The 57,671-nt window shown below is 31.8% G+C and carries 43 protein-coding genes and 1 tRNA gene (1 of these 44 running past the window's edge); 5 read left to right on the forward strand and 39 right to left on the reverse strand.

Annotation, left to right across the window (positions count from 1 at the left end):
• Window positions 1-2,737 (reverse strand): choice-of-anchor L domain-containing protein (locus JAO71_RS09910; protein ID WP_203000554.1); only part of this gene is annotated, 2,737 nt, incomplete at its 3' end.
• Window positions 2,738-2,990: 253 nt separating this feature from the next.
• On the opposite strand from JAO71_RS09910, the gene JAO71_RS09915 reads away from it, so the two are divergent.
• Complete coding sequence (locus JAO71_RS09915) at window positions 2,991-3,803, forward strand: mechanosensitive ion channel family protein (protein ID WP_054852646.1); 813 nt, start codon at window positions 2,991-2,993, stop codon at window positions 3,801-3,803.
• Here the strand turns inward: JAO71_RS09915 and tsaB are convergent, their stop codons facing one another.
• The 23 genes from tsaB to JAO71_RS10030 all read right to left on the reverse strand — a co-directional run bounded on the left by tsaB (window position 3,804) and on the right by JAO71_RS10030 (window position 33,375).
• Window positions 3,804-4,481 (reverse strand): tRNA (adenosine(37)-N6)-threonylcarbamoyltransferase complex dimerization subunit type 1 TsaB, encoded by a 678-nt coding sequence (gene tsaB, locus JAO71_RS09920; protein ID WP_203000560.1) that lies wholly within the window; start codon window positions 4,479-4,481, stop codon window positions 3,804-3,806. It abuts the gene before it with no gap.
• 2 nt (window positions 4,482-4,483) lie between these two features.
• Window positions 4,484-5,812 (reverse strand): TolC family protein, encoded by a 1,329-nt coding sequence (locus JAO71_RS09925; RefSeq protein ID WP_162874862.1) that lies wholly within the window; start codon window positions 5,810-5,812, stop codon window positions 4,484-4,486.
• Complete coding sequence (locus tag JAO71_RS09930) at window positions 5,802-6,920, reverse strand: efflux RND transporter periplasmic adaptor subunit (protein ID WP_116823495.1); 1,119 nt, start codon at window positions 6,918-6,920, stop codon at window positions 5,802-5,804. Before JAO71_RS09930 ends, JAO71_RS09925 begins: the two co-directional genes overlap by 11 nt.
• Before the next feature lie 56 nt (window positions 6,921-6,976).
• Window positions 6,977-8,218 (reverse strand): ABC transporter permease, encoded by a 1,242-nt coding sequence (locus JAO71_RS09935; protein WP_054852642.1) that lies wholly within the window; start codon window positions 8,216-8,218, stop codon window positions 6,977-6,979.
• 3 nt (window positions 8,219-8,221) lie between these two features.
• Window positions 8,222-9,451 (reverse strand): ABC transporter permease, encoded by a 1,230-nt coding sequence (locus tag JAO71_RS09940; RefSeq protein WP_028606830.1) that lies wholly within the window; start codon window positions 9,449-9,451, stop codon window positions 8,222-8,224.
• Window positions 9,444-10,145 (reverse strand): ABC transporter ATP-binding protein, encoded by a 702-nt coding sequence (locus JAO71_RS09945; RefSeq protein WP_028289308.1) that lies wholly within the window; start codon window positions 10,143-10,145, stop codon window positions 9,444-9,446. Before JAO71_RS09945 ends, JAO71_RS09940 begins: the two co-directional genes overlap by 8 nt.
• A 105-nt stretch (window positions 10,146-10,250) precedes the next feature.
• Window positions 10,251-10,481, reverse strand: coding sequence for a hypothetical protein (locus JAO71_RS09950; RefSeq protein ID WP_028606831.1), 231 nt, complete (start codon window positions 10,479-10,481; stop codon window positions 10,251-10,253).
• Window positions 10,482-10,483: 2 nt separating this feature from the next.
• Window positions 10,484-11,029, reverse strand: a complete 546-nt coding sequence (locus JAO71_RS09955; RefSeq protein WP_054852640.1) for a DUF420 domain-containing protein — start codon at window positions 11,027-11,029, stop codon at window positions 10,484-10,486.
• A gap of 44 nt (window positions 11,030-11,073) precedes the next feature.
• Window positions 11,074-11,820, reverse strand: a complete 747-nt coding sequence (locus JAO71_RS09960) for an SCO family protein (protein WP_116823497.1) — start codon at window positions 11,818-11,820, stop codon at window positions 11,074-11,076.
• 8 nt (window positions 11,821-11,828) lie between these two features.
• The gene (locus JAO71_RS09965) at window positions 11,829-12,545 is read right to left on the reverse strand and encodes a hypothetical protein (RefSeq protein ID WP_054852638.1); all 717 of its coding nucleotides are present in this window, start codon (window positions 12,543-12,545) and stop codon (window positions 11,829-11,831) included.
• A gap of 88 nt (window positions 12,546-12,633) precedes the next feature.
• On the reverse strand, window positions 12,634-13,014 hold the full coding sequence (locus JAO71_RS09970) for a cytochrome C oxidase subunit IV family protein (protein ID WP_028289313.1): 381 nt from the start codon (window positions 13,012-13,014) through the stop codon (window positions 12,634-12,636).
• A 23-nt stretch (window positions 13,015-13,037) separates the two neighbouring features.
• Window positions 13,038-14,015 carry a cytochrome c oxidase subunit 3 gene (locus tag JAO71_RS09975; RefSeq protein ID WP_116823498.1) on the reverse strand — a complete coding sequence of 326 codons (978 nt, stop codon included), beginning with the start codon at window positions 14,013-14,015 and terminating at the stop codon, window positions 13,038-13,040.
• A gap of 120 nt (window positions 14,016-14,135) precedes the next feature.
• Window positions 14,136-14,720, reverse strand: coding sequence for a cytochrome c oxidase subunit 3 (locus tag JAO71_RS09980; RefSeq protein WP_116823499.1), 585 nt, complete (start codon window positions 14,718-14,720; stop codon window positions 14,136-14,138).
• Window position 14,721: 1 nt separating this feature from the next.
• Window positions 14,722-15,669 carry a heme o synthase gene (cyoE, locus tag JAO71_RS09985; protein WP_116823500.1) on the reverse strand — a complete coding sequence of 316 codons (948 nt, stop codon included), beginning with the start codon at window positions 15,667-15,669 and terminating at the stop codon, window positions 14,722-14,724.
• A 43-nt stretch (window positions 15,670-15,712) separates the two neighbouring features.
• Window positions 15,713-17,848, reverse strand: coding sequence for a gliding motility protein RemB (locus tag JAO71_RS09990; RefSeq protein ID WP_116823501.1), 2,136 nt, complete (start codon window positions 17,846-17,848; stop codon window positions 15,713-15,715).
• Between the two features lie 115 nt (window positions 17,849-17,963).
• Complete coding sequence (locus tag JAO71_RS09995; RefSeq protein WP_203000571.1) at window positions 17,964-18,770, reverse strand: energy transducer TonB; 807 nt, start codon at window positions 18,768-18,770, stop codon at window positions 17,964-17,966.
• Between the two features lie 110 nt (window positions 18,771-18,880).
• Window positions 18,881-19,609: an energy transducer TonB gene (locus JAO71_RS10000; protein ID WP_028289318.1), complete on the reverse strand. Its 729-nt coding sequence runs from the start codon at window positions 19,607-19,609 to the stop codon at window positions 18,881-18,883.
• 58 nt (window positions 19,610-19,667) lie between these two features.
• A complete protein-coding gene (locus JAO71_RS15860; RefSeq protein ID WP_203000573.1) occupies window positions 19,668-20,039 on the reverse strand; it encodes a VanZ family protein in 372 nt (123 codons plus the stop codon).
• Window positions 20,032-20,412, reverse strand: a complete 381-nt coding sequence (gcvH, locus tag JAO71_RS10010; protein ID WP_028289320.1) for a glycine cleavage system protein GcvH — start codon at window positions 20,410-20,412, stop codon at window positions 20,032-20,034. The genes JAO71_RS15860 and gcvH overlap by 8 nt, the downstream gene beginning before the upstream one ends.
• A 60-nt stretch (window positions 20,413-20,472) precedes the next feature.
• The gene (gene sov, locus JAO71_RS10015; protein WP_203000584.1) at window positions 20,473-27,681 is read right to left on the reverse strand and encodes a T9SS outer membrane translocon Sov/SprA; all 7,209 of its coding nucleotides are present in this window, start codon (window positions 27,679-27,681) and stop codon (window positions 20,473-20,475) included.
• Window positions 27,682-27,687: 6 nt separating this feature from the next.
• Complete coding sequence (gene ruvA, locus JAO71_RS10020) at window positions 27,688-28,269, reverse strand: Holliday junction branch migration protein RuvA (RefSeq protein ID WP_028289322.1); 582 nt, start codon at window positions 28,267-28,269, stop codon at window positions 27,688-27,690.
• A gap of 48 nt (window positions 28,270-28,317) precedes the next feature.
• Window positions 28,318-30,615 carry an NADP-dependent malic enzyme gene (locus tag JAO71_RS10025; RefSeq protein WP_203000586.1) on the reverse strand — a complete coding sequence of 766 codons (2,298 nt, stop codon included), beginning with the start codon at window positions 30,613-30,615 and terminating at the stop codon, window positions 28,318-28,320.
• Between the two features lie 342 nt (window positions 30,616-30,957).
• Window positions 30,958-33,375 carry an erythromycin esterase family protein gene (locus JAO71_RS10030; RefSeq protein ID WP_203000596.1) on the reverse strand — a complete coding sequence of 806 codons (2,418 nt, stop codon included), beginning with the start codon at window positions 33,373-33,375 and terminating at the stop codon, window positions 30,958-30,960.
• 253 nt (window positions 33,376-33,628) lie between these two features.
• On the opposite strand from JAO71_RS10030, the gene JAO71_RS10035 reads away from it, so the two are divergent.
• Window positions 33,629-35,296, forward strand: coding sequence for a helix-turn-helix domain-containing protein (locus JAO71_RS10035; RefSeq protein ID WP_203000618.1), 1,668 nt, complete (start codon window positions 33,629-33,631; stop codon window positions 35,294-35,296).
• A 1-nt stretch (window position 35,297) separates the two neighbouring features.
• On the opposite strand, the gene queG is transcribed toward JAO71_RS10035, so the two are convergent.
• The 11 genes from queG to JAO71_RS10090 form a co-directional block, all read right to left on the reverse strand.
• Window positions 35,298-36,224, reverse strand: coding sequence for a tRNA epoxyqueuosine(34) reductase QueG (gene queG / locus JAO71_RS10040; RefSeq protein ID WP_203000620.1), 927 nt, complete (start codon window positions 36,222-36,224; stop codon window positions 35,298-35,300).
• Window positions 36,224-37,549 (reverse strand): cytochrome P450, encoded by a 1,326-nt coding sequence (locus JAO71_RS10045; protein ID WP_203000622.1) that lies wholly within the window; start codon window positions 37,547-37,549, stop codon window positions 36,224-36,226. The genes queG and JAO71_RS10045 overlap by 1 nt, the downstream gene beginning before the upstream one ends.
• A 45-nt stretch (window positions 37,550-37,594) precedes the next feature.
• Entirely contained in the window at window positions 37,595-38,617 is a 1,023-nt protein-coding gene (gene ruvB, locus JAO71_RS10050) for a Holliday junction branch migration DNA helicase RuvB (RefSeq protein ID WP_028289333.1), read from the reverse strand.
• Between the two features lie 153 nt (window positions 38,618-38,770).
• Entirely contained in the window at window positions 38,771-40,561 is a 1,791-nt protein-coding gene (locus JAO71_RS10055; RefSeq protein WP_028289334.1) for a cytochrome c oxidase subunit I, read from the reverse strand.
• A 34-nt stretch (window positions 40,562-40,595) separates the two neighbouring features.
• The gene (locus JAO71_RS10060; protein ID WP_028289335.1) at window positions 40,596-41,672 is read right to left on the reverse strand and encodes a cytochrome c oxidase subunit II; all 1,077 of its coding nucleotides are present in this window, start codon (window positions 41,670-41,672) and stop codon (window positions 40,596-40,598) included.
• Window positions 41,673-41,702: 30 nt separating this feature from the next.
• Complete coding sequence (locus JAO71_RS10065; RefSeq protein ID WP_203000624.1) at window positions 41,703-43,088, reverse strand: quinol:cytochrome C oxidoreductase; 1,386 nt, start codon at window positions 43,086-43,088, stop codon at window positions 41,703-41,705.
• Between the two features lie 27 nt (window positions 43,089-43,115).
• Complete coding sequence (locus JAO71_RS10070) at window positions 43,116-43,673, reverse strand: c-type cytochrome (protein ID WP_054852619.1); 558 nt, start codon at window positions 43,671-43,673, stop codon at window positions 43,116-43,118.
• Between the two features lie 9 nt (window positions 43,674-43,682).
• Complete coding sequence (locus tag JAO71_RS10075; protein ID WP_203000627.1) at window positions 43,683-44,213, reverse strand: DUF3341 domain-containing protein; 531 nt, start codon at window positions 44,211-44,213, stop codon at window positions 43,683-43,685.
• Window positions 44,214-44,216: 3 nt separating this feature from the next.
• Complete coding sequence (gene nrfD, locus JAO71_RS10080; protein WP_054852618.1) at window positions 44,217-45,674, reverse strand: NrfD/PsrC family molybdoenzyme membrane anchor subunit; 1,458 nt, start codon at window positions 45,672-45,674, stop codon at window positions 44,217-44,219.
• A gap of 34 nt (window positions 45,675-45,708) precedes the next feature.
• Window positions 45,709-48,825 (reverse strand): TAT-variant-translocated molybdopterin oxidoreductase, encoded by a 3,117-nt coding sequence (locus JAO71_RS10085; protein ID WP_203000629.1) that lies wholly within the window; start codon window positions 48,823-48,825, stop codon window positions 45,709-45,711.
• Window positions 48,826-48,900: 75 nt separating this feature from the next.
• Window positions 48,901-50,208 carry a c-type cytochrome gene (locus tag JAO71_RS10090; RefSeq protein ID WP_203000731.1) on the reverse strand — a complete coding sequence of 436 codons (1,308 nt, stop codon included), beginning with the start codon at window positions 50,206-50,208 and terminating at the stop codon, window positions 48,901-48,903.
• A gap of 212 nt (window positions 50,209-50,420) precedes the next feature.
• On the opposite strand from JAO71_RS10090, the gene JAO71_RS10095 reads away from it, so the two are divergent.
• Window positions 50,421-50,813 carry an SPOR domain-containing protein gene (locus JAO71_RS10095; protein WP_028289342.1) on the forward strand — a complete coding sequence of 131 codons (393 nt, stop codon included), beginning with the start codon at window positions 50,421-50,423 and terminating at the stop codon, window positions 50,811-50,813.
• 79 nt (window positions 50,814-50,892) lie between these two features.
• On the opposite strand, the gene infB is transcribed toward JAO71_RS10095, so the two are convergent.
• From infB to rimP, 3 genes are read right to left on the reverse strand one after another with little or no spacing between them, the layout of a single operon-like run.
• Window positions 50,893-53,685, reverse strand: a complete 2,793-nt coding sequence (gene infB / locus JAO71_RS10100; protein ID WP_203000631.1) for a translation initiation factor IF-2 — start codon at window positions 53,683-53,685, stop codon at window positions 50,893-50,895.
• Window positions 53,686-53,725: 40 nt separating this feature from the next.
• Window positions 53,726-54,958 carry a transcription termination factor NusA gene (gene nusA, locus JAO71_RS10105; RefSeq protein WP_028289344.1) on the reverse strand — a complete coding sequence of 411 codons (1,233 nt, stop codon included), beginning with the start codon at window positions 54,956-54,958 and terminating at the stop codon, window positions 53,726-53,728.
• 13 nt (window positions 54,959-54,971) lie between these two features.
• Window positions 54,972-55,433 carry a ribosome assembly cofactor RimP gene (rimP, locus tag JAO71_RS10110; protein WP_028289345.1) on the reverse strand — a complete coding sequence of 154 codons (462 nt, stop codon included), beginning with the start codon at window positions 55,431-55,433 and terminating at the stop codon, window positions 54,972-54,974.
• Window positions 55,434-55,594: 161 nt separating this feature from the next.
• Between rimP and JAO71_RS10115 the strand changes: the two genes are divergently transcribed.
• Complete coding sequence (locus JAO71_RS10115; RefSeq protein ID WP_203000634.1) at window positions 55,595-56,422, forward strand: universal stress protein; 828 nt, start codon at window positions 55,595-55,597, stop codon at window positions 56,420-56,422.
• A gap of 53 nt (window positions 56,423-56,475) precedes the next feature.
• Here the strand turns inward: JAO71_RS10115 and JAO71_RS10120 are convergent.
• Window positions 56,476-56,549 (reverse strand) — tRNA-Gln (locus JAO71_RS10120).
• Between the two features lie 151 nt (window positions 56,550-56,700).
• Here JAO71_RS10120 and JAO71_RS10125 point away from each other — a divergent pair.
• Window positions 56,701-57,671 carry the start of a glycosyltransferase family 117 protein gene (locus JAO71_RS10125; RefSeq protein WP_203000636.1) on the forward strand. It continues 2,338 nt past the right edge of the window, so only the first 971 of its 3,309 coding nucleotides appear in the window; the start codon lies at window positions 56,701-56,703; its stop codon lies beyond the right edge, outside the window.

Below are 57,671 nucleotides of genomic sequence, written 5' to 3' on the forward strand. Positions count from 1 at the left end.
CTGAATACGCTGGGTTACCTCCACTAATCTCGTTGTTTTTGATACTTAAATCTATACTGGTTAATCCATCTGGTGTACCATCATCACATACTGATAATGCTGTTGGTGTGACTGCTGTGGGTAATGGATTTACAATTAAATCAAAAGTAGTGCTACCAAAACATGTTGGATTAGCATTTTCGTTTACACGAACATAAATAGTTTGTTGAGATACGACTGTATTTTGATATGCTGTTGGATTTGTAATTGGATTCATTTCTGATGACAAATCAGCCATATTTTCATAAAAAGAAACAGTGTAATCATTAGGATCTTGAACTCCTAAAATTGTCAACTCTTGTGAGGTTAGGTCAAAAACCTCAAATCCATCCTCTGATAGATCATCACATACTATCATATCCATTGGTTGTGTTGCTTCAGCTACAGCATTAACAACTAAAGTAAATTCTCCATTTGGGTCTTGACTAACAGCATAACAAGTTGAGTCTAAAATATTTTCTACTCTAACAAAAATAAATTCACCGTTGCTTCCGTTATACGGACTTGTTAAAGCGTTAGTATTTGAATCTGCATCTGTAAAAGAAGTATGATAAGTTACATCAAAATCCGTAGCAGATTGTGTCCCTAGTATAGAAAGTGTTTGAGATTCTAGATCAAAAAGCTCAAATCCATCATTTGAAGCATCATCACATACTTCCATATCCATAACAGGATTAATACCTGTTATGATAACGTCCAGATTAAATGAGTCTGTATCAAAACAAGTTTGAGACGCAGTATCATCAATTCTAACGTATATTGTTTCAGGATAAGTACCACTACCTATGTAATTTGAAGGATCTACAATTTCATTCACACCATTTTCAGCGTCAGTTAAAAGAGTATAATAACTAACATTTACTTCAGTTGGATCTTGAGTACCTATCACTTCAACATCGTTTAGGGTGAGATCAAATACCTCGTCTCCGGTAGGATTATCACAAACATTTATATCTATAGTATTTTGTATTATGGCGCCTGGAATAAATTCTACAACAACAGAATCAGAAGTTTGACAAGTTCCAGAAAAGACAACATCTACACTGTAAACTCCATCCTCAGTAGCATCTAATGTGGACCCTGTTTCTCCTGCTATAATATTACCATCCAAATACCAAACATGAGTAGCTGAAGGAACATTTGTATCAAGAGGAATTACACCTCCACTACAAATTGCTGTACCTTGAGCTATCGTTACATCTTCACCTAAATCACCACCTAAATCGAAAGAGCCAGCGTCTAAAAACACAGCTGCGTTATATGCTGAATCTCCATCATCAGCTATAACTAATTTTATCTTATAATTATTATTAGGTATGACATTTGCAAAAGCTGTCATTGGACGAGTATAACCTCTAAAATCAATTGGAGAATTTATTGTAGGTTCTCCTCCTGCACCATAATATGAATCAAAGTATCCTGGATTAGCTGAGGCACAAGAGGCATTATAAGCATTATCTCTTACTGTAAAAACAGACACAACATCTGTTGTTCCTGGCACAATTGCTAAATTAGTTACATTTCCAGTGGTAAGATCTGTTAATAAAAAGGCAAATGCATCAGTATAACTACACTGAAAACCTCCATATTCTTCTGAAGCAAATAAGAAATCAAAACTTATGGAATTAGCAATTGGAGCAAAATTAAATTCAATGTAAGTTGCATCGTTAGTATCCCCTAAGTTTAAACCAGGAATTGCGGTTTCTAAATCAGCATCACCTGCCCATCCTCCACTACTTTGGATTCCAGTTTCAGGTCCTTCAGCTTCCATAGCATCACCAGAATTTAAAACAATTCCAGATTCAAAAGCAAAAGCACCAGGAATTGCTGTAAAATATCCTATACCGTTTTCTTGTCCAAAATTAATACCAGTACTAGATCCAATAGAAGAAACAGTAGCACAAGGACTATTAATTAAAACATCCTCTACTAACTCATCTACAGTATATGTTGTTTGATCAACATCAATATATGGGCTTAAAACTTCAACTTCAACAGTGACTGACTCTGAGCATCCTGTTGGATTAATGTCACTTGCAGTAAATGTCACAGTGTAAGTCCCAGTATTATTATAGTCGTGACTAACAGACTGTCCTGTTGCTGTGGTACCATCACCAAAATTCCAACTATAAATAGCACCTGTATCATCATCTCCAAAAACAGCACTACCATCAAAACTAACAGTTCCACCCAAAGCAATCTGAATTACTCCTGTACCATCGGCTACTGGATTTGTAGAGTCAATTGTCGGCGTAATATCTTGACAAGACTGTAAACAAGACACGTTTGCAGCCCATCCTAAAGTATTGGTACTAGCATCTGATACAAACTCGATTGTTAGGCAACCTGAAGGACTGGTAGAAGACGCAGCAATTGTCCCTGGATTATTAGCTGCTCCTCCTCCTGAAAAAACACCAATAATATTTGCTGTAACATCATCACCATCATAAATAGTCATTACATCAGTACTTAATTGAGTACTAAATAAAGTAAACTGTAATTGGACAAACTGATCAGGTCCATCAGGGCAAATAGTCATTACATAGTTTTCATCATCATTATAATTTGATGTTGTTCCTCCAGAATCATAAAACACCCCAGAACATTGGTTAACTGTTCCGTTTTGCATAATAATATCTTGTGATTTTGCAGTTAGAACAATACTGAGGAAGGTTATAACTAGTAGAAGTTTTTTCATTTTTTATTATAAAAGGGATTAATATAATTACGATTTACAATTATACTAAAATTATGATTAATAAATTTAGCAAAAGCACCATTATACGTGTTAAAATCAACAAAATAACTTTCGTTATATGTAAGAAAAATATAGATTATTTAAATTAACAACTCATTCTTTTTTAATAAAACAATTTTAATCTATTTATTCCTACCCTAAGAAAAAGATTAGCATTAATAATTATATTTGTTCAAAACAAAAAATATTTATTATGGATTTACAAAAATGGATTGATAAAGGCACTGAGTTAATTATTGAATATACGCCTAAATTAGTAGCTGCTATTGCTATTTGGATTATCGGTAATTTTATAATTAAGCAATTAGTTAAAGGCTTAAAAAAATTAATGGCAACTAGAAGTTATGATGAAAGTCTTCAGAAGTTTTTACTAAACCTTATCAATTGGGTTTTAAAAATTGTTTTAATAATTGTAGTACTAGGTACTTTAGGTGTTGAAACAACTTCTTTTGCTGCGATTATTGCTGCTGCTGGTTTAGCAATTGGTCTAGCATTACAAGGTTCTTTAGGTAATTTTGCTGGTGGAGTTTTAATAATGCTATTTAAACCTTTTAAAATAGGAGATTTAATTGAAGCTCAAGGAGAAGTTGGCGTTGTAAAAGAAATTCAAATATTTACTACAAAACTTACAGGTTTATCAAACAGAGAAATCATTATACCTAATGGTTCATTATCTAACGGAAATATTATTAATTTTTCTACGGAAGGTACACGACGTGTAGATTTAGTTTTTGGTGTAGGATATGATTCTGACATTAAAAAAACAAAAGACGTTTTAATGAAAGTATTAAAAGATCACCCAAAAGTTTTACAATCTCCAGAGCCAACTGTTAATGTTATGGAACTAGCTGATAGCTCTGTTAATTTTGCAGTTAGACCATGGTCTACAACTGAGGACTATTGGACTGTTTACTTTGATGTTACTGAACAAACAAAAGAAGCATTAGATGCTGCTGGAATAGAAATACCTTATCCTCATTCTGTTGAAATACAAAAAGAAGGATAATTATTTTTTAGGTTTTGGCTTTAAAGCAACAAAATCTTTTAAGTAATAAGGCTCAAAATAGGCGACATCTTCGATGTCGCTTTTTTTATACTTATCAAAACTTAATGCACTCATTTGTTCTGCAGAGGGCAACTTATTTTCAATAAAAATTGCGTTAGCGTGAGATAATAATGTTTTAGTTTTAGCAACACCATCACCAATAAAAAAGACTTTACCTATGTTTAATTGTTCTTCAAAAGAATTTTCGTCTAATATTTGAGCTTCAATCTTCCTAAGCAATCTATTGTTTATATCAAAAATAGCAGAATAAACTTCTAAGCGTCTTGCATCTAACATTGGCACAATAAGACCAGAATCTGCTTCAACTTGTTTTGCTAAAGCTTGTAAGGTAGATACAGAGATTAAAGGTATATTTAAAGCGTAAGCTAAACCTTTTGCTGCAGAAACACCAATACGTAGTCCTGTATAAGAACCAGGACCTTTACTTACAGCAATTGCTTGTAATTGTTCTGAATTTATTTTAGCTTCTTTTAAAGCCTCCTCAATATAGACATGAAGTTTTTCTGCATGAGAATATCCATTTCCATAATCTTCTTTTAACACCAAAGTCTCTCCTTGGTTAGAAAGAGAGACTGAACAGTTTGTTGTTGATGTTTCTATATTTAATATATATGCCACTTTTATTCTGTTATTGGTTTGTCAAGATAAAAATCTAAAACTTTAGTTTTAAATATAAAATCGTATTTAGCATTAATTAACGACGATTCTGCATTTACTAACCTTAGTCTTGTTTGTTCTAAATCAAAAGCATTCATTACTCCAATATTATAACGTTCTTGAGAATTTTGAAAAGCAATTTCTTGTGATTCTAAACTAGATTTAGCAGCTTCGTAAGATAAATATGCTGCTTTAGCATCGGTAAAAGCACGTTGTACATTAGCTTCTACATTTAATTTTGTTTGTTGCAGATTAAGTGTTGCATTTTCTTCTTGAATTTTTGATCTAGCAACATTTGTTTTGTTTTGAAATTGAGAAAATATTGGAATATTAACGTTTAAACCAAAACGATGACCTTTTTGTTGATTTAATTGATCAAAAAATGACGCTTCAGTATCCAATAAATTGGAAAAAAACACATTTGATCCAAAACCATAACTTAATGACACTATTGGTAAAAACCCGCTTTTAGATATCTCAGTATTTAATTGAGCATTTTCTATATTTTTTTCTGCTACTTTAATTTCGTATCTATTATCGATTGCGTAAGCCACAATTGGTTGGGCATTATCGTACATTAACTCTGCTGTTGGAGAATCGATTTCTATTACCTCAATTTGAAATCCTTTGTAAGGTAATTGTAGTAATTGAGATAAAGTTAAAAGCGCTAAATCATAATTGTTTTGTGCTACAGTTACGCTTTGTAAGTCTCTACTTAAAGTGGCTTTTGCATCAAAAATATTGGCTTGTGGTTGTACACCTGCTTCAACTAATTCCTCAACTTGTTTTAATTGCTTTTTGGTAAACTCGTATTGTGCTTTTGCAATGTCTAAATTTTCAATATTAAATAATACGTTTAAATAGGCATTAACAACATTTAATGAAATATCATCTTTAATTCTATTTAATTCTAATTGATTGGTTTCTAGATTTAATTGAGATTGTTTATACAGATTAGTTAGTCTAAATCCATTAAACACGGTTTGACTAGCACTAACACCAATATTTGTACTATTATCGGTTCTCTCTACAAACTGACCAGGAAACAACTCTCTATTTCCTAACGAGAGACTATGACTTAAGTTAGCACTTAAACTAGGCAAAAACTGTCCTTTTGAGGCAATAATATCTTGCTCGTTCGATAATAAAGTATTCTGACCTTGCAATACATTAATATTGTTATTTAATGCATGAGTAACACATTCTTGCAACGTCCATTTTTTTTCTTGAGCTACTGCTGTTATAGCTATAAAAAATGCTAATGTAAATTGTAATATATTTTTAGTCCTCATCTTCATCGTTATCTTCTTTTGATGCTTTGTTCCACACTTTAATTTTATCTCCTTCTTTAACACCATCTGTAATTTCAACATTTATACCGTCAGATAGTCCTAATTCTACATTTTGTTTTTCAAACTTACCAGCTTCTTTTTCAATTTCAACAAAAGGCTTTTCTGTAATTCTGTTAAACTGAAGTAAAGATTCTTTGATTACTAAAGTACTATCTCTACTTTCCATTTCTATTTCTGCATTAGCACTATAACCAGCTCTAATTTTAGTTGAAGGCTCTACAGTTACATCTGCTTTGATTGTAAACTGAACTGCTCCATTTTCTTCCATACCTTTAGGAGCTACAAAAGTTAATTTTGCTGGAAATTCTTTTTCGTTTATTGCTCCAAGAATGACTTTAATGTCTTTTCCTTCTTCTAATTTTCCTACTTCAGCTTCATCAACTTTTCCTTCAAAAATCATTTTACTCATATCTGCAATTGTTGCAATAGTTGTACCTGCGTTAAAGTTATTACTCTCAATAACTTGATCACCTTCACGTACAGGAATTTCTAGAATAGTACCAGGTATTAAAGCTACAATATTTGTATTTGCAGATCCACCACCAGATAAAGAACCACGTTTTATAATCTGATAATTATTTTGTGCTTGATTTAATGTTTCTTGTGCTTGATTTAAAGATAATTGACTGTTTTCAAAATCTTGTTTAGAAATTACACCTTTGTCAAATAATGTTTTATTACGATCAAACAACGTTTTAGCATTATTAAAAGATAGTTTTGCTGTAGATATTTGACCACTTGCTCCAACTAAGCTTTGCTCGTTTGGCACAACTCTAATTTTAGCTATTACATCTCCTTTTTTAACTATATCACCTTCTTCCACAAGAATTTTATCGATAATGCCTGAAATTTGAGGCTTAAGTTCTACCTCTTCCTCTGGGTTTAACTTACCTGTTGCAACAGTTTTGGTTTGCATAGATGTGTAAAAAGGAACTGCTGTTTTAAAATCTTCAACAGATTTTGAATTAGAATCTTTAAAGTATTTTAACACCATAACTAGTGCTGCTACCAAAGCTACTATTACAATTATTTTGATTATTTTTTTCATTTTTATACAGTTTACTCAGTTGATTTTATTGGTTTTAATCTATATTTTGATTGATTCTATTCTTCTCTTAAAGCATCAATAGGCTTTATACTTGTTGCTTTAAAAGCAGGTATTAACCCTATTAAAGTTCCTAAAAACACTAATATTAATAAGGCTATAAATACTACAGCAATAGATACTGATGCGTTGACAATAACAGCTTCTGTACCTTGTCCAAAAGCAGCATCAAGCGCTATTAATATCCAACCTCCACTAATTATTCCTAAAAGTCCAGCTAATAGCGTTATAAAAACAGCTTCTACTACTATTTGTCTTTTAATTTCATATGGTGTTGCACCTAAAGCACGTCTTACACCAATCTCTTTAGTACGTTCTTTAACCGTAATTAGTAAGATATTACCAATAGCAAATACTCCTGCAATTAAAGTTGCTATACCTACAAACCATGTTAGAAACTGCATACCAGTTAAAAAACCTGTGATTTTTGCAAATTCTTTTCCTAAATTAAAACTTCCAAAAGCACGCTTATCATCAGGATGTATGTTGTTTAAGTTTTTTAAAATTAGTTTAGCATCTGCTTCAATTTGAGAAATGTCATAATCTGCTTTTCCTGTAATCATCATCCATCTAATCTCGTCTCCCATATTATAAATTTGCTGAAAGGTTGTAAAAGGAATATGCATGTCACTTGATGGTCCCATATTAGCGTTACCTGTTTCAAACATACCAACAACTTTAAAATTCATTCCGTTTAACTGAATGTACTCGCCTATCATTTCAGCATCTTTTTCAAAAAGTTGTTTGTAAATTTCTTCTGAAATAACGACTACTTTTCGATTTTGATCGATATCTGTTTGGTTAATAAATCGACCTTGTATCATTTTCTTTTTTTGGACTTGATCCAAAATTGGGTAATCACCATTGATACTAAAATTTCCTGATAAAAAATCGTGAACTACTAATGCCGAATTTACGTTTCTTGGAACCACAAACTCTATTCCCTCAACGTTTTCTTCAATTTTTTTAGCATCACTAACCGTTAAGTTTACTTGTCTACCTTCCTGAAAACCTTTAAAAGGTTTACTAGTACTTTGTGCCCAAACAAAAACACTATTTGTAGCAAAGTCACCAAATAATCGATTAAAAGAATTTTCTAATCCCTTTGCGGATCCTAATAATCCGATAAGCAGTAAAATTCCCCACCAAACACCAACCATAGTTAATGCAGAGCGTAGTTTATTTTTACTTAAACTATCGTAAACTTCTTGCCATGTATCTCTTTCGAATAAAAACATTATAATTTAATCATTTCTAAGTGCAACAATTGGTTTAATTCTAGAGGCTTTTTTTGCAGGTAAATAGCCTGCAATCCCTCCAGCAACTATAAGTGTTATTGATGCAGCAACTACTACACTTAAACTGACAGATGGGTCTTTAATAAAATATTTTTCAAGCATTGGACCTGCTAACTCTACAACTCCCATACCTATGAGCAAACCTACAAATCCAGCTATTAAAGTAACTAAAATAGATTCTAACAATATGATAAGCACAATGGATTTGGGAGAAGCACCTAAGGCTTTTCTAATACCAATTTCTTTAGTACGCTCTTTAACAATAAATATCATCATGTTACTAATACCAACTATTCCTGCTATTAATGTTCCAAAACCAATAACTAAAACCATAACACCTAAACCTCCTGTCATTTGGTTAATAGCCTTAGACTCGTTTGCCAAATTTCTTACTCTAATGGCACGTTGATCGTTTTGAGATACTAAAAATCTATCTTTTAGCTTTTTTGTAAGTTGGTTACTAAACCCTATGGCTTGATCAAAATTTAAATTAGGATTATAAGTCAAGTTAATTTGGTCTATATAATCGTTATTACCATATACTTGCTGCGCTGTTGAAATTGGCATGTAGATTAAACGCTCTTCATTGTCTCCTCCATCATCACTAAAAATTCCAACTACTTTGTATTGTATTCCGTTAAGGTTAATGTATTTTCCTAAGGCAGTTGTTTTTAAAAACAAATCTTCTTCAACTAATCGACCAATGACCACTACTTTTGTTTTGTTATCCACATCTAACTGGTTGATGTAGCGACCATATTCCACTTTAGTGTTTTCTAAAAACTGATGATCAGGATGAACTGCTCTAATATTATAACTGCTTTGTTCGTTTCTAAAAGAAGCTATACCACCTCTGTAAACTCTTGCAGTTATAAATTGAACTTTATCCCCAAACTCATCTTTGATATATTGGTAGTCTTCATTTTTAAATTGAATTTGACGACCTGCTTGCAATCCTTTATTGGCTTTAGAGGTACGTCCAGATTGTATAAAAATAGAGTTAGCTGCATCATCAGCAAATGCATTATCAAATGTATTAACAAGACCGTTAACTACTCCAAATAGTATTGCGAATAAAGAAATAGCAAATGCTACGGTAAAACCAGACAGTAAACTTCTGGTCCTATTCATGTTTATACTTTGAAAAATTTCGCGCCAAAGATCTCTATCAAACATGTGCAGAAGCTCTTTCTTGATTAACAAATACATCTTCCATAATCACACCATCTTTGAGACGCACAATACGTTTACACATATTTGCAATATCCTCTTCATGAGTCACCATTAAGATGGTTTTACCTTCATCGTTTAACGATTGGATAAAATCCATAATCTCATAAGATGTTTTAGTATCTAATGCTCCTGTTGGCTCATCTGCCAACAATAATTTTGGATTTGCTGCTAAAGCTCTTGCAATGGCTACACGTTGTTTTTGACCACCTGATAATTCGTTAGGCAAATGGTTTGCCCAATTTGCCAATCCCACTTTTTCAAGATGAAATAACGATTTTTCTAAACGCTCTTTACGTTTTAGTCCTTGATAATATAGTGGTAGCGCAACATTTTCGATTGCATTTTTATAGTTTATTAAGTTGAATGATTGAAAAATGAATCCTAAAAACTTATTTCTATAAATTGCAGCTTTTTTTTCGGTAAGATTTACTATTGGTACACCATCTAAAATGTATTCGCCTTCATCAGCTTCATCTAACATCCCTATAATATTAAGTAATGTTGATTTACCAGAACCTGAAGATCCCATAATAGCAACCATTTCTCCTTCTTCTACAGAAAGATCAATTCCTTTTAAAACATGTAGGCTAGAATCGCCTATTGGGTAAGACTTATGAAGCTTGCTTATTTTGAGCATAATGATGGTTTTTTTTGATTGATAAATGACTCAATACAAATAAGACTACTAAGCTTATAAAATGTTACATAATTATGTAACTATTTTTTAAAATAAATATATTTTTTAAATAGTCTTATTCTTTTTTACTTTAAAATATTTCCAATAAATAAAAAATCCTAATCCAAAAACTAGGATATAAGGGATTGACATTAGGTACACGATACCATTGTTTATTCCTTTAGCAGCAGTTTGTCCTTCTTCGTTTTCTAAAACTGCACGACACATTGCACATTGTGCATTGCTATGGATTGTAAACAACACTGAAATCACTAAAAATGAAATTTTATTTTTCATACTTAAACGTAATAAGGCGAAATCATTAAATACACAATAACACCTGTTACTGCAACATACAACCATATAGGGAAAGTTATTTTCGCTATTTTTTTATGACGTTGAAAATTATTTGTAATACCTCTTACATAAGTAATTAACACAAAAGGAATAACTACAATTGATAGTAAAATATGTGTTATTAAAATAAAATAATACACATATTTAATCATGCCTTCTCCTCCAAACTTAGTTGAATCACTAGTCATGTGATAAGCAACATACATTAATAAAAATAAAACCGATAGACTTATAGCAAACTTCATTAAGTTTTCATGTAGTTTTTGGTTATTATTTTTAATTGCCCAAACAGCAATTATTAATATCAATGCTGTTAAAGCATTAACACCTGCATAAATTGGAGGTAAAAAAGTTAATGGTTCTATATTAAAACCAAAATCTTTTAATTTTATAGTAAATAGTATTGCAACTGCAACAGGAATTACAACAGATAAAATGATAATCCACTTATTGTATTTTTCCTCTCCATTTAGTTTTCTAGTACTCATAATAGTTATTAATAAATCTGACGGTTATCAGAATAATGTTTTCTTTACTCTTGCAATAATTTGGCAATATCTTCTTTCAAGATAGTAATTTCTTGATCATTTCCATCTTCATCTACTTTTTCCTGCTCACTAATAACGCCTTTGTAAAATATTTTAGGGTTACCAAAGTCATCTTGTCTAGATCTTAAATAACCTTCTTTATCCACTAAAGCAAAATCACCAGAATGCTCAAAATTGTCTGTATCAACAAAAATATTAAACCCTATGTTTGCTAGTTTGTAAATGTCTTCTTTTGCACCAGTCATTAAATGCCAATTGGGATTAGTAACACCATAATCTTCTGCATATGCTTTTAAGACCTCTGGAGTGTCATTATCTGGCATAATACTAAAAGAGGCAATACCAAAGTCTTTATGGTCTTTAAAATTGTTTTGAATAACTGTTAGGTTAGAACTCATCCTTGGGCAAATTGTTGGACATGTCGTAAAAAAGAAATCTACGACATAAACCTGACCTAAGTAATCTTTGTTAGTTATCGTTTTACCGTTTTGATCTGTAAAACTAAACTCTGGTACTTTTTTACGTTTACCATCTATAACCAAATAGTCCAATCCACTAGTTTTAGTAGACTCTGTATTAGTATTAACAAGTATACCTTCACTTCTGCTTTCGGCAGCACGATTAATATCTTTGTTATTTATACGATCTATTATTTTTGGAATAAAAATAATACCAAATAATAAGATTATAAATGAAACACCTATGTAAGAATAATTTGCCTTTTTGCTCATGATACTTATTAATTTAAATCCCCTTTTAAATCGTCAGCACGTCTTGAAGTAGAGTTAAATTCTCCTTTACGCTTTTGTCTATACTCAGTAAATAAAACACGCAAATCATCTGCTCCCATCACATTTTTAAGTTGTGCAACTTCGGCAGCATTATAAGCTGTTAAAGGATAAGCTTCACGCTTGTTTTCTATTTCTTTTTTAGTACGATTATCTAAACGACCACGTTGATCTAATGCCTTATCTATAATAAACACTTTGTTTGTAGAAAGATTAAAATCCAATACATCACTTGATCTTAAACTATTAAACATTTTTTTTATATCCGAATCATTTAAATACACAAACTTCCAGTATTTAAGTTCACCATATTTAGTAAGCTCCTGTTTTAATCTGCCTGCTGCTACTTTTGCTTCTTCAGAAACCAAAGTCACAACTTGAAATTTTTTAAAACCTTGAAACTTATCGTAGATTAATTCTTTAAGGTTAGACATCTCGACAACTCTAGCTTCTGGATCTTTACCTAAAAAGCCTAATACAGTAATGTAGTCTTTAAATTGAGCTTCAGTGTTTGCTGATGATAAATTTTGAAGATCTAAGACTTCTGTCTTAACAACTTCTAAAGGATTATAGTTGTTTGTTGAAGGATATAAAAACAATAAAAATATAACTGGAAGAAAAAATAAAGCGCTTAGGGTAACTACTTTTTTGATATTTTTTTTATCCATTTTTATTGTATTTGTAATGAGATTACAAAAATAAAAAAGGTGGCTTTAAAAAACCACCTTTTAACTATAATTTATATTGATAACTGTATTAAAAATCTCTTTTAATAAAACCTTTGTCATAAACGTTAAACACATAACCTCCTTCTTGTAACAAAATAAATATTATGTAGCAAATTAAAAAGATACCTGTCCAAACTACAGCACGTCTTAAACCAGGCACTTCATCTCGCATATGCATAAAGTCCCAAGTAATGTAATATGCTTTTACTATAGTTAAGATTATAAAAATCCAGTTTAAAAGTTTCATACCTAATACCATATTAGTTCCCCAAGATGGCTTGTATATACCTAATAAAACTTCAACTGCTGTAATAATAGAAAGTAAGATTAAAACTCCCCAAATTTTTTGAGTATTAGATTTAAACTTTACTAATCCTCTAAATATTTCTAATTTATGTGCGTCTGCCATGATATATTGTTTCTAAAAAATTATTAAACTAGGTAGAAGAATGTAAATACAAATACCCAAACTAAATCTACAAAGTGCCAGTAAAGACCTACTTTTTCAACCATTTCGTAACTTTTACGTCTTTCATACGTACCAAGAACAACATTGAAGAAAATAATAATATTAAGCACTATACCAGAGAATACGTGAAAACCGTGAAAACCAGTAATAAAGAAAAAGAAGTCTGCAAATAATGGAGATCCATATTCATTTACATGAAGATTAGCACCTTCTACAACAGTTTTACCATTCTCTTTTAAAGCTTTTAATGACTCTGTTCTAGATAATACTGTTTTATGTCCTTCTTCATTTAATGTTTGCGTTCTTACTAAAATATTTGAATTGGCTTCAAAACCAGTTACTACATCATTAATTTGATAAGGCGGTAAAGCATCTTCATCAACAAACCAAAGTCCTTTGCTACGCTCGTGCACTTCTCTTTCAGTAGGTGTAATTGCAACAAAATCTCTAACTGCAACACGATTACCATCAGTATCTACAAACTGAAGTATATTACCTCCTTTTGTTTGTACTGCACCAAAATCTCCTTTTATAAATGTATTCCATTCCCAAGCTTGAGAACCAACAAAGATGATACCACCAATGATGGTTAAAAACATGTACCAAGTTACTTTTTTCTTATTTAAATGATGTCCAGCATCTACTGCTAATACCATTGTAACTGAAGACATGATTAATACAAACGTCATAAACGCTACATAAATCATTGGATAGTTACCATGAAAAAATGGAATGTGTGTAAAAACTTCGTCAGCAATTGGCCAAGCATCTATAAATTTGAATCTTGAAAAACCGTAGGCTGCTAAAAACCCAGAGAATGTTAATGCATCTGATAGGATAAAAAACCACATCATCATCTTACCATAACTTGCCTTTAGTGGTTGGTTACCACCTTCCCAAGTCTTTCCTTCTGTATCAGTAGTTGCAACTGTAGTATTCATAGTGTTAAATTAGTTGTTAAAATGTGGCACAAAAATAATCATTTTATTCAGTTAAAAAAATAGCAAAGTCTAATTTTATACTATCTAAATAAGCTTTTTGTGCTTAATGTTTGTTTTTCTTTAGTTAAGAAAAAAGTATAAGAAGAAAAATAAGTATAACCAAAGTAGGTCTACAAAATGCCAAAACGTTTCGGCTAACTCAAATCCAACTATATTTTTTTCAGAATATTTTCCTCGTAAGTGATTGATTAACAAAACCAAAACAGGAACTAAACCTATAACAACATGTACTATATGCACCACTGCTATAAGATAAATATAGGTAACGGTTATATTACTTGTTGGTCCTGTAAAGTTATAACCTTCGCCAATTATTTGATTAAATCCTACAAATTGATTGTAAATAAAAGTTAATCCTAAAACAAAAGTAACTACCAACATTGCTGTCGTTAATTTAGTATTACCTTGTTTTAATGCTTTTTTTGCCACCATAAAGGTAATACTACTAATTATCATAATGATAATACTGATCCAAAATGGTTGTGGCATTTGAAAATTTTGAAGCCAATCTGGCCTAGAACTACTCACTATAAAGGCACTGGTCCAACCAGCAAAAGACATGATTAGAGAAGCAATACCAAAGTACAGCATCATCTTTCTAGCACGTCCTGTTTTTTCTTCTAAGGTTCCTTGAGTTAAATCCATTTTATCTTATAAATTTATCGATAACGTATACTATTTGTATTAAGGTTATATACAATACACTTGATAGCATTAATTGTTTTGCAGCTTTTTCGGTTCTATTTTTATAGAGTTTAATAGCATAAGTCAACATCATAATACCTAAACCAAAAACTATAACTGCTGCGACAATAGATAGTTTTAATCGTCCTGTCACACCAAATACTGGCACAATAGATACAAGAATAGTCCAAATGGTATATAATAACACTTGTATGGCTGTCCCTTTATCTTGTTTACCTGTAGGCAACATAAAAAAGCCACCACGTTTATAGTCGTCAAATAAAAACCAACCTATTGCCCAAAAATGAGGGAATTGCCAAAAAAATTGCAATGCAAATAATGTTCCTGACTCAATACCAAAATTATCTGTAGCAGCAACCCAACCTAACATAAATGGAATAGCTCCTGGAATAGCTCCAACAAAAACAGATAATGGTGTTTTTGTCTTTAAAGGTGTATAAACGCTAGTATATAAAAATATAGAAATAGCTCCAAACATAGCTGTTTGAGCATTAATAGTATACAAAATTGTAATCCCTAGAACAGTAAATAAACATGCAATTAAAAATGCTGTATTTACTGTCATACGACCTGATGCAACAGGTCTGTGCTTTGTACGATGCATTAAAGCGTCTAAATCTTTTTCGATTATCTGATTAAAAGCATTACTAGCTCCTACCATAAAATAACCTCCTAATGCTAGTAATAAAACAATTTTTAGGCTAATAGTTTCTGCTCCTAAAAAATAACCAGCAACTGACGAAAACACAACACTTAATGACAAACGCATTTTAGTGATCTCTTTAAAATCTGATATTACTGTATGTTTTATTGTAGTTGTTGCTGTTGTACTCAAACCAACGTTATTTTTTTGCTTGTGCAAAGATACTGCTAAAAAGGAATTTGGCATAAAAAAACCTTAAGGTTTTTAGCTTGTGATATTTGCTAGGTGCTTACATATCAAAATACCAATTAAACAAATCGGTTCTGACACCAAAATTTATCCAAACTGTACTATTATTTAAAACAGAAATGGTCTCGGCTTCAGGATCAAAATTACGGTAACTTAAATTAACAAAAGCTTTTAAGTTAGACGCTGGATTAACTAAATAACCTAATTGCGTACTGGCATTTATAGTTGTAGTTTTTATACCTTGACCTATGGTTACACCTGTATCAAATGGTCTATCGTTATAATTGCGATAAATATCACCACCATAACTAAAATCATCTATTCCATCATTAATATCAAATCCTCTAATACCTGCAATCAATTTGGCTTCTGCAAACCAACGGTCTTTTTGGTAACGACCAATTAAAACTAACTCTTTAAAATTTGCTCCCCAAAGGTGTGCCATAGGCTGATTGTTGTGAGCATAATTTAACACAATTGTATTATGAGAATAAGTATATGGTCGCACTTGGTTATATTCCGCTTGAAGCATTAAATTTTTCACTTTAAAAGCATTGTAATACTTAGCTCCTAACTGAAAACCATATTTGTTTTTCCAATTTTTATTTCCTCCTGTGACATCGCTTAATGAAAATTCGTCTAAAATAAACTGTCCATAAACGTTAGCATTATCGCTTAATTTATATTTACCTGAAGCACCTAAAATAGCATTTCCTGCACCTTGACCAGTTTCAAACTCAATAGCTCTAAAAAATATTAATGGATTTAAATAGTTTATATCAAAACCACGATCGTTACTATTTTCCCAAATAACAGATTCAAAAAAACCTAAGTTTAAGCGTTTGTTGACGTTCCAACTTAAATAATGATTTGCTATATATTTTGTCTTAAAAGCTTTGTCTTCTTCTACTTCATCACGCACATCTTTTAACCAAGTCCATGTATTAGTATATTTAATTTTCCAAAACTTAGTATTAAGTTTTAGAAAAGGATATGAACTTGCAACATCACTCTGTAATAAACTACGGTAACCATCTCCTATAAATTGTTTTCCGTGACCAAATTGTATATTCATAAACTTAGCAGGAGAATAAGACATGTAGGCTTCTGCAACAGGATAATCATAAGCATCGTCCTTAAATCTTTTAGCAATACCACGACCAGGTATTATGGCTGGATCAGGACCAAATGCTTTTAAAGTTTCTGCATACTGGTTAAAATATTGTGCAAATCGACCTTGACTTTCATAAACAGAGGCCGAAAAACTAAATTTACCACCTAAACCACCTTGTATATATACACCACGAGTATTATTATACGTGTAATTAAAATCTGCATCTGTATCCTTACCCAATTGTAAATCAAAAATAGGATCCAAAGTAAACCAGTAATCTTTACTTTGAAGTTGTACTAAATGTTCATTCCATAATTTACGACCAGACCAAGTTGAAGATTCTTTTTTTAAAGTCTTATTTTCATCTGAAAAACTATAATAATCATCAACATCTTCATACATAAAAGGTTTTGAAGCTGTATGGTTATTTGTACCTATTCTGTTTATATCTTGATCGAATCTAAAATAATTTTCATGAGAAAACGGAATATTAACTTGACTTGAATACGCTTTATCAGTATAATCTGTAACAGATTTTTGAACACTGTCAAATTCCTGTTTAGCTTTAAGTTGTAAAGCGGTTAATTGTTCTATTATATTTACTGTACTGTTTTGATCATCATAAACTAAAGCAGTATTAAATGAATTTACAGGTGAATTATTTTCGTTTAACGGAAAATACAGCGTGATACTGTACTGTTTAAATGTAGGATTACCATTATAGGTGGCTGGCTTTACCACAGGAAATTCTGCAAACACACGTTTAACTTCTTCTTTTAATTGATTAAACTGTGCATCAATATAAATAGTCTTAAACTCTCCTGATTTAGAAACTTCAAAAACCACAGCGACTTCTCCTTCATAATCAGGTTTAACTGTTTCAGGTTGCTGAAAATTAGTGTAAAAATTTTTATACACTTCTTGATTAAAACAAACATCAAGCTGTTTTAAATCAGTAGTGTCACAAACTTCAAATCTAGGAGACACCTGATAGACAGTAGTATCTTGTGAAAAAGCAATGGTATTACAAATTAATATTAGTCCTAAAATGAAAGTTTTCATATTTAGTTTTTAAGGGTTTAATTAAGGCGAAAGATACTGCTTTTTATTAACGCTATAAAATAGAAAAGTCGCCACCTGATTAAGATAGCGACTTAAAACTTAATAATTAATTGTATTAATATTTTACTTGAAATATTATTGGTAAACTATATAAAACCGAAACAGGTTGACCACCTTGTTTTCCTGGTGTCATTTGTGGTACTTTATCTACTACTCTGTTAGCTTCTTCTTCAAGATCTTTGTGTGTAGCTCTTGTATTTATAATTTCGATTAATCCATCTTTATTAATTCTGAAATTAACATAAATACGTTGTATCCCTTCCTTTAAACCTAAATCAGCACCTAAATCTCTATCAAATTTTTTCTGAACTAAATTTGACAGTTTTTCTGACATACATTTTCTGCGCTGATCATTATTACTTGCACTTTCGCAACCTGGATAAACAGGCACTAAATCCACAAAATTAACATGTACTTCTTCTGGAATTTTATAAACCTCAAGATCTCCAGGATTAACTGTTGGTTTTGAATTTTCAGGTTTAGTTGGTGTAAATATATCAGACTCTAACTTTTTACTAGTTTCTTTCTCAGGCGTATCATCAGGAATTATCTCTGGATCAATCACAGGTTGTGGCTGCTTCTTAACAGGTTCCGAGGTTTCTACAGCATCTGGCTGTATTGCAATTGTTGGCGCAAACATATAATCTTCATCTAAAGCTATTGTGGCTGTATCAGGAAGCTTAAAATCGTGCTCTTCAAATTTCATTTCTAAAGCACCATATGCTGCTAAAAGGCACATAATTAAGCCAATCTGAAAGTACAGTGCAGTATTTTTAGATAAATTAGCTTCTTTTTTTTGAGATTTTCTGAATGATTCTTCGTTTTTACGATTACATTCTTTGTGTTTGATAGAGTTTTTCATAATAAATAGAGTTTAAAGATTAATATTATGAATATTTCACAATAAACGTACCAAAAACAAAAATCCCGCTACTAAAAGTAACGGGATTTAATATTTATATGGAATATGTTTTACTCTACTTTGAAAGTAATAGGTAATCCGTAAGGTACATTTACAGGTTTACCTCTTTGTTTACCAGGTTTCATTTTTGGTAATTTAGCAATAATACGTTTTGCTTCAGCTTCTAACTTTGGGTGAGGTGCTCTAGCTTGTATATTTACAATTTTACCTGTCTTATCAATTTTAAAACCAACATTAATTCTTTTAATACCACTATCAAGACCTAAATCTTGTGCTAAGTCTGCATTAAAGTTTTTTCTAACGAATTTTCCAATTTTTTCAGACATACACTTCTTTTTAGCGTCGTTATTTCCAGCACTTTCACATCCTGGATAAATTGGCACGTTTTCAATAATTGAAAATGGTACATCTATATCTTCTTCAACTTCTGCAACTTCTTCAACTTCTGCAATTTCAATTTCAACTACTTCTTCTTGAGTTGTTTCAGTTGATTCTATAATAGTTTCTTCTATTTCTTCTTCATCTTCTACCACTTCAATTACTTCAGGAGCAGCTGGTGGTGGTGGTGGTGGTGGTGGAGTGTTCTGGATTTCAGTAATTGGCACATCTTCATCATCAGTATCATCAAAAACTAACATACCTATGTCTATATCAGATTTTTCTGTTGTTGTGTAATTGATTGTTACATAAGATAAAAATAGCATTAATGCTAGTCCTACCGCAACATAAAGAGAACTGTTACGTCCTACATTTGCTTTTGTATTTTTTTTAGATTCCATATCTTTTGATGTTTACTGACTGCTAAAATAACTATTTATTTGTTAAAAAAACAAGCTATTAGTTGTTTTTAACTTTCCAGTATGTTATTAAATTTATAATTATAACTGCTATTAGAGCACCTATTACATTGGCTATAAGATCTTTATAATCGGCTTGCCTATGCTCTGTTAATACTTTTTGTAATACTTCAATTATTATACCAAATACTATGGCAAAGATAAATGAACGTGTTAAAGCTTGTTTTTTTGTTTTTTTTTGAAAACCATAAAAAAACAAAAACCAAACACTAGTAAACAAAAAATAAGCTATTAAGTGTGTTAACTTATCATTATAACTTGGTATTTCTACAACCTCATTTACATTTACAAGGCATACATATAATAACAATAAGCTGTAACCAAAGCTAATTATTGGTAACGTTTTACGCACCAATTAATGCTTTATAGTCGTCTGCTGATAATAAATTATCTAATTGAGAGGCATCAGACACCTTGACTTTTACCATCCAACCATCACCATAAGGGTCTGTGTTTACTTTTTCTGGTTCGTCTTCTAAATCTTCGTTAAAAGCAACTATTTCTCCAGATACTGGTAAAAATAAATCTGAAACTGTTTTTACTGCTTCAACAGTACCAAATACTTCGTCTGCCTCTAAGGTTTCGTCTAAAGTTTCAACTTCTACATAAACGATATCACCTAATTCACTTTGTGCAAAATCTGTAATTCCAACTGTAATTTGGTCACCTTCTACTTTAACCCACTCGTGATCTTTAGTATATTTTAATTCTGATGGTATATTCATTATTTTATTTTTTGAATTACAAATGTAACTTAATGACGATTAATTTCAAACAATGACCTACTAATTTCCGAAATTATATCTTAAGGTTAACCCAGAACGTATTGTTGTTTGTGGAAATGCTGTTGATATTGCGTATTCTGAGAATGTATAATCAAAGTAAAACACTCCTGTTAGGTTTTTACTAAAAGCGTATTCTGCGTTGTATTTTAAGCCCCAAATTGTTTGTCCATTTGTGATTTGATTATTATCTAAATCTAGATATCTAATAATTGTTTTATTATCTCTTACAGATACATCTGCAGACATAACTAAATCAGATACTATTGACTTTTTAGGTCCTGCTAAATTGGATTTGATACGTACATCTTTTATACGGTATCCTAAACCTACTACATATTCGTTTCCTGAAATTTCAGTCATTAAATTATTATCAAAACTTAAAGATAACATACGGTCTTTACGCATTTCTAACAATACTCTAACCGAGTTTTTCATTTCCATATCAAACCTAAACAGAGGACTAAACATTTCTGTTAAAGTCACACTACTATACAATTCTTCACTTTTAAAGTTCCCTGCTTGATCAAGGTCTTCTGTTGGTTGGTTATCGTAATCTAGAGTATAATCAATTCCATCATAGTCCAAGTTAGTTCTAAACTGACCAATGTTATAGCTAGAACGGTATCCATGGGTTAATGAGAAACGTTTAAAATTCTTTTTAAACCATTTCATTTTCATAAATCCAGAATACTTAATATCCCAGTTTGGTATTGGTACATTACGTAAAGCTCCTAATTTAGTTTTACTAGCATCTTGACCTGTATACGCACTAACAAAAGCTGGTAATAAAACTTGTTGACTTGTCTTACCAAACCCTTTAGGGTAACCGTCTTCATCTACATCGTTAGGATCTGATCCATTTTGTATTGCTAAACGTCTTGCTATTGCTAATCTATTTTCTCTAAAATCATCAAATGCTTGTGATCCATTTTCATCACTTTTACCAAATGCGGTTGGTAATGTAAATGCTGAAATACTAAAATTACCATATGTATTTGGTGTTAATGATAAATAGTCACCATTTTCAATCCTGTAGTTCTCAGTATAGTTTTCAGCATAAGTTCTAAACCCAACTAAATCTATTTTAAAATCATTAAAAGGTTCTAGATTTGCAGATACATCTAATTGTTTCGTTTGATTGGTAGTATATTGTTGGTTAAAGTCCTGAAAGGTTGTTAGCCAACCATTTCTTGCAGCCAACTCTCTAACATCACTTTGGCTACCAAAAGTGTAACCAATAGTCGGTTTTACGGTTCCTAAAAAACCTGGTGTTTGTAAATATCCTGGTAAATAAGTACCATTAGTTTCGCTATAAACTGCTTGTATACGTTTTACAGAAGTTAATAAACCAAGACCTATGTTACCTAATTTAGCACCAAAACCATCTCCTTTCTTTTTGGTTTCAGTTTTCTTTTTACCTTTTTCTGCAATTGGTGGTCCACTTGTTCTTGACCCTCGAGCAACTTTATTACCTCTACTTGATTTTCTCTTTTTAGCTATACCTAAAAATTTATACAACTTATTCATGTCTAAAGTTGAATTAATATTATGGGTATTTCCGTTAGAAATAGAGTTACCTAAATCATAGGTGTTTCCATCATCAGCTAATAAGCTTCCGTATAGATCAGAACCTTTTTCCCATTGAAATAAACCAGAATAAGAATAGGTTGCTTGTAAAAAGCTTAAAGCTGGAATTTTATTTAATGGTAATTCATAATTAACACCTATTTGTTGTTGTTGTCTGTTTGGATCTCCAAAATCAAAAAAACCATCCCAAACATCTAATAACGGATCAGGCTCGCCATTTATGATGTTATCCTTAAAGTAATTACGAACAATATTATTATTTGATGATGAATAATTGACTTGTACAGACTTAGTTAAATTCCAATTAATATTATACTGATAGTCAAAAGTATAATTACGTCTATATAATTCTTCTAATCCAATATTATCACCAGTTAGATCAATATCTCTAAACTTTTGACGGTTGAATTGTCTATTTAAATCTGTATTAACTGTGAAACTTGCAGGAAGTACATTAACGTTTAAGTCTTTAATAATTTTCCAGTATTTACCAGTAAACAACGAATCGTTTTTCTTGAATGGTTCAATAATTTTAGGTTCAAAGTTATAAGCGTAGTTAACACCAGCTCTTACTTGTTTATCTACAGATCTTTCTATTTCAAAATCACGATGTTCTAGTTTGTTGTACGAATAGTTTAATGTTACATTTTCGACATCATAAAAACGAGGTTTACTGTCTCCAACCCTGTTTTTCTTAACACCAATAAAGTTGATACTTTTACGTTTGGTATATTCTTCGGACTGTTCTAATATTCTATCTCTTTCATCAGAATCTGCAGCTTCATCTAACCTTGTATCTAATTCTAAATCTTCATATTGTTGATCGTATTTAGGAGTAATAAGCTCAACCCCTTGACCATAACTAAACGGAATTTGAATACCCCATTTTTTAGGTAATAGTTGTCCAACATTTACATTTGTAACAACATCATATTGTTTACTATCCTCTAAACTACGTTCGCTAGGACCTTGATTAACATTTCCAAAGCCAGCAGTACTCATTCTTCCTGATGCACTAACGCTTGCAAAATCTGCTAACTGTGTATCAACAGTTACAATTGCAGCCCAACCACCTTCATTATCCATTTCGGACAACCTAAGTTCATTAAACCAAACTTCACCACATTGCACATTATTGGTTCCGTTTTTAACACCAACCATTAAAGTTCTGATATCTCCAAAATTTGGATTTCCTTTAATAGCGACACGTTGTTGACCTGTAACATAACCTGCAAACTGATCTATAACAGGTACTAAGTCTGAACCTACAACATCATAAAAATTAGCTGAACCATCGGTTAACGTTTGATTACTTATACCTAACGATTTAATTCGTTGTAAAACTTCTAACTCTATATTAATTTCATTTACATCTGGCCAAAAGGCTTCCGCTGAAGATCCACCACTATAAACACTTAAAGGAACTTCTATTTGGTAATAATTTTGAGTTAAGTCATTACCCATTCTTATAAAACCTACAAGCTCATTATCTGATAATCCAGGAGTTTCGCCATCTCTAGCATGCATAAACATCCTTAGCTTTTTATACTGACGCATGTCTAAACTTATATTTTTAAACACAGCTCTTGCGTCTTTTGCTTTTAAATCACAAACATCAACTACTAAAGCCTGTTCGTTTTGCCTAACTATAGTATTGTTATTGTTTAACTGTTCTGGCACTACACTAGGTGGTGATACATAACTACCATCATTTTCTTGGGTACTAACTGCTCCAACGGTAAAATCTGTATCGTCAAAATCTAAAGGCGTAGCTCCTCCATCTAAAGCCAACTGAAAACGTCTCCAATCACTACGTACCAACTCTAAAGTACCAAAACGTAAGGTTGTGTTTTGCTGAAACTCGTTTAGATATAATCTTGTAAATCTTATAGAACGTAAATCCGTAATACCATTAACTACAAATTCATCATCTGTACGAATAGGAATTCTAAACTGATACCATTTTGGATAAGCAGTATCTCCATTTGGCAAGACTCTAGGATTGTTATTATCCGTTACGTTTTTAGTGTCAACTATATATTCGTTATCAATATTAAGAGATGCAGGAGTGATTTCTACTTCATACTCAAAATAACTATCAATAGTATTCATTGTATTGTCTCTGTTTACATCCTCAACATCTGGTTGTGTTGTTGACCCTCTGTCTGTATCACTAAACGTATCAGGAGAGTTACCATCAACTCCATTATATAACTTATATCTATCAAAAATATCACCTTCCGCATTAAGATAGTAGTTATAATTATCTTTAGCTGGATCTGTCAATCCTGCGAAACCCGAAGGAAAACTTGTTGCTTCTTCTACATCATCATAACCATCAAAACCAACATCTTGATTTGTACGCTCTTCTCCTGTTGTATCAAATGCATAAATTAATGCTTGATTTTGAGGAACTACAGATTGAAAAGCTGTTTGTGGTAACAAACTAACATTACCATCTTGAGGCAATCCGTTTTCATATTGTTTACGTCCATCTTTTAGTACATCTTCAGATATGTTACCTAAATTGATATAAAGTTTACCTCCTGGATTACTGGTATCTTCTTGAAAAGGATCTTGTAACCAAAACTCAATATACTCGACATTGGCTTGTTCAAAATCTGTAGAAGTTATTTGTCTAGTAATACCAGCCCAACTTGCTGCTGGATTTGCTATGGTTTCATTTTCAGTACCAGGCTCAAAATTATAAGGACCACGCTCTTGTGGATAATATGATAAATCTAATGTGTTTAACACTGTTGTTTGTCCTTGTGCTATATCTTGTTCTGGAAATAATTCGTTTACAAAAACTCGACTAGTATATAAGCTAGACATATCATCGTCAGAAATACCACTTGGACGTTGACTACCGTAAAATATAGGATCAATTGTGTACCAGTTAAGCATTGCTCTACCATAACCGTTTTCTATACCATTATCGTCAAAAGTCGTAACATTATTAACATTTAATGGTCTACTTGACAAACTCCATGACTGAGCAGATTTTAAATCTATCCCATTTTGTGTGCCTTCAAAATCATCTATGTAAGCAGTAGCTTCACCATTAAAATCTGTACCTTTTGGAGCACCTGGTAATAGATAAGCAAAATCACCTCTAACAGAAATATTGGAAGGTGCATCTGTATCTATATTTGGTAATTTATTTACTAATCTTGATAAGAATGGTACTTCAGATGAAAAATTTGCATTGAAACCAAGTATGGTATTATTTATTGGCTCATTAGCATAATTTGCTTTTTGAGTTATAGGTCTTTCGTTTAAATTAATATATGTTGCACCAATAACAAAGTCTTCGTTAAATTGATGCTCAATATTTAATCCTGTATACCTCTTAGTTTGTTGTCCAAAAATAGAATTGTTTTCTGTTGAAACTTCTATAGGAATATTAGATGCTTTTAAACCTTCGTCAATAATATAAACACGTCCTAATTGATAGTTAACTGTATAATCTTGACCTTCTACTAAAACACGACCTCCAGCTGTTACTTGAACAGATCCTCTTGGGACATTAAACCCACCAATTGGAATACCATCTCCTCCTGAAGATTTGTAACGTCCTTTAATTTGGAATTTATTTTTTTCACTTTCATCTAAAGCAGCAGTCTTTGTCGCTTTATAAAGTAAATCGTACACGTATTTTTCTTGGTTGGCATTGGTATAAGTATCTGCTTCATAGTCTGAAGCATTGTTACCAGTGTTACCATCGTTATCTAAAACGTCAAATAAATAACGTCCAAAAGGCTCTACTTTTGTAAAAACAATTTTACCATTTGCTGGTATAACAGTTATGCCTGAGACAAAATCAAAAAATCCATCTCCATTAGTTTGCGGATCATTATTATAATTTAATTTATCAAAATTAAATAGTTTTAATAATGTAGTTTGCTCTATTGGTTCTCCATTAAAATCAACTCCAAAAGGTGTACCTTCAACTGGAGTTATATAGTTTAGCGCAGCAGCTTCGTTATAAAATATATTAAGTGTAAAATCTTCTTGTGTTAATTGGTAGGCACCTGTATCATAGACGTTTTTCATCATTAAGTCCCAAATAGGCTGAGAAACGCTAGTAATACTACTTTTTAATAATTTTAAAATTAATGCGTTATTAGTGACATTGGTGACTTGTCCATCTGTATTGACATCAACATCTGTTGCTCCAATACCATCATTGGCAAATTCACCAACTTGAAACACTTGACCTCCTACTGTGTATTGGTAGGCAACAGCTAAGACTTCGTCATTATTTAAACGTTGATTTAAGGATATATAACCTAATTGTGTGTTTAATGTATATTCTTGACCTTCGGTAAGTTTTCTTGTATTTTCTTGTTTAGCAAAATCAAATCCTTCATTAAAACTAGGTATTGAAATACCATTCTGAACCGTTGCAATATCTCTTACTGCATCATTTAATTGCGATCCAGCATTACCAATATTAGTTGGATCAAGTCCATTGTTTCCGTTATCAGGGAAGGCATTGGGACCACCAGAGACTGCAACACCAGAGTTACCGATAACATCTGTTTCTCCTAAATCTTGAAATGCTACAAAGTTTCTAACATTTTCAGTTGAATTACTTCGGTTGGTTACCCAAACTTCAATTCTAGTAATTTGAATATTATTGTTTATAAATGGATAATTTAATAGTGCATCATCATAATTATTTCTGAAGTATTGGGCTAAGAAAAAGTGACGATTTTCGTCATAATCCCGAATAAAAAAATCAAACTCGTCCAAAGTACCTCCACCTTGAGCTGTTACAGATTTTGCATCTGATCTTTGGTCAGAAAACACAGCAGTAACTGTTGTTTTACCAAATTTTAATTGTGTTTTTACACCAAATAAACTTTGCGCACCTGTAATTAAAGAGCTGTTAAGTGGCATGCTGACATTACCAACTTCGATTTTTTGGATAATATCGTCCTCTGTTGGTGTGTATTCTAATTTTATTAGATTTTGAAAGTCAAAGGTGGATTGTGTGTCATAATTAGCATTAACTTGTAATCTTGACCCTACTTTACCTAACATACTTAAGCTAATACGCTGGTCAAAATCAAAAGAAAAATTTTGTCTATTTCTTGGTGAAAATGATGGGTTGTCTTGTTTAGTAAATAATACTCCTAAATCCATTTCAACCGTACCTTGAGGCACAATTGATATTGGTCCTTCACCAAATATACTTTCAAAAAAACTAGAGTTAACATAAAACTCAGGAATTAGATTTTTTTGAGCTTCTTCTGAGTTACCTTTTTTACCCTCATAAGCATCAATTTTATCTTTATAATAAGATTTCAAATTTTGCTGAGATACTAAATCCTGATATTCTTGTGGTGTTAATATTACAGGGTAATTTATATTAAATGCACCAACTGACTCAGTATAAATATAACGATCTGTTACAGGATCATAGGTATATTTAGACTCTATGCTGTTGGGATTTGGCATATTAATAGTCCCTAAATTAAAACCAGTTTTGGTACTATCTTGCTCCACTGCACCATCATCTTCTTGAGCAAAAGATAAAGTTGTAGTCAATAATGCAAATACTGTTAATAAAAAATATTTAAGGGATTTATAAAAAGTATGTTGACGTGTATTCAAAATAAATTATAAATTTTTTAAGGCTAGTTTGATAATTGTTTCTACGTTAGCTTCAGGTTCTACTTTAACAATTTTGTCAATCACTTTTTCTGCTTGCTTTTTAGCAAAACCAAGAACTTCTAAAGCAGATAACGCTTCATCTTTATTAGTATTGCTTTGTGTTACAGAAACTTCATCAATATCATAAATTTTAAGAATTTTATCCTTTAAATCAATAATAACACGTTGTGCTGTTTTAATACCTATACCTTTTATAGACTTTATTAAAGCTACATCTTCAGTAGCAATTCCTTCTCTAATTTGTTTAGGAGTTAGAGAAGACAACATGGTTCTAGCGGTATTGGCTCCAATACCACTTACCGAAATTAATAATCTAAATAATTCTCTTTCGGTAGTTGATGCAAAACCATATAATGTATGCGCATCTTCTCTGACTTGAAGATGCGTATACAATTTTAAAAATTCTTGATCGGGAATTTGAGAAAAGGTGTGTAAAGATATATTAAGCATGTATCCAACCCCATTGCAATCGATGACTACATCTGTTGGATTTTTCTCTACTAATTTTCCTTGAATATGTGTAATCATAAATTTATGTTAATCCACCAAATGTAAGAAATTTATTGGTAGAATAAATTAGTTACTATTTTTTATACTTTGCTCTTGCTTTTCTTTTTGCTGAGCATCAATAACTGCAATAGCTGCCATGTTTACAATTTCGTCTACACTTGCGTGTAATTGTAAAATGTGTGCAGGCTTACGCATACCCATCATTATTGGTCCAATAGATTCTGCTTTATTAAGTTCTTTAAGTAACTTATAAGTGATATTTGCAGATTCTAAATTTGGAAAAATTAAAGTGTTTACTTTTTTACCTGCTAGTTTAGAAAACGGAAAACTATCCGATAATAACTGACTATTTAAAGCAAAATCTGTTTGTAACTCACCATCTACTAATAAATCTGGATGTCTTTTATGTAAATATGAAACTGCTTCTCTAACCTTTGTTGCGGTTTGGTCTTTTGATGATCCAAAGTTTGAAAAAGAAGTCATTGCCATAACGGGTTCCATACCAAACATTTTAACCACTTTTGCTGTCATTTGTGCAATTTTAGTTAAATCTTGAGCAGATGGGTTAATGTTTATAGCTGTATCACTTAAAAACATTGGTCCACGTTGTGTCATCATCACGTTAGTAGTTGCCACTCTTGTAGATCCTGGAGCTAAACCAATAAGCTCTAACATTGGTTTTACAACCGAAGGATAACTACGTGTATAACCAGATATTAATGCATCTGCATCACCTTCATTAACCATCATAGCTGCATAGTAATTACGCTCTCTCATTAGTTTTTCGGCTAATAACTGAGTGACACCTTTACGCTTACCTTGATCCCAAAACACTTTTGCGTATTTGTTTTTTTGTTCTAATTGCTCGTCCGATTTTGGATCTATAATTAATACATCTGCATCAAACTCTAGTTCTTCTTTTAAACGTTCGATTTCATCTTTTCTTCCTAATAAAATAGGGATTGCAACACCTTCTTCATAAACAATTTGAGCTGCTTTTAAAACATCCAATGAGTCTGCCTCTGTAAACACCACACGTTTTGGATTTAATTTAGCTCTGTTTAATAGTAGTCTTACAATTTTATTATCACTACCTAGACGGTCTAATAACTCATCTTCATATTTTTGCCAATCTGTTATTGGTTCTTTAGCAACACCACTATCCATAGCAGCTTTAGCTACTGCAAGAGGCACAGTACTTATTAATCTTGGGTCAAATGGTTTAGGTATGATGTAATCTTTACCAAATGCTAACCTTGTCTCTCCATAAGCAATGTTGACTTGTTCTGGCACAGACTCTTTAGCTAATTTAGCCAATGCTTTAACTGCAGCCATTTTCATTTCTTCATTTATCTTAGTCGCACGTACATCTAATGCACCACGAAATATAAAAGGAAACCCTAAAACGTTATTAACTTGGTTAGGATGGTCACTACGTCCAGTAGCCATAATAATATCTTCTCTGGCATCTATTGCTAGCTCGTAGCTAATTTCTGGGTCTGGATTAGCCATAGCAAAAACAATAGGATTTTTAGCCATAGTTTTTAACATGTCTTGAGATACTAAATCACCAACAGACAGTCCTAAAAAGACATCGCTATCGACCATAGCTTCTGCTAAGCTATTAAACTTTTTATCTGAAGCAAATTTAAGTTGACTATCTAGTAAATCAGTCCTATCCTTATGTAAAACACCATCTTTATCAAACATGGTAATATTCTCTGGTTTAACACCTAAAGCAGCATATAAATTTACACAAGCCATAGCTGCAGATCCTGCTCCAGAGATTACCACTTTTACAGTTTTAATGTCTTTTTCTGCAATTTCTAATGCATTTATTAATGCTGCAGATGAGATGATTGCTGTACCGTGTTGGTCATCGTGCATAACAGGAATGTCCAACTCTTCTTTTAAACGTCTTTCTATTTCAAAAGCTTCTGGAGCTTTGATATCTTCTAGGTTTATACCTCCAAAAGTTGGAGCTATATTTTTTACAGTTTCAATAAACTCTTCAATATTTTCCGTATTAACTTCAATATCAAAAACGTCAATATCAGCAAATATTTTAAATAGTAAGCCTTTACCTTCCATTACTGGTTTTGATGCCTCAGGTCCAATATTACCTAACCCTAAAACAGCAGTACCATTAGAGATTACTGCAACTAAGTTTCCTTTGGCTGTATATTTATAAACGTTATTAACGTCTTTTTTAATTTCTAAACAAGGTTCTGCAACACCTGGAGAATAAGCTAAAGCCAAATCTCTTTGTGATGCATATTTTTTTGTTGGAACAACTTTTATTTTTCCAGGAGTTGGCTTTGCATGATATACTAAAGCCTCACGTCTTCTACTTTGTTTGCTCATATCTTATCTTCACTTTAATTTTTAGTGAATTACAAATGTAGTGTTTTTAGAAGAAAACAGGTTTAAAATAAGAGTTGATAAACTGTAGATTTAAAGATGAAAATATTAATCTTTAAGAAAATTTATATTTTCTTTCTAATACAAAAACTAAGTACACTTTACCGCAAATTGATTAGACACCTTTCTTAAAGTAACCACATGTTTTTTTATTGTATATTAAATAATTAAAGTTTGGATTATTATATGTCGTTTACCAAAACAATTCCATGAGCTCATATCATGGTAAATCTCACAACCAAACCTAAAATCAATAATATATATTTGGTTGCGAGTGTTATAAATCTAATTTTTACCGTTTATTTTTTTGTATAATGTATTAGAGAATGAATCCCAGAAATCTTTATTAAATTTTACTCTGCGCAATATTGTTTCATTTTGATGGTGATGATCATAATCAATGACTTCTACATCCTGACTTTCAACATCAAAAAGTGAAGAATCTTCGCTAAACATGTAATAATATAATTTGCCTTTATTATTTTTATATTCTAAATATGATTTGTTAAAAAATTCGTATCCATAATATTTACCATCATTGTGCTTATTGTAAACACAAGTATTTTCTTCTTTAATTTTTACTTCTTCCAGTTTTCCTGAATATTGCATTCTTGTGTCATAAAATCCATATTTTTCTATATCTGTTTTTGTCAAAGTTGTTTCCCAATTTTCAATGATTTTAACAATTGAAAAATCTTCTTTATTAATATAGATTTTACCACTATAGTTAGTAGGGTAACCACGATTTGTATAATTCCATTTATTTCTATTTGTTTTAAATTGTATAACATAAAGACCTTCGTAATCAGGGTTTTTAGATTTTATAAATTCCAAATCAAATTTCTTATATTTTCTACGATGGACTATATTTGAATATCTTAAAGCATTCTGTCTGTATCTCCCTAAAAGTTGATGCGTATTTTTAATTTTATTTCCAAAATCATTTTTATTCCACTTTATTTGATCGACTCTTCCTGTTGATCTGTTAAGCTGCCTATAACCTTGGTCATATTCTTTTCTTAATAGATCAATATCTAATATATCTTTATCATTAATATTAATTTTAACCTTGGTATATTTTTGATAGTTAAAAGGTGTCGTTGGATTATTATTTTTTATATTTCTTACAGCTATTTTCATTACTGAAAGCGGTGTTTTATAAGCTTTTATAACTACTTCTTCTAGACTTTCCACACTCGGATTTAAATATATAATATCACTTAGCATATTTAGAGGAATTGTTTTGGGTGTAAACCCCATAGAAGAAATATCCACAATGGCATCTTTTTTCATTTGTTTAGAAATAGGTATGGCAAAATTGCCATTTATATCACACACTCTGTAGATTTCTTGTTTTTTTAATATGACAGTTGCATAAGGAATGGCTGCTTTAGTTTCTAAATCTATTACTTTACCTTTAAATATTGTATTTTCTGTCTTTTTTCTAATTATTTTATTTTCTTTTTGTAACGAATCTAATACTACTGCCTCATATTGATTGTTAATGGTTGATTTTGCTATATAAGGCTCTGAATCTTTAGCGTGTTTCATAAAAATATAACCATCATGTAATTGGTCTAATCTACTTTCATAAAAGTTTAAATAACTAACTAAGCGATTTTTTCTCTGAATTTTCATTGATTCTTGGTTAGAGCTCACAAAAAGGTTAGGGATACCTAAATCGACCAATTCATTTTCAAAAGACTTCATCAAAATAGGCGTTTTACTCCACTTTTTTCTGTATGAAATAGAATCATTTGCATGTAATGTTGCTAAACTATATACGTCATTTCCTAAGCTATTTTTTATATGATTTCCCATTGATACAAATTTTTGAGATTTAGAATCTTTAATACTAGCAGTACTATTTATTATATGAATATTGTCTGCCCACAGTATTATTTTCTCACTAGGATGACGTTCTATATAGCTCAAGATATTATCGCTCATTTGTGCATCTCTAATATTATGTTCTGGAGACAAAAAATCATAAGATGGTGCTTCTTTTGTATTTACATAGGCATCTCTAGAGGCTGCCAAAACGCCTTTTAAAAATTGTACCCAATAATAATTAAGTTCTGTATTCTTAAAACTTTTTATCTTTTTTATAATACGTTTTAATTCTTTTTCATAAGCTGAAAATTTCATATCATATTCTTCAAAAGAGTTGTCATTTAAAACGCCTTCCAAAACAATAGCCATATCTTCTTCGTCAAGTTTAATTTTTATATTATTACTCTCACAAAAATCAAAGAAATCATCTATAAATTCGTTGGTGTAAGAAATCTGAGAATCAAATCCTATGACTTTTAATTGGTGCTTATCTATATAATTAACAAGACGTTGAAATTCTTTAGTTTTAGACCATACTCCATAAACAGCATTATTAAAATCTACAGGGTTGAAATTTTGATGTAGATTTTTTTTCCATAAATCATACATCGATGATTCCATAGCAAATGTTGTAAATCCTAATTCTTTATGAAGATATTCTACAACCCGTGTTTTCATTTCAAAAATAGTTCCGTATTGATGAGTAAGTTCTCCCAACATGACCATTTTTCTGTCTTTAATTTCCTCTTTCAAAAAACTTAAATCGTCATTATTTTTTGAATTTGATACATTCAACTTTTCTATTTTTAGCGTTTGAGCATTATGAAATTGCAGACTAAAAAAAAACATTATTACTAAAATTGTTCTCATATATATTGTTTTTATTTTGAACAAATCTAAAACGAATAATCAGTAGTATACAAAAGAACTAAATGTGTTTTCTATGAAAACGCAGAACAAAAACGTCACGCATATAACTGAAAATTAAACGATTACAACCGCACTGTTTTTTCACACTGTTATTAACTATATTTAGATATTTTTGTACCTTATTAAAGTTTTAATGGCTCTTTTTAAAACCTCAAAGCATATCAAAATAATTATATCAATGGGTCTGTTCTTTATGATTATTCAATCATATGCACAATCTTTGCCCACAATAGACTCTTTAGTAAACAAAAGTTATATTTATTTAGAAAAAATCTATTATACAAAAGAATATACTGACTCAGGAAAAAAATATTTGAATGCTTATATTAGAAAAGCAAAATTAGAAGATAATATAATAGAAATTATTACAGGTTATCATCTATATGCAGACTATTATGATAACACCTATAGTATCGCTACTAAATATATTGATAGTGCCATTACACTTGCTAAAACCAATAAAATTAAAACTAAATCTTATCCTGCAAGATTATATGGTAAAAAAGGTTATATAGAGCGTGTAGAAGGTAATTTTAAACGAGCTATAGATTATTATTTAAAAGAAATAGAGCTACTATATCCAGAAAACAAAACTCTTATAAACTATAGCAATTATAACATAGGTCTTATTAAAAGGGATTATGGAGATATTGAAGGTGCTAAATCCATTCTTAAAAAAAATTTAGAATATGATATTGAGAAATTAGAAAAGTATCCAAAAGATTATTTAGAGACTTATTTATATACCGTACATGAGTTAGTTAGAACCTATCGTCTAAATAAAGAAATTGATTCAGCTAAGTCATTAAACCTTCAAGAACTAAAAAAAGCAATAAATACTAAAAATTTGGGGTATCTTTTCACTCTTAATGATGGTATAATTGATTGTATTAACAAGGACTATAACAGTAGTATCTCTAAATTAACTCCCATACTATCTAAACTGCACAATTCAAACGATCGTTATAATTTTGAAATATATAATTTAATTGATGCTTATTTCTATTTAGGAAAATCTCATGACGCTTTATCAAATGATAAAATGAAACTCTATTATTACAAAAAGATAGACTCATTAGCAGAAGCGACCAATTATCTGACTCCAGAAACCAAAAAGGTCTATTTTAGTTTAGCACTTCATTATAAAAAAAGTGGTAACAATAAAGAACAGCTTAAATATCTTACAAAAGGAATCAAAATTGACAGTATTTTAGACACAAATTATAAATACGTTAATAGTCAACTTGAATCAAATTATGATATTCCTGAACTCATAAAAGAGCAAAAAAAACTTATATCTGTTTTGAAGCAGGAAAATGTTAAATCTTCAAAAAAACAGATTCTATTTTTTAGCCTTTTAATATTAAGTGTTACAGGGTTAGGATATTTTTATTTAAGACAAAAACTTTATAAAAAAAGGTTTAAGGCATTACTTAAAAAAAACGAATCAAATTCAAAAAAGGAAAAAAAACCATCATTAAAAATAAATAAACAACTTCTTAATATACCAGAAGAGACTGCATCACATATTATTTCTAAGCTTAATGAGTTTGAAGAAAATAAATATTTCCTAAAAACAAATTTAACGCTAAATAAATTATCTAAACGTTTTAAAACTAATTCTAAATACCTTGCTATTGTTCTCAAAAACACAAAAGGAAAAGGAGTAAGTCAATATATCAATGATTTACGCATTAATTATGTTATCGTTAAACTTGAAAGTGATATAAAATTTAGAAGATATACTATAAAAGCTATTGCTAAAGAGGTTGGCTTTAATACAGACCAAGCTTTTTCTAAAGCTTTTTATAAAAAAACGGGTATTTACCCATCTTACTTTATTAAAGAGTTAAATAAATAGCCTAGCTATTCAAAAATTTAATATTTCGGGTTAAACCCGAATATTTAGTACGTTTTACAGCCGATTTTTGAAACACCTTTTTAAAAACATCTTCAGTTATTTCTTGCCAATCTTTTTTTGTCATTGTTAATAAATCTGGATCAGGATTAAATAACGGTTGATTATGTGGTTTAGAAAACTTATTCCAAGGACAAACATCCTGACAAACATCACACCCAAAAATCCAATCGTCAAATTTAGATTTCATTGTGTTAGGTAATTGATCTTTAAGTTCAATAGTAAAATAACTAATACATTTACTACCATCTACAACATAAGGATCTACAATTGCTTGTGTTGGACAGGCATCAATGCATGCTGTACAAGTACCACAATGGTCTGTTACTGGTGTATCATAATCCAACTCTAAGTCAATAATAAGTTCTGCAATAAAATAAAACGAACCCACTTTTTGAGTTAATAAATTACTGTGTTTACCTATCCAACCTAAACCTGATTTTGCAGCCCAAGCTTTATCTAAAACTGGAGCCGAATCCACAAAAGCACGTCCAGAAACCTCTCCAATATGTTCTTGGATAAATTGTGATAATTGTTTTAATTTAGATTTTATGACATGATGATAATCATACCCATACGCATACTTAGACACTTTATAGGTATCATTTATTTGTTGTTGTTCAGGATAATAATTTAATAACAATGATATCACAGACTTTGAATCCTCTACTAATTTTGTTGGATCCAAACGCTTGTCAAAATGATTTTGCATGTAATCCATTTGACCATTCATATTATTGTTTAACCAACGTTCTAATCTTGGCGCTTCTTCTTCTAAAAATTTAGCTTTACTGATACCACAAGACAAAAAACCTAAACGTTTAGCCTCATCCTTAATTAGATTAGTATACTTAGTTTTATTATTAAGCATTAGTCTCTTTTCTGAAAACGTAACAATGCGTTTTTAGGTTTTAATGTAATCAAAGGGGTAATTTCGATAGTTTCAGATTTAGGTTCTATTTTATACTTTTTAAGTAGTTCTGTAACAGCTATAATCATTTCAAACATCGCAAAATTATTACCTATACATTTTCTAGGTCCAGCTCCAAAAGGAAAATATTGAGCTGAATACTGACGTCCACCATCTTTAAAACGCTCTGGCAAAAAAGTATCTGGTTGGTCCCAAAGCTTTGGATGTCTATGCATTTCATAAACTGAAAACAATAAATTACTACCAGATTCAAAATGATACTCATTAAAATCATCTGGTTTAATGTTTACTCGGTCTATAAAATAAGCAGGAGGATACAATCGCATAGCTTCTTCTAAAACTTGTTGACAGATTTTTGAGTTAGAAACACGTGTCATTAAATCTGCATCATCGCCTCCTAAAGTTAACCTCTCGTTATAGATTTTATCTTGCCATTCAGGATGCTTTGCTAGTAACTGAAAAGTAAAAGTTAAAGCATTAGAAGTTGTTTCATGTCCAGCTGTAAAAATAATTAATATTTCATCTATTAATTGTTGCTCTGACATACCTTGACCATCATCATATTTGGTCTCTAAAAGCATATCCAACAAATCATCATAACGTTTATTAGAGGCTTTACGATCTGCAACAATACCCTTTAAAATAATTCTAGCCTCTTCAGATAATTTTAAATGCTTTTTTAATTCGCCTCCTGTTTTAAACCACCAACCTAAATAAGGTTGTCTAAGTTCTTTTACTAACATACGTTGATTGGCTTCAGTTATAAACTGAAGACGTTCCATATCTTTGGCTCTAGCTGGTTTGGTAAATAAAGACTTAACTACTGTTTGAAACGCAAGGTCATTTAGTATTGGAAAAACATCAATAGTTTTGTTGGTATAAATTTTATTAAATTCTTCTACAATGGTGTCTTGCATACCGCTTAATAAATTCTGCAATTGCTTTTTATGAAAAGCAGGTTGCATCATTTTACGTTGCTTTTTCCATTTATCACCTTCAGAGGTTAATAAACCTTCACCTACATATTTTACTAAATCCTTTGTTTGTATGTTAGACTTAGTGTAGTTTTTTTGGTTTTTCTGAAGAACATATTGTGCAAAAGCAGCATCACGACAAAAGTATATTTTAGAATTAAAGCTGACATTCAATTTAAAAATATCACCTTTTTCTGTAAAATTCTTATTATGAAAAGGTAATGGGTTTTTTAAAATTTCTAAAGAATGCTTAATGAATTTTAATAACGAAACTTCTGGTATTTTTTTCATTTAAAATATTTAATTCAATTATAAAACTCTAACTATTGCAATGTACTAGAATAAACCTCCTTGAGTTGGTCCTTTAATTTTCCCTAAATGTTTATAGGCAAGTTCAGTAACCTCACGTCCTCGTGGAGTACGCATTATAAAACCTTGTTGTATTAAAAAGGGTTCATACACTTCTTCAACCGTTTCTGTACTTTCACTTACAGCGGTTGCAATAGTACTAATACCTACTGGACCACCTTTAAATTTATCGATTATGGTTGATAGAATTTTATTATCCATTTCATCTAAACCATAAGCGTCAACATTAAGGGCTTCTAAGCTATATCTAGCAATTTTAATATCTATACTACCATTCCCTTTAATCTGAGCAAAATCACGTACACGACGTAGTAAAGCGTTGGCTATTCTTGGAGTCCCACGACTACGTCCTGCAATTTCGATTGCTGCTTCCATAGAAATTGGTACATTTAAGATATCTGCACTACGCTGAATGATAGTAGTCAGTAAATCTGTTTTATAATATTGAAGTCTACTTTGGATACCAAAACGTGCTCTCATTGGAGCTGTTAATAAACCAGATCGCGTTGTAGCACCAACTAAAGTAAATGGGTTAAGATTGATTTGAACGGTTCTAGCATTAGGACCTGTTTCAATCATAATATCAATTTTATAGTCTTCCATTGCTGAGTATAAATACTCTTCTACAATTGGACTTAAACGATGGATTTCGTCTATAAAAAGAACATCTCTATCATCAAGGTTAGTTAATAGACCAGCTAAATCACCAGGTTTATCTAATACAGGACCTGATGTAATTTTGATTCCAACTCCTAACTCGTTTGCCAATATATTAGCAAGGGTCGTTTTACCTAAACCTGGAGGACCATGAAATAAAGTGTGGTCAAGTGCTTCGTCACGCTTATTAGCTGCCTGAACAAAGATTTGTAGATTTTCCAACACTTGGTCTTGACCTGTAAAATCGTCAAAGGAAAGGGGTCTTAATTGTCTTTCAACATCAAACTCTTCAGGAGAAAAATTATCGTTAGTTGGGTCTAGGTTTTCATTCATAATATTTTCGCGAAAGCGTAATAGAATTAATAATATTGTGCAAACAGTTTTAGATAAATAATAAACTGTTTAATAAAGTGTATAAACAAATATAAAGAAAAAGCCTTTCTGATTAAACAGAAAGGCTTTTCAATATTATATATAGATGTAAATCTAGTGTTGTAATTCTTCTTCTCCTTCTTTTAGGGGTATATTTTGAGGTACAAAATCTTCAACATGACCTGGTTTACTGTAGTCATAAGCCCATCTATGTACTTGAGGAATAGCTCCTGGCCAGTTACCATGTACATGCTCTACTGGAGTTGTCCACTCTAAAGTATTTGATCTCCATGGGTTTTGTTCTGCTTTCTTACCGTAGAAAATACTAGCAAAGAAATTATATAGGAATACTACTTGGAAAATACTTCCAATAATAGCAAACATTGTAATAACAACATTTACACTAGCTAAATCATCAAATAATGGAAAGTTAGTATTAGTATAATAACGTCTTGGTAATCCAGCCATACCAATGAAGTGCATTGGGAAAAATACACCATAAGCACAAACAGCTGTAATCCAGAAGTGAACATAACCTAAGTTTTTGTTCATCATACGTCCAAACATTTTAGGGAACCAGTGGTATACACCAGCAAAGAAACCATATAATGCAGAGATACCCATTACTAAGTGGAAGTGAGCCACAACAAAGTAAGTATCATGAACGTTAATATCTAAAGCACTATCACCTAAGATAATTCCAGTTAATCCTCCTGTTATAAAAGTTGAAACCAATCCAATTGAAAACAACATGGCTGGATTCATTTGGAGGTTACCTTTCCATAGTGTGGTAATATAGTTAAACGCTTTAACTGCTGAAGGAATAGCAATTAATAATGTTGTAAAAGTAAATACAGATCCTAAGAATGGATTCATTCCTGAGATAAACATGTGGTGTCCCCAAACAATTGTAGATAAAAATGCAATTGCTAAAATTGAAGCTACCATTGCACGATATCCAAAGATTGGTTTACGTGAGTTAGTTGCAATAATCTCTGAGGTAATACCTAATGCTGGTAATAATACAATATATACTTCTGGGTGACCTAAGAACCAAAATAAGTGCTCAAATAAAACTGGAGAACCACCTTGGTAATGTAAAACTTCACCTTGGATAAATATATCAGATAGGAAGAATGATGTACCAAAACTTCTATCCATTATTAATAATAATGCAGCAGATAATAATACAGGGAAAGAAACTACACCAATGATTGCTGTAACAAAAAACGCCCAAATCGTTAATGGTAATCTAGTCATAGACATACCTTTTGTACGAAGATTAATTACAGTTACAACATAATTTAAAGATCCTAATAAAGAGGAAGCGATAAATATTGCCATAGATACTAACCATAATGTCATACCTAAACCTGATCCACCTTGAGCCATAGGTAAAGCACTAAGAGGAGGATAAATTGTCCAACCTGCTGCAGCTGGTCCAGCTTCAACAAAGAAAGAACTAATCATGATTACACTTGATAAAAAGAATAACCAATAAGATACCATGTTTAAAAAACCTGATGCCATATCTCTGGCACCTATTTGTAACGGAATTAAAAGGTTACTAAATGTACCACTTAAACCTGCAGTAAGTACAAAGAATACCATTATTGTACCATGAATGGTAACTAATGCTAAGTAGATATCTGCACTCATAACTCCATCAGGAGCCCATTTGCCTAATAATGCTTCAAACATTGGATTAGCCTCTTCTGGCCAAGCAATTTGAATACGCATCATTATAGACATCGCTACACCAATAATACCCATTATTAGACCAGTAATTAAATACTGCTTAGCGATCATTTTATGATCTTGACTAAAAATATATTTAGTTATAAATGTTTCTTTATGATGATGACCATGATCGTCATGTCCATGTTCTTCTACGTGTGCTGACATAATCTAAAATCTTTAATTTGAGTTTTCTTTTACCTTAATTTTTTACTAATGAATCTACAAAAAGCTTTTGCTCTTTAATCCATGCATCATATTCTTCTTGTGTTTCTACTACTATTTTCATTTGCATGTTATAGTGTGAAGTACCACAAATTTTATTACATAATAATAAATAATCAAACTCATATGGTTCTAAAGCTTCTTCACCTTTAGCCATTAATTCTTGACTTTTTTCCTTTCTTATATTATTAATGTTAGCTACCTTATCTTGGATTTCGGCAGTTTCACGCATTTCTGCAGTTGTTTTAGTTGGAGTAAAACTAAACTGAGTAATCATACCCGGAACACAGTTCATTTGTGCTCTAAAGTGAGGCATGTAAGCAGAGTGTAATACATCTTGAGATCTCATTTTAAATAATACAGGTTTACCTACAGGTAAATGTAATTCTTTAACAATAATATCATCTTGTGCGTTTGGATCAGCTTCATCAACACCTAATTCATTAGCTCTATTAATATCAATTAATCTAACGTTTGCTTTACCTAAAGCGTTATCAATACCAGAGTATCTTGCCTTCCAGTTAAATTGTTGTGCATATAGTTCTACAACCATTGGATCAGCATCTTCATCAATATTCATGATACTAGTCCAAGTAAATAGACCTTGTATAATTAAACCTGCTAATACAATTACAGGTATAATAGTCCAGATAGCTTCTAATTTATTGTTATCAGCAAAGAATAAAGCTTTTCTACCTTTTTCTCCTCTATATTTAAATGCGAAATAGTGCAATAAAAACTGTGTGATTGTTTGTACAAAAAAGATAACAATCATTGATATGATCATTAAGTTATCTATTCCAGGTCCATGCTCTGAAGCCGAATTAGACATTAATGGTAAATCTCCCCATTTCACAAAACAGATAATTGTAATGGCATAGATAAAGATTAAAAATCCTATCATTAAGTAACCGTTAATACGGTTATCGTTATCGTTTGCTACTTGATTATTTTCAGTTGTTTTGCCAGTTTGGGTTAAATCAAAGATTTTAACCATTTGCCAAATAGCGATGAAAATAAATACTAAAACTAAAATTGATAATAAAGTCGTCATTGTTATCGTTCTTCTTTATTTTATTTTTTATTAATAATGGAAATGTTCGCTTTCTTTGATGAAAGGATTTCCTTTAGCTATAAGAGGTTGTTTAGATATAGCATAGAATACTATGAATAAGAATAAACCAGCAAATAATAAGATTGCTCCTATTTCAGGCATACCAATAAACCATCTATCTCCTACAGTTGCAGGCATAATCATATTGAAAACATCAATATAATGTCCAGCTAATATTACAACTCCAGTCATTATTACAAACCAAGGAATACGCTTATAATCACTATTCATTAATAATAATAATGGAAATAAGAAGTTCATTGCAATCATACCAAAGAATGGTAAGTTATAATCGTTAATTCGTGTTACGTAATATGTTACTTCTTCTGGAATATTAGAATACCAAATTAACATAAATTGAGAGAACCATAAGTAAGTCCAGAAAATACTAAATCCAAACATAAATTTAGCTAAATCATGAATATGGCTGTCATTTACTTGAGATAATAAGCCTTTAGACTTAAGATATATTGTAATCATTGCCATTACAGTGACAGCACAAACCATCATACCTGCAAAAACATACCATCCAAATAAAGTAGAGAACCAGTGAGGATCAACACTCATAATCCAATCCCATGACATCATTGATTCAGTATATATAAAAAATACTAAAAATGCAGCTGCTATACGGAAAGATTTTTTAAAGTTTCTTTTGTCTCCTTCTGGTGCTTGATCTTGTGCTAGTGAGAATTTACGAGCAAAGAATCTATATAAAGACCATCCACCAATAAAAATTAGACCTCTAATAAAAAATCCAGTAGTATTTAACCATCCTGATTTACCAGCAACCAACTTATCATATTTATCACTTTCAGGATTAACCATTTCATCATTCATCCAAACAAAAATATGGTCACCAGCAAACATTGCAATTGCTAGAACTATTAAGGCTCCAGGTAAAAGATAGTAAGTAATACCTTCCATTACTCTAAATAACAATGGAGACCATCCTGCTTGTGCTGCAAATTGAATTGCATAAAAAGCTAGAGCTCCTAAAGCAATCATCATAAAGAAAAATGCTGCCACGTAAAGAGCAGAATAAGGTCTGTTGTGAATTTGGTGCATTACATGCTCAGCATGTTCATCACCATGATCTGCTGATGCAGAATGAGAATCTGTTTGACCATGAGAGTCTTCACTAGCATGAGTGTCATGTGCTGCTTCTGGAGCATGACTATCTGCTACAGCATGAGCATCACCATGAGAACCATGACTTGCTTCATCAGCTAACATTGCTTTAACATCATCTTTAGTTACATGATGAGATGAGAAATAACTTGTTCCCCATAATACTGCTCCTAAAATGATTAGGATTAGTGAAACTATTTTTAGTCTATTTGAAAGTGTGTACATATCTATATATAAACTTTATCTAAAATCTTATTTTTGTAGGTCTGCCTTTAATTTCATAACATAAGCAACTACTTGCCAACGCTCTTCTTCATTTAAGAAATTAGCATAAGAACCCATTGAGTTTTTACCATAATACATAACGTGATAAATACTACCCGAATTAATAGCTCTACCAGCATCATCGTAGCTAGGCACTCCTAAAATCTTTTCTCTTTTTACTAAGTTACCTTTACCATCTCCTTTATTACCGTGACAAATACCACAGTAAATATTATAAAGTTCTTTAGCTCTTGGCTCGTCAAATTGAGTTGAATCTAGAGGACTTGTAAGTTCTGCTTTAGCTAAGTCATAACCAGCAACATCGTTTGAATATTCAAAAGGTGTGTATCCTCTAGGGATAGTTCCATCAACAGGCAACTGAGCTTCTACTCCGTTTGCAAATGCATCTGACTCCTGATAAGCTTCATAACCTACGGATTCATACATGTTAGGCATGTATTGATAGTTAGGTCGCGAACTTTTGTTACAAGATGTAAAAGTTATTGCTATTAATGCTACTATTGTTATTTTAATTAAATGTTTCATTGTATCTAATTAATGTGCTTTATCTACTACGTTAATCTCTACTGCTCCAGTTTTTGCTAACAGATTGTGTAAATCTTGTTCATTTCCTTGAACAGGAATCTCCATTAAGAAATGGTCATCTGTAGTTCTAGGGTCTGGATTTTCAGCTTGTTTAAAAGGCCACATTTTACTTCTTAAATAAAATGTAATTACCATTAGGTGAGCTGCAAAAAATACTGTTAACTCAAACATAATTGGTACAAATGCAGGTAAATTTTCTAAATAGCTAAAGCTTGGTTTACCACCAATATCTTGTGGCCAATCTTCAATCATAATGAAATTCATCATTAATGTTGCTACAGTTATACCTACACATCCATATAAGAATGCACAAATTGCTAAACGTGTTGGAGCTAATCCCATTGCCTTATCTAGTCCGTGAACTGGAAAAGGAGTATATACTTCTTCGATGTGATGCTTTGCTGCTCTTACTTCTTTAACAGCATGCATTAAAACATCGTCATCGTTATAAATAGCGTGAATTACTTTTGAAGCTTCCATATGCTACTTTAAATTATTTGTTTCTTTATTAATCACATCTGATGTTCTAGCATCAGCACCTGTACCCATTAAACTTTCACCATTTTCTCTAATGTTCTTGTAACGTTGTCCAGATGATTTTAAAATTGTCTTAACTTCTGCTTGAGCAATTACTGGGAAGGTTCTAGAGTATAATAAAAATAATACAAAGAAGAATCCTATAGTACCAATAAATATTCCTATATCAACAAAAGTTGGTGAAAACATAGTCCATGAAGATGGTAAGTAATCTCTGTGTAATGAAGTTACAATAATTACGAAACGTTCAAACCACATTCCTATGTTTACTACTATAGATATGAAGAATGAAAACATAATACTTGTACGTAATTTTTTAAACCACATGAATTGAGGTGAAAATACGTTACATGACATCATCATCCAATAAGCCCATGCGTATGGTCCAGTTGCTCTGTTTAAGAAAGCATATTGCTCAAATTCAACACCAGAATACCAAGCAACAAAAAGCTCAGTGATATAAGCCACACCAACAATAGATCCTGTAAGCATGATTACAATGTTCATTAATTCTATATGTTGCACAGTAATGTAGTCTTCTAGGTGACATACCTTTCTCATAATAATAAGAAGTGTATTTACCATTGCAAATCCTGAGAAAATCGCTCCTGCAACAAAGTAAGGAGGAAAGATAGTAGTGTGCCAACCAGGAATTACAGAGGTAGCAAAGTCAAATGATACAATTGTGTGTACAGAAAGTACTAAAGGAGTCGCTAAACCAGCTAATACTAAAGATACTTCTTCAAAACGTTGCCAATCTTTTGCACGTCCTGTCCATCCAAAACTTAATAAAGCATATATCTTTTTCTGAAAAGGTTTAACAGCTCTATCACGTAGCATGGCAAAGTCAGGTAATAAACCAGTCCACCAGAATACTAATGATACGGATAAATAAGTTGAAATTGCAAATACATCCCAAAGTAGTGGTGAGTTAAAGTTTACCCATAATGAACCAAATTGGTTTGGAATAGGTAATACCCAATATGCTAACCATGGACGACCCATGTGAATAATTGGAAATAAACCTGCTTGAACTACCGAGAAAATTGTCATAGCTTCTGCAGAACGGTTAATTGCCATTCTCCATTTTTGACGGAATAATAATAGTACTGCCGAAATTAATGTTCCTGCGTGACCAATACCAACCCACCAAACGAAGTTAGTAATATCCCAAGCCCAGTTAACTGTTCTGTTTAAACCCCAAGTTCCTATTCCTGTTGAAACAGTATAAATAATACAACCTATTCCCCAAAGAAAAGCTACAAGAGCGATTGAAAAGACAATCCACCATTGTTTGTTAGCTTTACCCTCTACAGGAGCTGCGATATCTACAGTTACATCGTGATACGATTTCTCGCCAGTAACTAAAGGTCTTCTAATAGGTGCTTCGTAATGAGACGCCATAATCCTTTTATAATTGTTTATTAATTAATCTATTTTATGCTTCTGTTGTATTTCTTACTTTAGTATGATACTGAACATTAGGTTTAGTACCAACACTTTCTAATAAGTGATACATACGATCGTCTTTTAAAAGTTTTGCAACTTTACTTTCTTCATCGTTTATATCTCCAAATACCATTGCTCCACTTCCACATGCTGCAGAACAAGCTGTTTGGAACTCACCATCCTTTATCTCACGTCCATCACGTTTAGCATCAAGAATTGTTTTTTGTGTTTTTTGAATACACATAGAACATTTTTCCATTACACCACGAGAACGAACTGTTACGTCTGGATTAATTACCATACGACCTAAATCGTTATTCATGTGGTAATCAAACTCATCGTTACCATTGTATAAGAACCAGTTAAAACGTCTTACTTTATATGGACAGTTGTTTGCACAATATCTTGTACCAACACATCTGTTATACGCCATATGGTTTTGACCTTGTCTTCCATGTGCAGTTGCAGCAACAGGACAAACTGTTTCACAAGGTGCATGGTTACAATGCTGACACATTACAGGTTGGAATGCTACTTGAGGATTATCTGCAGGATCTTCTAATTCTCCAAAACCTCCTAAAGAACCATTATCTCCAAATAAACCAGAGAACCCTTCTTTTTTAGCATCATCCTCTGCAAATGTATCTTCAGATGAATAATATCTATCAATACGTAACCAGTGCATATCACGACTACGTCTTATTTCTTCTTTACCTACAACTGGTACATTATTTTCTGCGTGACATGCTATAACACATGCTCCACATCCTGTACAAGCATTTAAATCTATAGATAAGTTAAAATGATGTCCAATAGAACGATCAAACTCATCCCAAAGATCGACTTGTGGAGATGTTACAGGAGTTTCTTCGTGGTTTAAAGATACCATTGGCACTTCATTCCAGTAATGTTTATCCTTTGTGTTAAAAATCTCTAAAGTAGTTTCTTTAATAATATCTCCACGACCCATTAACGTGTTTTGTAACTGAACACAAGCAAATTCATGCATTCCGTTAGCTGGCTCAATAGAAACACTTTGTACTGTGTCAAAATTAGTATATAATGCATAAGCATTAACACCAGTTTTCATTTCGTCCTTAAGACCAGTCGTTCTACCATAACCAAATGATAAACCAACAGAACCTTTAGCTTGACCTGGTTGAATAATTACTGGTACAGTTAATGGCTGAGCACCTTTAACTTTTAAAGTAACATAACTACCATTTAATGCTCCAGTAGAATCATTTTCATTAATGATATTCCAAGCTTCTGCATCTGCTTTAGATACCGTTAAATAGTTATCCCAAGATGTTCTTGAAATTGGATCTGGAAACTCTTGTAACCATGGGTTATTGGCCTGCTGACCATCTCCCATACCTACCTTTGTATATAACGTTAATTCTGTTCCTGTAGTTTTTGCAGAAGCAGCTAACTCTCTAGCTACATTAGTTCCAGGAACTTCATCAATAGCAATTTCCTCAACTATTGTTTCTTCTTCAAGAATATTTTCAACTGAAACATTGCTTACATATACACCATCATGTAATGCTTGATTGTAAGAACTACCGTTAAGAATTGAATCTTTCCATGTTGATTTGATATAATCATTTATTGATACTCCATTGTCAGTCCACTTTAATAAAGCTTCTTGAAATTGACGGGTATCAAATAAAGGTCTAATTGTTGGTTGCATTAAAGCAAAATGACCTTTTTTAATTTCAACATCTCCCCAAGACTCTAAATAATGAGGTGCTGCTGCTGTATATTGACTCACTAAAGCTGTTTCGTCTTCCTTAGAAGTAAAAACTATAGATAAAGAAGTTTTCTTTAATCCTTCAGAAAAGTCTTTTGCATTAGGCAAAGTATACATTGGGTTAACACCACTCATGATAACAGCACCAACTTTACCTGCTTTCATATCGGCAATTAAAGTTTGTACTGCTTTGTTATTACCTTGACGCGTTTTAATTGGCGTTTTAGGATCAAAAGCTTTACTTCCTAATTTTTTATTTATTTCTAAAGCAACTGTTTGCGCATTAACATCTTGAATACCAGTTACTACAACCCCATTACTTCCTGCTTTAAGTAATTCTGAAGCTGTTTTTTGAACAGCATCTTTAATTTTTGCAGGTAAAGCATTAGTATTTACAGAGCTACCAACTATTAAACTATGTAGTTGTGCTAAAGCTAACTTTTGTTGAGTAGGAGTTAATGGTACACGCTTATCTGCATTAGCACCAGTTAATGACATATTAGATTCAAACTGAATATGTCTTGACATTTTACCATGGTCAGGCACTCTTTTTGAAGCGTAACCTGCATCAAATCCACCACCTTGCCAATCTCCTAAAAAGTCTGCACCAACAGAAACAACTGTCATTGCTTTGGCAAAATCATAATTTGCTAAACCACGTTCTCCATACATTGCTTGATAAGCATCTAAAGCAGCCGACTCTGAAACAGCATCATAAACCACGTGGTTTACATTACCAAACTTTTCAGAAAACTCTGCAATTAATTTAGATGTCGATGGACTAGCATAAGTTTGAGTTAATAAAGTAATTTGTTTACCAGAATCCTTTAAGCTATTTAAAGCATTAATAGTTTCGGTATCAAATTCAGACCAAGCAATTGCTTTATCTCCTTTTTTAGGACCTTGAACTCTTAAGCTATCATATAAATCTAAAACAGAAGCATTAACTCTGGCATTTGCGTGACCATTAGTTGAAGCTAACGTATTGTTTTCAATTTTAATTGGACGACCTTCTCGAGTCTTAACTAAAACACTTGCAAAATCAAAACCATTAGCTATAGTCGTTGCATAATAATTTGCAACACCAGGAACAATACGATCTGGTTGAACTATGTAAGGAATAGATTTAACTACTGGTCCTTCACAAGCAGCTAAAGATGCTGCTGCGGTACTAAAACCAACATATTTTAAGAAATCACGACGTGTTGTTGAAGAACTCTCTAATGTATCTTTATCACCTAAAAACTCATCAGTAGGAATTTCTTGAACAAATTCGTTTTGTTTTAGCGTCTCAACAATAGAACTATCGTTTAGCTCCTCAACACTTTTCCAGTATTTCTTGTTTGATGACATATTATATAATTGAATTTATTTCTTTATTAATTATTTTAATCTCTTCCTTATAAATTAGGAAGTAATCCTATATTGTTAGTAATGACATTTACCACATTCTAAACCTCCCATTTGAGCTGCAGTAAAGTTTTCTTTACCATACTTTTTGTATAACTGCTCGTGGATTTTTGTGTAGTAAGCATTATCCTTTACTTTAACATCTGTCTCTCTGTGACAGTTAATACACCATCCCATAGTTAAAGGTGCATGCTGTGACATAATTTCCATTTCTTCAACAGGACCATGACAAGTTTGACACTCAACACCTCCAACAACTACGTGCTGAGAGTGATTGAAATAAGCAAAATCTGGCAATTTGTGAATTTGGATCCATTTTACTGGAGAACTTTCTCCTGTATATTTTTGTTCAGCATCATCCCAACCAACTGCTTTATATAATTTCTTAATTTCAGCATTATAATTTACACCATATTCTGCTAATCCTTCAGCTTGAGTTTCTGGAGCAACTTCATAAATTGATTTATGACAATTCATACATACGTTTAAAGACGGTATACCTGAATGCTTACTTACTCTTGCAGAAGAATGACAGTATTTACAATCTATACCATTATCTCCAGCGTGAATTCTGTGAGAATAATGTATTGGCTGTATTGGTTCGTAACCTTGGTTAACTCCAACTTGCATTAAGAAACCGTAAACAAAATATGCACTCGCCAACATCAAAACAACAACTGAAACTAAAACCAAAAACTGATTTTGAGCAAAAGCTTTCCATAGCGGAGTACGTTTTGAAGATTGAGGCAACTCAACACCTTTTGCTTCAGCAAAACGACGTAAAGTTTTATTCACTAAAAATAATGCTGCAGCCAACAAAGCAAACAACACACCTAAAGCACCAAGGATTAATTTATTTGAAATTCCACCTTCACTTGAAGCAGAACTACTACTACCTCCATCTATCGGACCTGGTGGTGGCGGAGCAACAGTTGGCTCAGTTGCAGTATAAGCTAATATATTATCAATATCAGCATTTGTTAACGTTGGAAACGCACTCATTGCAGCTCCATTAAACTCGTTATAAATCTTGTTTGCGTAAGCATCTCCAGATTTGATAAGTCCCGCACTGTTTTTTATCCATTTGTACAACCACTCTCTATCCAATCCCTCAGTATCTGCTAAACGAGCCTCTACATTACGTAAAGCTGGACCTGTCATTTTCTTGTCTAGCTTATGACAAGCTATACAGTTTGCATTAAACAATGCTTTACCAGTAACAGCGTCGCCATCTTGTGCGAAAAGAGAGGTTGAGAGCGTTAGTAAAAAAATTAAGCTTAAACTAAGAGTGTTGCGACTTAACTTACGGTGAATCACCTGTTTCATATTGTATATTGAATTTACTTCTAAACTTTGGTATGGTTTTTTCATCTATTTTAATAAAATACAGTTCAAAAAACGTTTAGCAAAAGTAATACTTAAAGTCGATTTTAGAAATCTTAAAGAAGTCTTAATTGCTAATTTAGAGATATTCTAAATAACAAATTATATCACTTTTACGTTTAATACTTATACATTTGCAATAAATATACTAAAATATGATGATTACACAAATAAAAACCTATTATCTAAGTGCCTTAATCACAATATGTTTTTCAACATTTACAATTGCTCAACAAGGGACAGTAGTAGTCAATGAAGATCCTTCAATACCCAAATTACTTGAGATTAAAAAAGACATTAATAAAGATGATAATAATAGCGATAGATATAAAATTCAGATTTATTCTGGAAGCGTAAGTAAAGCTGAAAGCACTAAGTCTAAATTTGATAATTCAATTGGTATATGGAAATCTCAGCTAACTTTTGAATCTCCAGATTATAAAGTGTGGGTAGGAAATTTTAGAACAAGATTAGAGGCTGAACGTGCTTTGTTAGATGTTCAGAAAAAGTTTAAAGATGCTTTTATTTTTAAACCAAAAAAGGATTAAAGTCTTAAATATTTATAATTAAAATAAAAAAAAGCGATTCATTATGAATCGCTTTTTTTTTATGATTAAACTTAAATGATTATTTAAGTTTTTTCTTTACTTCTACTTCATGGAATGCTTCAATTACGTCTCCGACATTAATGTCGTTGTAATTCTTAATCTGCATACCACAATCATATCCTTTAGAAACTTCTTTAGCATCGTCTTTAAAACGTTTTAACGAAGCTAATTCACCTGTATAAGCTACTACTCCATCTCTAATTAAACGTATTTGAGAGTTTCTAAATATTTTTCCATTCATTACCATACAACCTGCAATAGTACCAACTTTAGAAACTTTAAAGATTTCTCTAATTTCAGCAGTACCAGTAACCTCTTCTTTAACTTCTGGAGATAACATCCCTTCCATAGCGTCTTTAAGATCATTAATGGCGTCATAAATAATAGAATATGTTCTGATATCTACTTCTTCTCTATCTGCAATTGTTCTTGCATTTCCAACAGGACGAACATTAAATCCAATAATAATGGCATCTGATGCTGTTGCTAATAATACATCACTTTCAGTAATTGCACCAACACCTTTATGAAGGATATTTACTTGAATTTCTTCAGTGGATAGTTTTTGGAACGAATCTGTTAATGCTTCAACAGAACCATCCACATCTCCTTTAAGGATAATATTAAGCTCTTTAAACGTTCCTAAAGCAATACGACGACCAATTTCGGCTAACGTTAATGTTTTAGTTGTTCTAACGTCTTGTTCACGTTGTAACTGTGTACGCTTAGTTGCTATTTGCTTAGCTTCACGCTCATCTGCAAATACATTAAACTTATCACCTGCTTGAGGTGCTCCGTCTAAACCTAATACAGATACAGGAGTTGATGGTCCAGCTTCTTCAATGTCATGACCTCTTTCGTCATGCATGGCTTTAACTTTCCCGCTATTTTTACCTGCTAGTAGATAATCTCCTACACGTAATGTTCCTGCTTGAACTAATACTGTAGATACATAACCTCTACCTTTATCTAAATACGCTTCAACAACAGTACCTACTGCTGGTTTATTTGGATTTGCTTTAAGCTCTAATAATTCTGCTTCAAGCAATACTTTTTCTAATAATTCTTTTACACCCGTACCTACTTTGGCAGATATATCATGAGATTGAATTTTTCCTCCCCAATCTTCAACTAGTAAGTTCATTTGTGCTAAACCTTCTTTAATCTTTTCTGGATTAGCGTGTGGTTTATCAATCTTGTTAATTGCAAATACAATTGGTACACCAGCTGCTTGAGCGTGAGATATTGCTTCTTTTGTTTGAGGCATTATATCATCATCGGCTGCTGCTACAATAATGGCAATATCTGTTACTTGAGCACCACGAGCACGCATGGCTGTAAAGGCCTCGTGACCTGGTGTATCAAGGAATGCTATTTTTTGTCCATTATCTAATTGTACACCATAAGCACCAATGTGCTGTGTGATACCTCCAGACTCTCCTGCAATTACATTTTCTTTACGTATGTAATCTAATAAAGAGGTTTTACCATGATCTACGTGTCCCATTACAGTTACGATAGGTGCACGAGATTTTAAATCTTCTGGCTTATCTTGAACTTCTTCAATAGACTCTTCAATATCAGCTGTTACAAATTCGGTTTTATAACCAAATTCTTCAGCTACGATAGCTAATGTTTCAGCATCTAAACGCTGATTCATAGTAACCATCATACCAAGAGACATACATGCAGATATAATTTTTGTTACTGGAACATCCATCATAGTCGCTACTTCGTTTGCAGTAACAAACTCTGTAACTTTAAGTATTTTACTTTCTGCTGCTTCGATTTGTTGATCGATTTCAGTCTGCTCTCTATGCTGATCTCTTTTATCTCTTCTATACTTAGCACCTTTACCTTTAGAAGACTTACCTTGAAGTTTCTCTAAAGTTTCACGTACTTGTCTTTTAACATCCTCTTCGCTAGGCTCTGCTTTAACAATAGTTTTACGACCACCTGGTTTTCTACCTTTAAATCTATCATTTCCTCTTGATGGTCCTGATCCTTTACGGTTGTTATCACCTGGTTTTGAGATACGACGACGCTTTCTTTTATTTGCGTTATCATCTTTTTTAGGATCCTCTTTTTTCTTTTTAGGCTTATTAAACTGAGATAAATCAATTTTATCACCTGCAATTTTAGGACCCGAAAGTTTGGTGTATTTTGTTTTAAGCTTTTCTTCTACTGGAGCTTTGCTTTCTTCTTCTTTAGCCACATCCTTTTTAACTGGTGTTTTAGCTACAGGTTTAACCTCAGTTTTAACTTTAGGTTTAGCATCTGATTTAGCTTCAACTTTAGGAGTCACTTTGTTTGGTGAAGTTTTTTGCTCTTGAGCTTTTGGTGCTTCTTTTTTAGACGATGTATTTTGGTCTGCTTTTTTAGCGACTTTTTTACCAGTGTCTAAATCTATTTTACCAACAGGCTTAAGCTTAGATATAGATTTAGAAGCCTTAATCACTTCTTCCTCTTTTCTTTTCTTTTCCTTAGCTTCTTGCTCTGCTATAGCAGCTTTGGCTGCTCTTGCAGCTTTAGCAGCATCTTCAGCTTTTTGCTTTTCTGCTAGCTCTTTTTCGCGTTTAATACGCAGCTCTTCCTTCTCTTTATTCTTAGCTTCGTTAACTTCTTGTGATGCCATTTTCTTGTTAGCATCAGTTTGAAATTCGTCAGAAAGAATACTGTAAGTTTTCTCTGAAATTTTGGTAGTCGGTCGCTTCTCGATCTCCACACCTTTAGAATCCAAAAACTCTACAGCGCGATCAAGAGAGATGTTAAGCTCACGTAATACCTTATTTAATCTAATTGTTTCAGCCATAAATTGCCTTTAACCTTTTCTTTTTTTTCTCAAATATATGTTAATCTTCGAATTCTTCCTTAAGAATTCTAATAACATCTAAAATTGTTTCTTCTTCTAAGTCTGTTCTTTTTACTAAATCTGCCACATCTTGTTCTAAAATGCTTTTGGCTGTATCAAGACCAGCTTTACTAAATTCTGAAATAATCCAGCTATCGATTTCATCAGAAAATTCGCTTAATTCAACATCTTCTTCAGCACCTTCTCTTAACACGTCTATTTCATAACCTGTTAATTGTCCTGCTAACCTAATGTTGTGACCACCACGTCCAATAGCTTTACTTACTTCTTCTGGCTTTAAGATAGCTTCTGCACGTTTATTTTCTTCATCAATTTTAATTGATGTTACTCTTGCAGGACTTAATGCTCTAGTAATGTAAAGTTGTAAATTGGTTGTGTAATTAATAACGTCAATGTTTTCGTTACCAAGCTCACGAACAATTCCGTGTATTCTTGATCCCTTCATACCTACACAAGCTCCAACTGGATCAATTCTATCGTCATAAGAATCTACAGCTACTTTAGCTTTGTCACCTGGAATACGAACAACGTTTTTGATTGTAATTAAACCATCAAAAACTTCTGGAATTTCAGATTCGAATAATTTTTCTAAGAACTTAGGTGATGTTCTTGACATGATAATTGCTGGCTTATTTCCTTTAAGTTCAACACTATCAATAACACCTCTTACGTTATCTCCTTTTCTAAAAAAGTCAGATGGTATTTGTTTATCTTTTGGTAAGATGATTTCGTTACCTTCATCATCTAATAAAATTACTGCTCTGTGACGAATATGATGTACTTCTGCTGTATATAAGTCTCCAACTAACTCTTGGAATTGCTTAAACACATTAGTATTATCATGCTCGTGTATTTTAGAAATTAAGTTTTGGCGTAATGCTAAAATAGCACGACGTCCTAAATCTATTAATTTCACTTCTTGAGACACATCTTCTCCTACTTCAAAATCTGGCTCGATTTTTCTAGCTGCACTTAATGATATTTCTTGATTTGGTTCTTCTACTTCACCATCTGCAACAACGATTCTGTTTCTCCAAATTTCTAAATCTCCTTTATCTGGGTTTATAATAATATCAAAATTATCGTCATCTCCAAATTTTTTCTTTAATGCATTTCTAAATACATCCTCCAAAATAGCCATTAAGGTGACACGATCTATTAATTTATCGTCTTTGAATTCTGAAAAAGATTCAATTAACGCTATATTTTCCATAACTCTATTTGAATTAAAATTTTATTATAACTTTTGCCTCTACAACATTGTTGTAAGCAATTTTTTCTGTTTTACTTACGGTAACTTTACCTTTACCTATCGGTTTTGGCTCTCTGGCTTTCCACTGTAACGTAAATGTTTCGTCATTTACTTCAGTTAAAGTCCCTTCAAATTTACCATCATTAGTTGTAACACCCAAGTTACGTCCAATATGTTTTGGATATTGTCTTGATAAGGTTAATGGTGCAGCTGCTCCTGCAGACATAACTTCTAGCGCAAAATCATGCTCTTCTCTATCTATGTTATGCTCTATTGCACGACTTACAAACATACAATCCTCTACTCTAACACCTTCATCTCCATCAATAATGATTTTAATCTCATTATTTCCTACTACGCTAAAATCTATTAAAAATAAATCGTTGCGTTCTGTTAAGGCGTCTTGTAATAATTTTTTTACTATTTCTATAAACATTTCTAAGTATAAAAAGAGGGGACTTTTAGTCCCCTCAATTTTCGTTTTATCTATCAACGCTGCAAATATACATTTTTTTATTGATTTTCATAGCTTTTTAAAAGTCATTTTTTATTACTAACTTTATAATAAGTTCTTTACAAACCAACTACATCTTTATTATGAAAAAACTACTAGTACCAACTGACTTTTCTGGAGAAGCTGAAAACGCATTAAAAGTGGCAGCACAATTGGCAAAAAAATATGATTGCGAAATTATTTTACTTCACATGATTGAGCTACCATTAAACCAAATAAGCACAGAAATGACGTCACCTGAAAATCTTCCTGAAGCACTATTTTTTATGAAATTGGCGCATCAAAAATTTGAAACGGAAATCAATAATGAGTATTTAAAAGATATTACAATTAGTGAAACTGTAGAATTTAACGAAGTCTCTAAAGGTATACTAGATGCTTGCGAAAAATACGATGTTGATTTAATTGTAATGGGATCTCATGGTATTGAACAGCAAAAAGATTTATTTGTAGGTTCAAACACAGAAAAAGTTGTACGTACTTCCAGTATACCTGTTTTGGTTATCAAAAATACACACGAGCATTTTGATATCAAAGAATTTGTTTTTGCTTCTGATTTTAACAATGACAATAAAGAAACCTACATGCAAGCCATAAAGTTAGCAACTCTATTTGACGCTAAAATACACTTATTAAACGTCAACACACCTAGCAACTTTACAACTACTGCAGCATCAAAGGTTAGAATGCTAGAATTTACTGAACAAACCACATTTGACAATTACACGATAAATATTTATAATGACAACACTGTTGAAAAAGGAATTTTAAACTTTTCTAGAATTGTTAATGCCGATTTAATTGGAATAAGCACACATGGAAGACAAGGTATTTCTCACTTTTTAAACGGTAGTATTAGCGAAGATTTAGTGCATCACGCTAATAGACCAGTCGTTACATTTAAAATATAGCTTAAAACTGATATAAAATAAAAAAGCTTCCTTAAAAAGGAAGCTTTTTTTTGTTGGCCCACTAGGTTTCGAACCTAGACTCTTCGGTACCAAAAACCGATGTGTTAGCCAGTTACACCATGGGCCAATCTCGTATTGAGGATGCAAATTTAAGACAAATATTAATACTTGCAAATTTTTTTTAAAAAAAATAATAATAAAAAGCTAACGTTAACATAAAAGCGACTTCTGTAACATAATAATTACTAAATTCGCCTCACATAATAAACCAATAATTTATGACGTCTTTAAACTTTAAAAAATGGAACTTAATTTTAAGTTGGTTCGCTTTTTTAATTGCTCTTATTACTTATACTTTAACAGCCGAACCTACAGTAAGCTATTGGGATGCTGGAGAATACATTCTTACATCCTCAAAACTTCAAGTTGGTCATCCTCCAGGAGCACCTTTGTTTCAAATGTTTGGAGCAGTGTTTTCAGTGTTTGCTTTTGATGCTTCACAAATTGGTTTTTTAATGAATATGATGAGTGCTGTGTCTAGTGCATTTGCTATTTTATTTATGTTTTGGACCATAATTTTATTATTAGAAAAAATAATTGGTAACCCAGAATTATTAAAAAAAGGACAAAAAATAGCAGTTTTAGGTAGTGCTTTTGTTGGAAGCTTAGCTTTTGCGTTTACCGATTCGTTTTGGTTTAATGCTGTTGAAACCGAAGTTTATGCTATGGCAACCTTAATTATGGCAGTTATGTTTTACTTAGGTTTACGCTGGGAAAAAGATATGCACCAACCTAGAGGTAACCGATGGTTAATATTAATTGCTTTTGTTGTTGGATTATCTTTTGGTATTCATTTTATGGGATTATTAACTATTCCTGCAATTGGATTGATCTACTTTTTTAAAAATTACAAAACGGTTACGGTTAAAAACTTCATTATTGCTAATGTGGTTTCTGTTGCTGTTTTATTATTCGTTTTTAAACTAATGTTTCCTAATGTATTAAGATATTTTAGTGCTTTAGAATTGTTTTTTGTAAACCAAATTGGACTTCCTTTTAATTCAGGATCTATAATTGCTGGTATTTTATTAATTGCAGCCTTTTATTACGGACTTAAATACACTATAGAAAAACAACTGTACCCATATAACACTGCTATATTGTGCTTGTTATTTGTTTTAATTGGATCTTCTACTTGGTTAATGCTACCAATTAGAGCCAATGCTAATGTTGTTATTAACGAAAACAA

The sequence above is a fragment of the Olleya sediminilitoris genome (assembly GCF_016785945.1).
GTDB lineage: Bacteria > Bacteroidota > Bacteroidia > Flavobacteriales > Flavobacteriaceae > Olleya > Olleya sediminilitoris.

Excerpts from the sequence above, each read along its gene's own strand:
- JAO71_RS09915 (WP_054852646.1), top strand. The coding sequence starts at position 2,991 with ATGGATTTACAAAAATGGATTGATAAAGGCACTGAGTTAATTATTGAA.
- JAO71_RS09925 (WP_162874862.1), bottom strand. The coding sequence starts at position 5,812 with ATGAGGACTAAAAATATATTACAATTTACATTAGCATTTTTTATAGCT.
- JAO71_RS09930 (WP_116823495.1), bottom strand. The coding sequence starts at position 6,920 with ATGAAAAAAATAATCAAAATAATTGTAATAGTAGCTTTGGTAGCAGCA.
- JAO71_RS09940 (WP_028606830.1), bottom strand. The coding sequence starts at position 9,451 with ATGTTTGATAGAGATCTTTGGCGCGAAATTTTTCAAAGTATAAACATG.
- JAO71_RS09945 (WP_028289308.1), bottom strand. The coding sequence starts at position 10,145 with ATGCTCAAAATAAGCAAGCTTCATAAGTCTTACCCAATAGGCGATTCT.
- JAO71_RS09950 (WP_028606831.1), bottom strand. The coding sequence starts at position 10,481 with ATGAAAAATAAAATTTCATTTTTAGTGATTTCAGTGTTGTTTACAATC.
- JAO71_RS09955 (WP_054852640.1), bottom strand. The coding sequence starts at position 11,029 with ATGAGTACTAGAAAACTAAATGGAGAGGAAAAATACAATAAGTGGATT.
- JAO71_RS09960 (WP_116823497.1), bottom strand. The coding sequence starts at position 11,820 with ATGAGCAAAAAGGCAAATTATTCTTACATAGGTGTTTCATTTATAATC.
- JAO71_RS09965 (WP_054852638.1), bottom strand. The coding sequence starts at position 12,545 with ATGGATAAAAAAAATATCAAAAAAGTAGTTACCCTAAGCGCTTTATTT.
- JAO71_RS09970 (WP_028289313.1), bottom strand. The coding sequence starts at position 13,014 with ATGGCAGACGCACATAAATTAGAAATATTTAGAGGATTAGTAAAGTTT.
- JAO71_RS09975 (WP_116823498.1), bottom strand. The coding sequence starts at position 14,015 with ATGAATACTACAGTTGCAACTACTGATACAGAAGGAAAGACTTGGGAA.
- JAO71_RS09980 (WP_116823499.1), bottom strand. The coding sequence starts at position 14,720 with ATGGATTTAACTCAAGGAACCTTAGAAGAAAAAACAGGACGTGCTAGA.
- cyoE (WP_116823500.1), bottom strand. The coding sequence starts at position 15,669 with ATGCCAAATTCCTTTTTAGCAGTATCTTTGCACAAGCAAAAAAATAAC.
- JAO71_RS09990 (WP_116823501.1), bottom strand. The coding sequence starts at position 17,848 with ATGAAAACTTTCATTTTAGGACTAATATTAATTTGTAATACCATTGCT.
- JAO71_RS09995 (WP_203000571.1), bottom strand. The coding sequence starts at position 18,770 with ATGAAAAACTCTATCAAACACAAAGAATGTAATCGTAAAAACGAAGAA.
- JAO71_RS10000 (WP_028289318.1), bottom strand. The coding sequence starts at position 19,609 with ATGGAATCTAAAAAAAATACAAAAGCAAATGTAGGACGTAACAGTTCT.
- gcvH (WP_028289320.1), bottom strand. The coding sequence starts at position 20,412 with ATGAATATACCATCAGAATTAAAATATACTAAAGATCACGAGTGGGTT.
- ruvA (WP_028289322.1), bottom strand. The coding sequence starts at position 28,269 with ATGATTACACATATTCAAGGAAAATTAGTAGAGAAAAATCCAACAGAT.
- JAO71_RS10025 (WP_203000586.1), bottom strand. The coding sequence starts at position 30,615 with ATGAGCAAACAAAGTAGAAGACGTGAGGCTTTAGTATATCATGCAAAG.
- JAO71_RS10030 (WP_203000596.1), bottom strand. The coding sequence starts at position 33,375 with ATGAGAACAATTTTAGTAATAATGTTTTTTTTTAGTCTGCAATTTCAT.
- JAO71_RS10035 (WP_203000618.1), top strand. The coding sequence starts at position 33,629 with ATGATTATTCAATCATATGCACAATCTTTGCCCACAATAGACTCTTTA.
- queG (WP_203000620.1), bottom strand. The coding sequence starts at position 36,224 with ATGCTTAATAATAAAACTAAGTATACTAATCTAATTAAGGATGAGGCT.
- JAO71_RS10045 (WP_203000622.1), bottom strand. The coding sequence starts at position 37,549 with ATGAAAAAAATACCAGAAGTTTCGTTATTAAAATTCATTAAGCATTCT.
- ruvB (WP_028289333.1), bottom strand. The coding sequence starts at position 38,617 with ATGAATGAAAACCTAGACCCAACTAACGATAATTTTTCTCCTGAAGAG.
- JAO71_RS10055 (WP_028289334.1), bottom strand. The coding sequence starts at position 40,561 with ATGTCAGCACACGTAGAAGAACATGGACATGACGATCATGGTCATCAT.
- JAO71_RS10060 (WP_028289335.1), bottom strand. The coding sequence starts at position 41,672 with ATGACGACTTTATTATCAATTTTAGTTTTAGTATTTATTTTCATCGCT.
- JAO71_RS10065 (WP_203000624.1), bottom strand. The coding sequence starts at position 43,088 with ATGTACACACTTTCAAATAGACTAAAAATAGTTTCACTAATCCTAATC.
- JAO71_RS10070 (WP_054852619.1), bottom strand. The coding sequence starts at position 43,673 with ATGAAACATTTAATTAAAATAACAATAGTAGCATTAATAGCAATAACT.
- JAO71_RS10075 (WP_203000627.1), bottom strand. The coding sequence starts at position 44,213 with ATGGAAGCTTCAAAAGTAATTCACGCTATTTATAACGATGACGATGTT.
- nrfD (WP_054852618.1), bottom strand. The coding sequence starts at position 45,674 with ATGGCGTCTCATTACGAAGCACCTATTAGAAGACCTTTAGTTACTGGC.
- JAO71_RS10085 (WP_203000629.1), bottom strand. The coding sequence starts at position 48,825 with ATGTCATCAAACAAGAAATACTGGAAAAGTGTTGAGGAGCTAAACGAT.
- JAO71_RS10090 (WP_203000731.1), bottom strand. The coding sequence starts at position 50,208 with ATGAAACAGGTGATTCACCGTAAGTTAAGTCGCAACACTCTTAGTTTA.
- JAO71_RS10095 (WP_028289342.1), top strand. The coding sequence starts at position 50,421 with ATGATGATTACACAAATAAAAACCTATTATCTAAGTGCCTTAATCACA.
- infB (WP_203000631.1), bottom strand. The coding sequence starts at position 53,685 with ATGGCTGAAACAATTAGATTAAATAAGGTATTACGTGAGCTTAACATC.
- nusA (WP_028289344.1), bottom strand. The coding sequence starts at position 54,958 with ATGGAAAATATAGCGTTAATTGAATCTTTTTCAGAATTCAAAGACGAT.
- rimP (WP_028289345.1), bottom strand. The coding sequence starts at position 55,433 with ATGTTTATAGAAATAGTAAAAAAATTATTACAAGACGCCTTAACAGAA.
- JAO71_RS10115 (WP_203000634.1), top strand. The coding sequence starts at position 55,595 with ATGAAAAAACTACTAGTACCAACTGACTTTTCTGGAGAAGCTGAAAAC.